General features: G+C 41.7%; 48 protein-coding genes, 1 tRNA gene and 7 pseudogenes (1 of these 56 running past the window's edge). 35 read left to right on the forward strand and 21 right to left on the reverse strand.

The window, feature by feature from the left end:
- Nucleotides 1–8: 8 nt before the first annotated feature.
- On the reverse strand, nucleotides 9–1538 hold the full coding sequence (locus LGZ98_RS05265) for a hypothetical protein (protein ID WP_113043612.1): 1530 nt from the start codon (nucleotides 1536–1538) through the stop codon (nucleotides 9–11).
- A gap of 134 nt (nucleotides 1539–1672) precedes the next feature.
- Nucleotides 1673–2535, reverse strand: a pseudogene (locus LGZ98_RS05270) (tyrosine-type recombinase/integrase); the annotation flags it as partial.
- A gap of 482 nt (nucleotides 2536–3017) precedes the next feature.
- On the opposite strand from LGZ98_RS05270, the gene LGZ98_RS05275 reads away from it, so the two are divergent.
- The gene (locus LGZ98_RS05275; RefSeq protein WP_113043613.1) at nucleotides 3018–6008 is read left to right on the forward strand and encodes a DEAD/DEAH box helicase; all 2991 of its coding nucleotides are present in this window, start codon (nucleotides 3018–3020) and stop codon (nucleotides 6006–6008) included.
- A 156-nt stretch (nucleotides 6009–6164) separates the two neighbouring features.
- On the opposite strand, the gene LGZ98_RS05280 is transcribed toward LGZ98_RS05275, so the two are convergent.
- Nucleotides 6165–7574 carry a DUF8370 family protein gene (locus tag LGZ98_RS05280; protein ID WP_113043614.1) on the reverse strand — a complete coding sequence of 470 codons (1410 nt, stop codon included), beginning with the start codon at nucleotides 7572–7574 and terminating at the stop codon, nucleotides 6165–6167.
- A gap of 250 nt (nucleotides 7575–7824) precedes the next feature.
- On the opposite strand from LGZ98_RS05280, the gene LGZ98_RS05285 reads away from it, so the two are divergent.
- On the forward strand, nucleotides 7825–8010 hold the full coding sequence (locus tag LGZ98_RS05285) for a hypothetical protein (RefSeq protein ID WP_058588530.1): 186 nt from the start codon (nucleotides 7825–7827) through the stop codon (nucleotides 8008–8010).
- Here the strand turns inward: LGZ98_RS05285 and LGZ98_RS05290 are convergent.
- A pseudogene (locus LGZ98_RS05290) lies at nucleotides 7974–8153 on the reverse strand (phage polarity suppression protein); the annotation flags it as partial. The gene LGZ98_RS05285 and the pseudogene LGZ98_RS05290 overlap by 37 nt on opposite strands.
- Between LGZ98_RS05290 and LGZ98_RS05295 the strand changes: the two are divergent.
- A pseudogene (locus tag LGZ98_RS05295) lies at nucleotides 8141–8443 on the forward strand (integrase core domain-containing protein); the annotation flags it as partial. The pseudogenes LGZ98_RS05290 and LGZ98_RS05295 overlap by 13 nt on opposite strands.
- A gap of 33 nt (nucleotides 8444–8476) precedes the next feature.
- On the opposite strand, the gene tnpB reads toward LGZ98_RS05295, so the two are convergent.
- From tnpB to LGZ98_RS05310, 3 genes are all read right to left on the reverse strand, one after another.
- Nucleotides 8477–8629, reverse strand: coding sequence for an IS66 family insertion sequence element accessory protein TnpB (tnpB, locus tag LGZ98_RS05300; RefSeq protein ID WP_082302860.1), 153 nt, complete (start codon nucleotides 8627–8629; stop codon nucleotides 8477–8479).
- Nucleotides 8630–8695: 66 nt separating this feature from the next.
- A complete protein-coding gene (tnpA, locus tag LGZ98_RS05305; protein ID WP_229015570.1) occupies nucleotides 8696–8953 on the reverse strand; it encodes an IS66 family insertion sequence element accessory protein TnpA in 258 nt (85 codons plus the stop codon).
- Between the two features lie 46 nt (nucleotides 8954–8999).
- The gene (locus LGZ98_RS05310) at nucleotides 9000–9206 is read right to left on the reverse strand and encodes an Arm DNA-binding domain-containing protein (protein ID WP_229015569.1); all 207 of its coding nucleotides are present in this window, start codon (nucleotides 9204–9206) and stop codon (nucleotides 9000–9002) included.
- 1323 nt (nucleotides 9207–10529) lie between these two features.
- Here LGZ98_RS05310 and LGZ98_RS05315 point away from each other — a divergent pair.
- The 8 genes and pseudogenes from LGZ98_RS05315 (at nucleotide 10530) to LGZ98_RS05350 (ending at nucleotide 15191) form a co-directional block, all read left to right on the forward strand.
- Nucleotides 10530–10724 (forward strand): hypothetical protein, encoded by a 195-nt coding sequence (locus LGZ98_RS05315; protein ID WP_146748118.1) that lies wholly within the window; start codon nucleotides 10530–10532, stop codon nucleotides 10722–10724.
- A gap of 15 nt (nucleotides 10725–10739) precedes the next feature.
- Nucleotides 10740–11618 (forward strand): integrase domain-containing protein, encoded by an 879-nt coding sequence (locus LGZ98_RS05320; protein ID WP_113043615.1) that lies wholly within the window; start codon nucleotides 10740–10742, stop codon nucleotides 11616–11618.
- A gap of 3 nt (nucleotides 11619–11621) precedes the next feature.
- Nucleotides 11622–11822 (forward strand): helix-turn-helix transcriptional regulator, encoded by a 201-nt coding sequence (locus LGZ98_RS05325; protein ID WP_036773792.1) that lies wholly within the window; start codon nucleotides 11622–11624, stop codon nucleotides 11820–11822.
- Nucleotides 11819–12352: an ash family protein gene (locus LGZ98_RS05330; protein ID WP_262977799.1), complete on the forward strand. Its 534-nt coding sequence runs from the start codon at nucleotides 11819–11821 to the stop codon at nucleotides 12350–12352. The genes LGZ98_RS05325 and LGZ98_RS05330 overlap by 4 nt, the downstream gene beginning before the upstream one ends.
- 95 nt (nucleotides 12353–12447) lie before the next feature.
- On the forward strand, nucleotides 12448–12801 hold the full coding sequence (locus LGZ98_RS05335; RefSeq protein WP_262977800.1) for a primase-helicase zinc-binding domain-containing protein: 354 nt from the start codon (nucleotides 12448–12450) through the stop codon (nucleotides 12799–12801).
- A gap of 122 nt (nucleotides 12802–12923) precedes the next feature.
- A pseudogene (locus LGZ98_RS05340) lies at nucleotides 12924–13295 on the forward strand (toprim domain-containing protein); the annotation flags it as partial.
- 99 nt (nucleotides 13296–13394) lie between these two features.
- Nucleotides 13395–14387: pseudogene (locus LGZ98_RS05345) on the forward strand (helicase RepA family protein); the annotation flags it as partial.
- Between the two features lie 552 nt (nucleotides 14388–14939).
- Entirely contained in the window at nucleotides 14940–15191 is a 252-nt protein-coding gene (locus tag LGZ98_RS05350; RefSeq protein WP_046974925.1) for a helix-turn-helix domain-containing protein, read from the forward strand.
- Nucleotides 15192–15275: 84 nt separating this feature from the next.
- Here the strand turns inward: LGZ98_RS05350 and LGZ98_RS05355 are convergent, their stop codons facing one another.
- Together LGZ98_RS05355 and LGZ98_RS05360 are read right to left on the reverse strand one after the other, a co-directional pair.
- The gene (locus LGZ98_RS05355) at nucleotides 15276–16538 is read right to left on the reverse strand and encodes a tyrosine-type recombinase/integrase (protein ID WP_113041592.1); all 1263 of its coding nucleotides are present in this window, start codon (nucleotides 16536–16538) and stop codon (nucleotides 15276–15278) included.
- A 164-nt stretch (nucleotides 16539–16702) separates the two neighbouring features.
- Nucleotides 16703–16787 (reverse strand) — tRNA-Leu (locus LGZ98_RS05360).
- A 490-nt stretch (nucleotides 16788–17277) separates the two neighbouring features.
- Between LGZ98_RS05360 and ampH the strand changes: the two genes are divergently transcribed.
- Nucleotides 17278–18495: a D-alanyl-D-alanine-carboxypeptidase/endopeptidase AmpH gene (gene ampH, locus LGZ98_RS05365; RefSeq protein ID WP_113041691.1), complete on the forward strand. Its 1218-nt coding sequence runs from the start codon at nucleotides 17278–17280 to the stop codon at nucleotides 18493–18495.
- A 210-nt stretch (nucleotides 18496–18705) separates the two neighbouring features.
- Here the strand turns inward: ampH and lptG are convergent, their stop codons facing one another.
- Nucleotides 18706–19782, reverse strand: coding sequence for an LPS export ABC transporter permease LptG (lptG, locus tag LGZ98_RS05370; RefSeq protein ID WP_113041594.1), 1077 nt, complete (start codon nucleotides 19780–19782; stop codon nucleotides 18706–18708).
- Nucleotides 19782–20882, reverse strand: coding sequence for an LPS export ABC transporter permease LptF (gene lptF, locus LGZ98_RS05375; protein WP_113041595.1), 1101 nt, complete (start codon nucleotides 20880–20882; stop codon nucleotides 19782–19784). Before lptF ends, lptG begins: the two co-directional genes overlap by 1 nt.
- Before the next feature lie 286 nt (nucleotides 20883–21168).
- On the opposite strand from lptF, the gene pepA reads away from it, so the two are divergent.
- The 8 genes from pepA (at nucleotide 21169) to LGZ98_RS05415 (ending at nucleotide 33091) form a co-directional block, all read left to right on the forward strand.
- A complete protein-coding gene (pepA, locus tag LGZ98_RS05380) occupies nucleotides 21169–22689 on the forward strand; it encodes a leucyl aminopeptidase (protein WP_113041596.1) in 1521 nt (506 codons plus the stop codon).
- Between the two features lie 63 nt (nucleotides 22690–22752).
- Nucleotides 22753–23202, forward strand: a complete 450-nt coding sequence (locus tag LGZ98_RS05385; protein WP_011148563.1) for a DNA polymerase III subunit chi — start codon at nucleotides 22753–22755, stop codon at nucleotides 23200–23202.
- Between the two features lie 13 nt (nucleotides 23203–23215).
- Nucleotides 23216–26113 carry a valine--tRNA ligase gene (locus LGZ98_RS05390; RefSeq protein ID WP_262977801.1) on the forward strand — a complete coding sequence of 966 codons (2898 nt, stop codon included), beginning with the start codon at nucleotides 23216–23218 and terminating at the stop codon, nucleotides 26111–26113.
- 437 nt (nucleotides 26114–26550) lie between these two features.
- Complete coding sequence (locus tag LGZ98_RS05395) at nucleotides 26551–27324, forward strand: amino acid ABC transporter substrate-binding protein (protein ID WP_228903260.1); 774 nt, start codon at nucleotides 26551–26553, stop codon at nucleotides 27322–27324.
- A gap of 272 nt (nucleotides 27325–27596) precedes the next feature.
- Nucleotides 27597–28298: an amino acid ABC transporter permease gene (locus LGZ98_RS05400; RefSeq protein WP_113041599.1), complete on the forward strand. Its 702-nt coding sequence runs from the start codon at nucleotides 27597–27599 to the stop codon at nucleotides 28296–28298.
- The gene (locus tag LGZ98_RS05405; RefSeq protein WP_228903167.1) at nucleotides 28276–29040 is read left to right on the forward strand and encodes an amino acid ABC transporter ATP-binding protein; all 765 of its coding nucleotides are present in this window, start codon (nucleotides 28276–28278) and stop codon (nucleotides 29038–29040) included. Before LGZ98_RS05400 ends, LGZ98_RS05405 begins: the two co-directional genes overlap by 23 nt.
- 73 nt (nucleotides 29041–29113) lie before the next feature.
- On the forward strand, nucleotides 29114–29887 hold the full coding sequence (locus tag LGZ98_RS05410) for an amino acid ABC transporter substrate-binding protein (protein ID WP_113041601.1): 774 nt from the start codon (nucleotides 29114–29116) through the stop codon (nucleotides 29885–29887).
- Between the two features lie 393 nt (nucleotides 29888–30280).
- Nucleotides 30281–33091: an RHS repeat-associated core domain-containing protein gene (locus LGZ98_RS05415; RefSeq protein WP_262977802.1), complete on the forward strand. Its 2811-nt coding sequence runs from the start codon at nucleotides 30281–30283 to the stop codon at nucleotides 33089–33091.
- A gap of 241 nt (nucleotides 33092–33332) precedes the next feature.
- On the opposite strand, the gene rraB is transcribed toward LGZ98_RS05415, so the two are convergent.
- Nucleotides 33333–33740 carry a ribonuclease E inhibitor RraB gene (gene rraB / locus LGZ98_RS05420; RefSeq protein WP_262977803.1) on the reverse strand — a complete coding sequence of 136 codons (408 nt, stop codon included), beginning with the start codon at nucleotides 33738–33740 and terminating at the stop codon, nucleotides 33333–33335.
- Nucleotides 33741–33904: 164 nt separating this feature from the next.
- On the opposite strand from rraB, the gene argF reads away from it, so the two are divergent.
- Together argF and pyrB are read left to right on the forward strand one after the other, a co-directional pair.
- The gene (argF, locus tag LGZ98_RS05425; protein ID WP_113041604.1) at nucleotides 33905–34921 is read left to right on the forward strand and encodes an ornithine carbamoyltransferase; all 1017 of its coding nucleotides are present in this window, start codon (nucleotides 33905–33907) and stop codon (nucleotides 34919–34921) included.
- Between the two features lie 308 nt (nucleotides 34922–35229).
- Nucleotides 35230–36153 (forward strand): aspartate carbamoyltransferase, encoded by a 924-nt coding sequence (pyrB, locus tag LGZ98_RS05430; RefSeq protein WP_113041606.1) that lies wholly within the window; start codon nucleotides 35230–35232, stop codon nucleotides 36151–36153.
- Here the strand turns inward: pyrB and LGZ98_RS05435 are convergent, their stop codons facing one another.
- Together LGZ98_RS05435 and LGZ98_RS05440 are read right to left on the reverse strand one after the other, a co-directional pair.
- The gene (locus LGZ98_RS05435) at nucleotides 36154–36390 is read right to left on the reverse strand and encodes a hypothetical protein (RefSeq protein ID WP_262977804.1); all 237 of its coding nucleotides are present in this window, start codon (nucleotides 36388–36390) and stop codon (nucleotides 36154–36156) included.
- An 11-nt stretch (nucleotides 36391–36401) separates the two neighbouring features.
- Nucleotides 36402–37196, reverse strand: a complete 795-nt coding sequence (locus LGZ98_RS05440) for a sulfite exporter TauE/SafE family protein (RefSeq protein WP_113041608.1) — start codon at nucleotides 37194–37196, stop codon at nucleotides 36402–36404.
- A 198-nt stretch (nucleotides 37197–37394) separates the two neighbouring features.
- On the opposite strand from LGZ98_RS05440, the pseudogene LGZ98_RS05445 reads away from it, so the two are divergent.
- Nucleotides 37395–37508 (forward strand): annotated as a pseudogene (locus tag LGZ98_RS05445) (IS982 family transposase); the annotation flags it as partial.
- Nucleotides 37509–39242: 1734 nt separating this feature from the next.
- Here LGZ98_RS05445 and LGZ98_RS05450 read toward each other — a convergent pair.
- Nucleotides 39243–39483 (reverse strand): annotated as a pseudogene (locus LGZ98_RS05450) (helix-turn-helix domain-containing protein); the annotation flags it as partial.
- Between the two features lie 851 nt (nucleotides 39484–40334).
- Between LGZ98_RS05450 and pyrI the strand changes: the two are divergent.
- The 4 genes from pyrI (at nucleotide 40335) to nrdG (ending at nucleotide 44151) form a co-directional block, all read left to right on the forward strand.
- Entirely contained in the window at nucleotides 40335–40799 is a 465-nt protein-coding gene (gene pyrI, locus LGZ98_RS05455; RefSeq protein WP_113041609.1) for an aspartate carbamoyltransferase regulatory subunit, read from the forward strand.
- Between the two features lie 93 nt (nucleotides 40800–40892).
- Nucleotides 40893–41279 carry a 2-iminobutanoate/2-iminopropanoate deaminase gene (ridA, locus tag LGZ98_RS05460; protein WP_036810177.1) on the forward strand — a complete coding sequence of 129 codons (387 nt, stop codon included), beginning with the start codon at nucleotides 40893–40895 and terminating at the stop codon, nucleotides 41277–41279.
- Nucleotides 41280–41528: 249 nt separating this feature from the next.
- On the forward strand, nucleotides 41529–43667 hold the full coding sequence (gene nrdD, locus LGZ98_RS05465) for an anaerobic ribonucleoside-triphosphate reductase (RefSeq protein WP_262977805.1): 2139 nt from the start codon (nucleotides 41529–41531) through the stop codon (nucleotides 43665–43667).
- A 19-nt stretch (nucleotides 43668–43686) separates the two neighbouring features.
- On the forward strand, nucleotides 43687–44151 hold the full coding sequence (gene nrdG / locus LGZ98_RS05470; RefSeq protein WP_113041611.1) for an anaerobic ribonucleoside-triphosphate reductase-activating protein: 465 nt from the start codon (nucleotides 43687–43689) through the stop codon (nucleotides 44149–44151).
- A gap of 2 nt (nucleotides 44152–44153) precedes the next feature.
- Here nrdG and LGZ98_RS05475 read toward each other — a convergent pair whose 3' ends face one another.
- Nucleotides 44154–44585, reverse strand: a complete 432-nt coding sequence (locus LGZ98_RS05475; protein ID WP_113041612.1) for a YhbP family protein — start codon at nucleotides 44583–44585, stop codon at nucleotides 44154–44156.
- A 123-nt stretch (nucleotides 44586–44708) separates the two neighbouring features.
- The gene (gene bhsA, locus LGZ98_RS05480) at nucleotides 44709–44960 is read right to left on the reverse strand and encodes a multiple stress resistance protein BhsA (RefSeq protein WP_113041613.1); all 252 of its coding nucleotides are present in this window, start codon (nucleotides 44958–44960) and stop codon (nucleotides 44709–44711) included.
- A gap of 274 nt (nucleotides 44961–45234) precedes the next feature.
- On the opposite strand from bhsA, the gene LGZ98_RS05485 reads away from it, so the two are divergent.
- A complete protein-coding gene (locus tag LGZ98_RS05485) occupies nucleotides 45235–45549 on the forward strand; it encodes a GIY-YIG nuclease family protein (protein ID WP_113041614.1) in 315 nt (104 codons plus the stop codon).
- Here LGZ98_RS05485 and LGZ98_RS05490 read toward each other — a convergent pair.
- Both LGZ98_RS05490 and LGZ98_RS05495 read right to left on the reverse strand, forming a co-directional pair.
- A complete protein-coding gene (locus tag LGZ98_RS05490; RefSeq protein ID WP_228899432.1) occupies nucleotides 45518–46021 on the reverse strand; it encodes a GNAT family N-acetyltransferase in 504 nt (167 codons plus the stop codon). The two genes, LGZ98_RS05485 and LGZ98_RS05490, sit on opposite strands and share 32 nt — an antisense overlap.
- Nucleotides 46015–46311 (reverse strand): hypothetical protein, encoded by a 297-nt coding sequence (locus LGZ98_RS05495; RefSeq protein ID WP_112894248.1) that lies wholly within the window; start codon nucleotides 46309–46311, stop codon nucleotides 46015–46017. Before LGZ98_RS05495 ends, LGZ98_RS05490 begins: the two co-directional genes overlap by 7 nt.
- Nucleotides 46312–46932: 621 nt before the next feature.
- Between LGZ98_RS05495 and LGZ98_RS05500 the strand changes: the two genes are divergently transcribed.
- From LGZ98_RS05500 to LGZ98_RS05530, 7 genes are all read left to right on the forward strand, one after another.
- On the forward strand, nucleotides 46933–47877 hold the full coding sequence (locus tag LGZ98_RS05500; protein ID WP_113041616.1) for a prenyltransferase: 945 nt from the start codon (nucleotides 46933–46935) through the stop codon (nucleotides 47875–47877).
- A gap of 20 nt (nucleotides 47878–47897) precedes the next feature.
- Nucleotides 47898–50423, forward strand: a complete 2526-nt coding sequence (locus LGZ98_RS05505; protein ID WP_228899438.1) for a hydroxymethylglutaryl-coenzyme A reductase family protein — start codon at nucleotides 47898–47900, stop codon at nucleotides 50421–50423.
- Nucleotides 50424–50588: 165 nt separating this feature from the next.
- Nucleotides 50589–53333, forward strand: a complete 2745-nt coding sequence (locus LGZ98_RS05510; protein ID WP_229015572.1) for a phosphoenolpyruvate synthase — start codon at nucleotides 50589–50591, stop codon at nucleotides 53331–53333.
- Nucleotides 53326–54381 carry a hypothetical protein gene (locus LGZ98_RS05515; protein ID WP_262977806.1) on the forward strand — a complete coding sequence of 352 codons (1056 nt, stop codon included), beginning with the start codon at nucleotides 53326–53328 and terminating at the stop codon, nucleotides 54379–54381. Before LGZ98_RS05510 ends, LGZ98_RS05515 begins: the two co-directional genes overlap by 8 nt.
- Nucleotides 54378–55964 carry a fatty acid CoA ligase family protein gene (locus LGZ98_RS05520; RefSeq protein ID WP_113041620.1) on the forward strand — a complete coding sequence of 529 codons (1587 nt, stop codon included), beginning with the start codon at nucleotides 54378–54380 and terminating at the stop codon, nucleotides 55962–55964. The genes LGZ98_RS05515 and LGZ98_RS05520 overlap by 4 nt, the downstream gene beginning before the upstream one ends.
- Nucleotides 55961–56584, forward strand: coding sequence for a CDP-alcohol phosphatidyltransferase family protein (locus LGZ98_RS05525; RefSeq protein ID WP_113041621.1), 624 nt, complete (start codon nucleotides 55961–55963; stop codon nucleotides 56582–56584). The genes LGZ98_RS05520 and LGZ98_RS05525 overlap by 4 nt, the downstream gene beginning before the upstream one ends.
- Complete coding sequence (locus tag LGZ98_RS05530; protein ID WP_113041622.1) at nucleotides 56574–57116, forward strand: CDP-archaeol synthase; 543 nt, start codon at nucleotides 56574–56576, stop codon at nucleotides 57114–57116. Before LGZ98_RS05525 ends, LGZ98_RS05530 begins: the two co-directional genes overlap by 11 nt.
- A gap of 109 nt (nucleotides 57117–57225) precedes the next feature.
- Here LGZ98_RS05530 and LGZ98_RS05535 read toward each other — a convergent pair whose 3' ends face one another.
- The gene (locus LGZ98_RS05535) at nucleotides 57226–57513 is read right to left on the reverse strand and encodes a helix-turn-helix domain-containing protein (RefSeq protein ID WP_113041623.1); all 288 of its coding nucleotides are present in this window, start codon (nucleotides 57511–57513) and stop codon (nucleotides 57226–57228) included.
- On the reverse strand, nucleotides 57506–57671 hold the 3' portion of the coding sequence (locus LGZ98_RS05540; RefSeq protein ID WP_021323323.1) for a type II toxin-antitoxin system RelE/ParE family toxin. Its footprint extends 152 nt past the window's final position; the window shows 166 of its 318 coding nt (coding positions 153–318); the start codon falls outside the window, past its right edge; the stop codon is at nucleotides 57506–57508. The genes LGZ98_RS05535 and LGZ98_RS05540 overlap by 8 nt, the downstream gene beginning before the upstream one ends.

Here is a 57671-nt window from a genome sequence, read left to right on the forward strand (position 1 = left end):
TAAGGAAATCACAGTCTATCAAATTCGTCATAAACATAATCTTGAGAGTATTCCCTCAAGACTTTCTTATCAAAAGAAACATAAAAATAAGTATCATTTAAGGATTTCACTCTTTTTATTTCCTCACTCCTTATAATGCCAATGCTATCTCTCCAAACAGCCAAAAGAGTTTCCTTCCCGAGTATCTTTTCTTTCTTTATCCATATATCAGACAAATATTCATGGGCATTAAGAAATGAATCATCTTTAAATTGAATCAGCATATCCTTGCTTGGCTTAAGCATCAATGTTGTAAGCCAAATACCATTATCATTTTTCTGAAAAAAATCAACCATAGTAGCCAATCGTTGATAATCAATTGGTTTTATTTTAATGACCGCATTAACAAGCTTTTCATTCCCAAATAATTTATCAGAATGTTCAATTGCCGATAAGCTATTTTCAAGATTAAAATAAAGCTTCTTACCTTTATCTTGGATTTCATCAAATGAAATCTTCAACCCATTTTCTATTTGCGCCGAAAGATACTCTGCTAAACGCTGAGTGAAGCTATCATTACGAGCCAACCAGTTATTCAGCTTATAAAACACTATAGACTCATAACCAACAGTAAAAAAAGCACTATTTCTATTCGTTTTTAAATATACTATCAATTCGTTGATTTTGGAGTTTGCATCTGCAAAATCAATTTGCATCAAATATTTTGCCAATGTGACTTTATTCAGATCGGATTCAAACTTATCAATATTTTCCATTGCAAACTCCTTAGCCCTTTTCTCATCAAAATGCCTAACATTATCAAAAGCTGCCATCAGCATACTTTCACTATATGAGATATTCGGGTTATCAAGAATTGACAGAGACCAACGTAACAGCGAACGATTCCAACTTAATTTATCAAAAACCACACCTCTTTTTGTTTCACTAAAATTTGGATTACCAACAATATCAGAAATATTTTGCGTGTTAATATCATCTCTAATAAATTTCCGCCCTAAAAAACTCTTACTTGCAATAATAATATTTAAAGCATCAATAAAATCAGAATCTGATGTCTTAGGTTCAAGAACAATTGCCATTAATCTTTCCGTTTCAGAACCTGTAAGCCTAATGGAGAACGGAGTGTTATTTCCTTCACGGGATAAACGAATACTATAGGAATCCAACAATGCCCTAGTCCTTATTTCCTCTAACACCTTTCTTCCCCCACTATTATCATTATCAAACCTTAACCAATTATTGACTTTATCAGTATAATATACTGTCAGATTGTCAATTATACTTTTTACACCAAAAAAACTTGCTGCAAAAATAAAAAAACCTGTTACAAAGAATACAACTACTAACCATTTTTTCGTATGTTCAAGAACCCCCATTGTTTTATTAATAGCTGACTCTGTAATTTCTGACTTAGCTAAATCAATGCGGTCAACCACTAACTGCTGTAAACGCAAGTTCTCTTCTTTTATTTTATCAAGCTCTGCTTTATAACGTAAAAATTCTCGCTCTATTAGAAGCTTATTTATTTCGTTTTCCATACAAACTCCATTTTAATTGAATCTTTAATTTGCAATTATAACTGTTACGGAGGTAGATTTAAATTTAAGGGCTGTACTAAATAACCGCGCCAAATAGTAAATCAGTTGAGGGAACTCAACCAGTTTGTAGTGATGTGATGATCACCCGGAAAAATTAACTCATTATCTCCAGATAATTTTTTAATCTGTTTTAGTAATTCAAGAGCTTGATGGGATAAAGGTACAAAATATATCGTTCGCATCTTTGAACCTCGATGAGAATGTTTAACACCATCAATAGGCTCTCTTTCTGCTGGAATTGTCCACAGTGCTTTATCCAGATCAACTTCTCTCCAGCGCGCAAAGCCGAGTTCACTGGAACGAATAAACATATATAGAGTCAGTCGGACAGCTAAAATAGTTAAGTGACGTCCCTTATGGTGTTCAAGACGAGTAAGAAAATCGGATAATCTTTAAGAGGAAGAGCAGAACGATGAGTTGATTTACGTGTCGCCAACGCACCTTTGAGACCTTGAGCAGGATTGCGAGCCATCAGGCCATTCTGTACCGTATAGCGCATAATAGCAGTAATCCTTTGTGTTGTCTGGAAGCGAGTTCCAATCGCAGAGAAAACATTACGTCGGAGATCCCCTAATACTCGTTCTGAATGCGTTGTTGACCAACGCTTATTACTACTGTGCCAATCTCTAGCCACTTTTTCAAAAGTTAAGGTTTCGGCAATCGCTTCTTGTTTTTCTACTTCTCTTTTTTTACTGGGATTGATGCCATTGCGGATCATTATCTTAATACTATCGCGTTGCTCTCTAGCTTTCCCCAGTGTTACTTGAGGATATGCACCTAAAGCAATCCGGCTTTCTTTACCCGTAAACCGATATTTCAGATACCAGCGTTTTGAGCCACTGGGTTTAATGAGCAGATACAAACCTTGTACATCAGTAAATTTGTATTCTTTTTCACGGGGCTTTGCCGCACGAGCTTCCATGTCTGTTAAAGGCATAATTTGGGGGTCAACTCATTATCGAAAAGAACTGACCCCCAATTTGACCCCCAAATATCATGGATGTCAACGGATACGAATGGACAATTATAGACTTAAAAACTAAATAATTTTTTTTCAGGTAGTTATGGAAGTTTATGGACGTCTTTGGAAGATCAAATGGTGAAACACAGACGTTCATAAACTCTCCACTCAAGTCTACTCTATTGATGCCAGTTCGGTGCAAATCTAAGACCGATCTAAAGATGTTGAGCAACATCAATATTCTCACTATCTTAGCGACACACCTATGTTATACGTAAAAAGCCATCTCCAGTTTCTGCAGATACCCACTCATCATCGCAGGATTGTTGAAGCTCACTTTGACATGTTCTAATTCTATATTTTTTAGAGCCACTTAATAGAAAAAAAACCATTGTAGTGGTAACGTCACTGATCGTAATTTAACCAAATTCGAGTTGAACTAAAATGGAAATAATGTAATGGGACTGTTAATAGAAAACAAAGTGAAAGACAGTACAGTGACATGGCTACCTCTCGATACTGAGCATCACTCCCCCGAATCAATCCATGCATCTTGGTGTAACTCAAATTTTCTTTTTAAAGAAGAAAATTTAACAGCTGGTATCAATGGTCTTAGACCTCCACAAATTGGAGGCATCCATGCAGCATTAGGTTACGAACGTTCTGACGATATGTCAGCAGCAACTATAGTGATGCCAACAGGAACAGGTAAAACAGAAACCATTTTATCTATAGTTGTAGCTGGTCATTTCAAGAAAACTCTAGTGATTGTTCCCTCTGATGCGCTGCGAGAACAAACTAAAAATAAGTTTATACAGTTGGGCCTACTCAGACAACTTGGTTTAATAAAAGAAGATATTTTTAATCCTATTGTTGCTACAATCAAGCACGGTGTTGACAACATCAATGACTTAAAAGAAATACTAACGTCAAATGTTATTGTCGCATCAGTAGCAGCACTATCCAAGTTCAAACATGAGTTCTTTGTTAAATTGACTGAAACTTGCTCTCACCTCATAGTCGATGAGGCGCATCATATCACGGCTAAGACTTGGGCAAGTGTTAAATCTCAATTTAAAAACAAGTCTATTTTTCAATTTACAGCAACTCCGTTCAGAAATGATGGTTCTAGAGTTGAAGGAAAGATTATATTTAATTATCCTCTAAAAAAAGCGCAAGATGACGGTTACTTCAAACCCATTAAATTTCATCCTGTCAGAGAATTTATCGAAGAAAAATCTGATAAAGCGATCGCTGAAAAAGCGATAAAATTACTAAGGGATGACTTGAGAGCTGGCTTAGACCATATAGTAATGGCAAGAGCGAGCACAATAAAGAGAGCTAAGGATATATTTGAAATTTATGCTAAAGAAATGGATTTAAAACCTGTCTTGATAAACAGTAAGACAAAGAAAAAATCTGACGTTTTAAAAGCCATAAAAAATAGAGAGCATAAGATTATAGTATGCGTCGACATGCTGGGAGAAGGCTTTGATCTTCCGCAGCTAAAAATATCAGCTATTCATGATCCGCATAAAAGTATAAATATTATGCTCCAATTTACAGGGCGTTTCACCCGAACAGCTAAAAATGTAGGTGATGCTAAATTTGTCGCAAATATAGCAAATCCCAATGTTAACGAAAGTCTTGAAGAATTATATAAAGAAGATTCAGACTGGAATAGTGTAATAAGCGATATAAGCTATCGGAAAATTAAAGATGAAAAAGAATATCAAGAATTTCGATCAGGATTTCCCAAAGAAAGCAACCTTCTTGATTTAGGATTAACTCCAAGCATTAGTACAACAGTGTACAAAATGCTCTTGGCAACTTGGAAGCCCGACCGCTTTCTGCAGTTTGCAAATAAACAATTTCAAGTAATGGATTCAGTTCTGAACAACGAGAGAAATATTTTAATTTTCTCTGTCAAATCCTTCTTACCAGTAGGATGGGCCAGTTCTAAAGAGTTATTTGATGAGTCATGGGATCTATACATTGCTTACTATAACCAGCAATCCGGCCTGCTATTCATACATTCCTCCGCAAAAGATGGGCTAGTTAAAAGGCTAGTTAAGTTAGTTGCAGACAATGCATTACAAGTCAAAGGAGAGCATGTTTTTAGATCTTTGGCAGGACTTAAACGGTTAAAACTACAAAATGTAGGCTTAAATAAAAACAAAAAAGGTCTTCGTTATTCAATGCACACAGGAACCGAAATTAATGACCAGATACCTGATATAGAAGCAAATAGAGCCACTAAATCCAATATATTTGGGAAGGGATACGAGAATGGGGAATTAGTCAGCATCGGTTGCTCATATAAGGGAAAAGTATGGGCAATGGATAGCGATTCATTAGATAAATGGATTACTTGGTGTGACAATATTGGTTCGAAAATACTAGATGACTCTATCGATACAAATAAAGTCATGAAAACGGCAATGCAAACAGAAGAATTGTTAGAATACCCAGACATAGCACCTCTTTCTGTTGAATGGCCGGTAGAACTACTTAGAAAAAATGAAGCAAAAGTTACTGTTAAATCAAAAGACTGGGAAGAAAATTTGATTAACTGTGAACTAATTCCGGCGGAACATCAAAAATCAGACAAAAAATTATTAAATCTTTTTTTAAAAACTCAATATGGTCTCAGTCCTATAACTGCAAAAATAACTTCTCTAGGAGAGGTTACTTTCACTTTGCAAGATAGCCTTGACATTACATTTGGAGAGCAGACTTTTCAATTATCTGAATTTTTCAATGAATACCCTCCAACAATTTTCATGTGTGACACATCAATTATTGATGGTGGATTCAGATATTATCCTAATGAAGAATATGTATACAAATATGATATTAATAATACTGAAGTCTGGGATTGGGATGGAGTTGATATCTCTGTTGAATCTCAGACTCATTCAAAAATAACTCATTCAATCCAATACCATACAATTCAGAAAATAAAAGAATCTTATGATTTTATTTTTGACGATGATGGTGCTGGTGAAGTTGCGGATATTGTAGCCATAAAAAACATTGATAATAGAAAACTAGTTATAGATCTATTTCATTGCAAATATTGCTCAAAACAAAATGGGGTGGCTACTCCAGGTGGTAGAGTTGACGATGTTTATCAAGTCGCTGGTCAAGCTGAAAAAAGCATTAAATGGTTTGCAGATAAAGAGGGGCTAATTTTACGTTTAATAGAAAGAGAGCGCACAAGACTTAATCAGGGAAAAACATCCCGAATAGACAAAGGTAAATTTGAAGACTTAATTTACCTAGCCAAAATTGCCAGATATTCAGATTTTAAGTTAGGTGTTGCTATCGTTCAGCCCGCAATATCAAAATCTCTAATTTCTAATGCGCAATTAACTATTCTGGGTGCCACGGCAGCCTACATTGATGAGGTAACTGGCGTTAAGTTGAGGGTCATAATCAACAAATAACAAAATTATAAACATGGTATTTAAGTCAATCATAATTTATGCTCATGCACGATACTATGATCCATTATTAATTAATGTTTTGTTGGGGTGAGTTAATTATGAATTCATACAAATAAGAGCAAATACGGTGGTGACAAGCGACCACCGTTTACATATTCAATTAAGATCTTTAAATTTATCACGCAGCGCATTGAAATGCTGCTCACCAATATTCAAATACTCTTCGAGAATGCTATCAATGGTTGCGTTATTTATAATAAAGATGTACCTCCCTTCTTTTTTAGCCAACTCCTTTAACTTATCTTTTTGTAACCCTTTAGTTGCTTCGCAGCAGACCAGCAAGCACACTGATGTCCCAATATCACCCATTTCGCAAACGAGACTTTCTAGATATTCACCATTAATACTAACACTTGACATTACAATATTTACTAGAATTTTATCTGATAAAATTTCAAAAACAGAAAAATCAAAAAAGAATCCTGCACGCGATTCATTCATCATTGTAAAACTATAATCATGGATATCATTTCTGATCAAGCATGGATAGAAAAGAGATGGATAAAATATAGTCAGAAGCAATTTTTTTATGCTTTCAACATATAAATGGTAGTCACTGTTACTTATTGCAGCCTTGAGATTTTCTACATCAGAAGCTAGTGGCCCCGTAACAGAATCTTTTGAATCGTCGAAACGTTTATGTGGAAGTGGAGAGGGTAGTGAAAGTAAAAGCTCTTCTTTATATTGCTTTATCGTGTCAGGATATTTTACTATCTGCTCCTCAATAAACTCCTTCGACTGTCCAAATTCTTCAATAATCCTTTTAGCTGTTACCGCTGGTTTTCCTCTTAAAAGAGTTACAAGCGCAGAGCCAGCCTTAAGATGCTCAGTTTTGATTTCTGGAATAATATACTTTCGATAAAATGACGAATGTGAATAAGCTATCCTCTCTCTCGCCAATACCTTTGGTATAAGTATAACCTCTTCACCATTGTGTACAGGGAGTTTGAATGTTTTTTTACACCAACGCTCATTAATAGGATCCCACAAACGGACACCGGAAACTTCAGACATTCCCACATTATAAAATTCACAAATTTTTTGTGTATATTCTATAAATGGTAGTTTCAGCATATTACAAACAGAGTCTGAGATCCTGTCAGATGCAATTCCCTTTATAGTTAATGCTGTATCCTCAAGATCTTGAAGCAAGCCTGACTGAGCAGCCTTACTCTGTTTCAAAGACTCTAGAATTAGCTGAGCCGTTTTTTCACCTAAAGCTTTCCCTGAGGATTTCTTTGCAGAATAACCAAGATGAAAAGAATTGGACTCCCTTAAAGATGATAATAAAACCCCTGCTCTTTTAAGATCTCCATTTTTTATACTTGCCATAACATCTGAAAAATAATCTTGAACTAATCTTTCAAGGCTATTTCCCCAGTTAGTTTTTAACGCTCGAATAGATGTGGGATCTATAAAAAATTGCAAATCAGTATCTAAGGGGATATCGATAAAATCTAAACTTACTTGCTGGCATTCCATTTTAAACGCTTCAGAAAACTTCATGTAGCTCTCCTTACTTAAACGCACTTACAATGAAAATTCTCCCATTTGTATTACATAGACAGAAAGCTCACAAGTTGAGCAGTTTAAAGTTGTCTGAAAAATCACAAAAAGTACAATTTACTTTTTATGTATCAAATAAATAGATTGATTCAGAAAAACTTTTTTGAATCGCCTTTAATAACTATTTTTTACAACCGTCTGTGCGCAATGCTTTCCCCGTCACACCAGCCTGCTTCATGAGGCGATTTTAATGCAGGTGCATGAACAGCCCCAGACCGCACCAATGCTGGCACTGGCGGGGGATGCAGGGACAGAAAAACGCATGCAAAACCATGCACCTGATGGATACATGGTTTTTTTCATTAAAAATAGCAGGATTTTCGGGGATTTATTTGCGCACTACTGTGCAGCCAGTTCTGCACGTCGGCGGGTGTAAATCAGGCTCTGTGCAGGGGTAAATTTTTCACGACTGTCATCCCGCGAAGCCGCGTCAGATCTGAATTCGATGGCTGTTAAAAGGTCGCTGTCCTGTGCGGAATAATTAATTTTTTCTCCGGCGACCAACCAGACCGAAAGTGATGTCTCACAGTGATCAAGGCAGTCACTATACCAGCAAAGTATTCAGACGGTTATTGTGGCGTTATGGCATCAAACAAAGCCTGAGCCACCGAGGCAATTGCTGGGATAATAGCCCAATGGAGCGCTTTTTCAGGAGTTTAAAAAGTGAATAGGTTCTTGAAGAAGGATATTCAGATTTTAGAGAAGCCTTTCGCTCAATCACAAATTATACAACGGGTTATTATAGCCAGCCTCATCCCCATCGGTACAACAATGGGTTGATACCCAACGAATCAGAACGATTATTTTAGGAAAACTCTAAGTTAGTGACCAATTTTTATTGATCACAACATATCGCGCTGACGATTGCAGAAAATAAACCCGGCTTCACTGAGCGGCTCCAGACCGAGTGCGTCAACCATACCCGCCAGCCCGTCGATGGATTTTCGCATGTCAGCATGACCAGACACCAGATAAATCGCGCCGACCGGGATCATTGCAGCGCCTCAATCCAGTGCCGGATCTGCCCAGTGGATAAGCCTGCCGGCAACTCAGCCCAGAGCTCATTGAGCAGCAGAACGTGACGGTGTGTCCGGTGGCACAACCGGATGAAGACGTTGGGGCTCGCGTTGTTGCCGGAGTTTTTTTGCCCAATAGTAAAACGTGGCCAGATTAATCTCACGGTGCTGACAAAATGCTGTGACCGTCAGCCCGCTCTGTTTCTGAACCTCGATAACGGCTGCCCAGTGTTGTTGTCTGGAAGCGAGTTCCAATCGACCAACGCTTATTACTACTATGCCAATCTCTAGCCACTTTTTCAAACGTTAAGGTTTCGGCAATCGCCTCTTGTTTTTCTACTTCTCTTTTTTACTGTGACTGATGATTGCGGATAATTATCTTAATACTATCGCGTTGCTCTCTAGCTTTCCCTAGTGTTACTTGAGGATATTCCCCTAAAGTAATCCGGTTTTCTTTACCCGCAAACCGATATTTCAGATACCAGCGTTTTGAGCCACTGGGTTTAATGAGCAGATACAAACCTTGTACATCAGTAAAGTTTGTATTCTTTTTCACAGGGCTTTGCCACACGAGCTTCCATGTCTGTTAAAGGCATAATTTGGGGGTCAACTCATTATCGAAAAGAACTGCCCCCCAAATATCATGGATGTCAACGGATACAAATGGACAATTATAGACTCAGAAACGAAGTAATTTGTTGTTTTTTAAGGTAATTATGGAAGTTTATGGACGTCTTTGGAAGGCCAAATGGGAAGGCCGGACTCGAATAATAAAGTAACATATTGTTTTTAAACAAATTTATTAAAAAACATTATTATGATGCCCCTTTTTATGCCCCCAAACAAAAAATTACTTACTACTATTTCATGTAACTAATTAAATTTAAATGAAAAATTAATACAACAGATATGGTGTGACTTTATTTCATTTGAGATACAAGATAACTCCGTATTCTTCCAATTCTCTTAGTTGACTTGTTAAATTTTTTAACAAGTCAACTAAGAGAGGACAAGCATAGCGCGTCAGCTAGAAAATGCCCATGTTATAGTCATCAGTAAGCTGATTTCGTCAGCGTATCTAATCAATAGTCTAACTAACTGATTAAATTATCTGTTCCCTATTGCTACGTGTTACATCCTGCGCTAACCTTGTTACACTTAATTGCTGTCATCGACAGCCGCCAATGTTTCCGAGGGATCTGTGAGGAAACGCTTTCGAGTGATCCGCTATTGCTGCCATTGACAGCACTCAATGCTTCTAAAAGGTCTGTGAAGAAGCGCTTTCGAGCGACCATACCTAAAATTCTCCCTGATCTGAAAAGAGAAGGCCGTCAGATAGCATGAGGCTGATAACCCCGCTTATCCTTTGAGAGTGGGGATCGCGAAATGAAAGCGATGAAGGTGCATTTATACATTTAACTCACTCACGGGTCTTCTATCCCAGAGGAAGCGAGTTCTTCTTATATCCAAGCGTCAGACAGGACAGCTTTAACTGCCTTTCGCTCTAATGAGATTAAGCCACGAGTTTAGCCTCATTTCATTTACGTAAGCTAAAGCATCCGGTTTGCTTGGCTCACACCTTAACTAACTGCTGCCTGAGTTATCAGGCGGTCAGGTAGGTTATTTCTCAATATCAGCATATTGCGACAGTTTTACACTACTACGGGCAACACTTTGCTATGCCATCAGGCATCAGCAAGCACCTGCCCTGCTTCTGTTTACTGACTCCGATGTTCAGGCGTCACTTTTCGCCGGTTTACCGCTGAAAGTGACGCCGCCGCATAAAGGTAACATCCACATTTACAGGCGTATGCCTGCTCAACAAATCAGTGCTTCTGTCACTGCTAATTAAGATTAAAACACCATCAAAAAGGAGAGCTTGACGATACCGAGGCTGGCTTTTGCCAGAGGGGATAACCTGCCTATGCAGGCGGTAGTACAGCGTACTCCAACCGATACCCCACAATACCTCAACAGCGTTCACTCTGGCGCACAGGTATCGTTCAAGGGCAAAGCAGATAACCCCTGTTTTGTCAGAACTGTCGCGCGCCAGAGATTTAATGTTATCAGGTGAAAAATAAGGAGTGATATGAGTCGATTAGTCAGGGAAATGCAGACCTTTGCCCGGCAGGCTGGAGGCAGTCATAAAACCTGTCATGACCGCATTCGGATAGCGAGGCGGCTAGGTGAGTTTTTGTTGAAACTGAATATTCAGGTGAAAAGCCTCAACTATTTAAAGACCAAACACATTGAAAGTTATATCCATGCCCGACTGTCTCAGGGCATAGCCAAACGCACCCTGCAAAATGAAATGTCGGCGCTCCGCCATATCTTTCTTCTGGCAGGCCGGACAAAGTTAAGTACCTCTCCCCGATTGAGTAATCAGGCATTGGGACTGAGTGGCGCCAGTCGTGCAGGGACAAAACAAGCCATTCCTGATGTGCTTTTTCAGACAATTTATCAGAAAGCAGCAAAATACGATGCCGGACTGGCAATCATCCTCCAACTTACCCGTTTGATGGGGCTACGTTCTCAGGAAGCCGTTCAGTGTTGTGCTTCGCTGAAAAGCTGGCAAAAACAGCTTAATCAGCCAGAGCCTAAGCTCCATGTAGTTTTTGGTACTAAAGGCGGCCGCCCCAGACAAACTCGTGTACTGAATGTGGACGCTGTGAAAAAAGCGGTTGATAGAGCCATTGAAATTGCAGAGCAGCGCGGCGGCAGGCTGATTGATAAACCCGATCTCAAACGAGCGATGAACTACTGGCGTGCCCATACCGCTCATCTGGGATTAACCGGCTGTTATGCCCCACATAGTTTGCGCTACGCATGGGCACAGGATGCGCTGAGGTTTTACCAAGAAAGCGATTTTACTCGTCAGGAAGCCAGGGCTTTAGTCTCAATGGATTTAGGTCATGGTGATGGTCGCGGGCGTTATGTTGAACGAGTTTACAGTCAAAAGGAGGATTGAGAAATGGCAGAGACAACCTTAATACGTCTGGCGGATGTCATGAAAAAAGTCGGTTTAAAGAAATCATGGATTTACCATTTGATGCAGCAAGGGGAATTCCCTAAATCTGTCAGTCTGGGAGCACGCTCAGTAGCATGGGTAGAAAAAGAAATTGATGAATGGATTATCAATAAAATCAACAACCGCGAGGAAACACAGGGATGAGTCTGAATGAGGCTTTTAACCTTAATTATAAGTTGATAATCAGTAAATTACTGAGGTATAGTTCACGCGCTGCGGCAAAATCCGCAGCCGGGATTTGCAGCCCGTACTCCTTACTGTCGATGCCAATTTTCTTTGGTATTACGGCCTTAGCACACCTGTATTATATTCAGTATTGTTATTACTGCTATATACATCAGTCAATGGTGGCTCAGGCGGGGCAGCCTTTGGGCTGGCCGGTGTCCAGTAAGGCCGGTACTGCAAACTCCGTTTGGGCTACCACCAATGAGATTTGCAGCTCAGGTGGTAGTTATAAGTACTACTTACCGGAGGCCATTTTATGGCTACAACCCCTCATCATTTCTACTTGCTATCTCAACTCTGGCTATCTTGTCTACAATGTCCACTATTCTCCCGTTCTAAGGCTTTTTCTCTGGCAGGGGTGTTTTATGCATGATTACCGCCCTGAAAACTCAGAAGAAGTACTCGACCATTGCCGGGCACTTATCAACAGTATTATTGAGCAAAAATAATCTCGCATTTAAGGAAATCCTGACTTTCGTTTTATGGGAACGTATTGAACTGCTCAGTAAAATGCTGGTTGGAGAAACCACAGAGGAGGAAAGCCATGCCCTCCTTCATTTCTGATATTGTCCGGCAATCCTGCCACCGCTGGCCCGCGATCCTGTCTCAGGCAGGCATTGTTGTGCCCGCCAATAATCGTCATGGGCCTTGTCCCATGTGCGGTGGGAAAGACCGGTTCCGATTTGATGATAAAAACGGTAATGGTACATGGATTTGTAATCGGGCTAAATGCGGTCATGGAGATGGACTGGATTTATTGGCAAAATTTAAAGGTTGTCAATTAATTGAGGCGGCAAGGTGGATATCTGAGTTGTCAGAACTCCCGTCAACGGCGCCAGCCAGAAAAAAGCCTCTGTTATTCAAGTGCCGATTGCTGAACGGGTCAATTCGTTATTAAATCAGTGTATTAAGGGCGCGAGCCCTTATTTAATTCGCAAGAGTTTAGCTGAACGTGTTTTTTTGTTCCCACCGGCTTACTGTCAAAAAACAGGCAATGTGATTTTTCCAGAAAATACACTGGTGTTACCACTAGTTAATATTGCAGGAGGATATTGCGGTGCCCAATTGATTCACCCTGACGGCAGCAAGCGATTATTACCCGGCAGTCAGTTAAAAGGGGCTTTTGCTGTTGTCCATGAACCCGATTCTTATGATGACATTATCATCACAGAAGGTTATGCCACTGGTTTATCACTGGCCGTTATTAGCCGAAACAGTACAATCTATGCCGCCATTTCCGCTAATAACCTGCTCAATGTAGCAAAAGCGCTTAAAGCGCAACATCCGCAAGGTGTTTTTATTATCGCAGGGGATAATGATGTTGATGCAGATGAAAAAAACACAGGAAAAATTAAGGCAGAACAGGCCGCGAATGCAATACAGGGAAAGGTTGCACTGCCACCAACAGACTATCAAGCTGACTGGGATGATTACCGTAAGCAATATGGTGATGAAGCAACCCGAGCAGCCTTTTATCACCAGACCGGTAAAATCACCGGTTCCCTTTCTGTGACTCGTCTCCCCACGACCTACAGCACATCATTACCTTTACGCAGAGGTTCTGAGGGCTTTGATACTCATCAGGATTATCTGATCAAAGGTCATTTGCCCAGTAACGCCTTAGCCAGTATTTACGGCCCCAGTGGTTCTTATAAATCTTTTTTGGCGGTGTCCTGGGCATGTCATATCGCCACGGGTAGAGCATGGGCAGGTAAACGCGTCAATCGGGGAGCGGTGGTTTATGTGGTCGGTGAAGGTGGTCTGGGAGTTCCGCGTCGTATCCGGGCATGGGAAAGCAGCCTGAACGATAACAGCCCGATAGATGCCCTTTACCGTATAGACTGCCCGGTGTTTCCTGCTAGTCAGGAAAGTGCTGAGCAAGTGATTTGTGCAGCGAAAGATGTCGAACAGGAAACCGGATTGCTTGTCCGTCTGATTGTACTGGACACCCTCGCCCGCTGTTTTGGCGGCTCGGACGAAAACACCGCTAAAGATATGGGCGCATTTATTCAGGGTTGCGACTATATCAAAGCCAAAACAAATGCCACCGTGCTTGTTGTGCACCATTCCGGCAAAGACCAAGATAAAGGCGCAAGAGGCTCCAGCGCCTTTCGGGCAGCACTGGATGCGGAGTTTAATATCCGCCGTGAAAATGATAAAGAAGCGCTGATATTAAGCTGTACCAAAATGAAAGATGCTGATGAACCGCCACAAGTCGCTTATGACTTGCATCCGGTCAGCATTTGTATTGATGAAGACGGCGAAGAGATTACCTCTCTGGTGTTGTCAGATCAGCCCAGACAACCGCAGGATGCCGCAGCTGGTGATATGGCACTGGCCCATGTCCGGCGTCTGTCAGGCAATCATCTGGCACTATGGGAATCTATTCGTAACCGAACAGCCCAAAGCGATTCCTGCACAAAATCACAGGTGCGGGATGACTTACGAGCGAAAAGCATTGATGTATCAAAGAAATTCAGCCGCTAGCTGGACAAACTGGAAAATGATGGATTATTGACCGTGTTGGGTGAAGATATCCGCATTAATCAACGCCACTCTAATATGGGGGAATAAATGGTAAATGTGGGGGATATTGTCAAAAATCCAGCAATGCTCCCCACTTACCACTTATTAAGCTCACCTAAATGGGGGAAGCACGTGAAACCCTTATTCTGTCTGGCTTTAAGCGATTTTAATAATATCAATGTGGGGGCAATAAAAATCCATATATCGTGGGGGACAAAATGGGGGAAGAGTAGGTATTTTCCTTCTGTCGGTATAGAGCTATTTAATTCATTCATAATGTATGCTTAACACCATCCCATTTATTAACGTCCAATAGAGTACTCACATTATTTTATAATAAGAAAATCATCTTCTCTTTATTTAAAGAAAAATAAAATGGGTAATCAATGGGGGAGTTTTATTTAAACGGGGGAAATAATAAAATAATGGTATTTTTTAACTTTAACTATTTACAGATAGAGTCCATGAAAGGATAATTATTTTATGTCACCACTCAGGAAAATATAAAATATGATTCAACAGGATTGGCATCCAGCCGATATTATTGCCGGACTGAAAAAGAAAGGAATAACATTAGCCGCTTTATCAAGGAGCGTTGGACTGGCTTCATCCACACTAGCAAATGCACTGACACGCCACTGGCCTAAAGGAGAAAGAATTATTTCTGATGCGTTAGGAGTTCCGCCTGAAATTATCTGGCCTTCCCGTTATGAAAATAACGGCATTAAAATATCCATACCAGAGAGACTTTATAATTCTTAAAAAAACATTATTAACTCAAGACATCTATTGCCCACTATTCAAAGTGGGCTTTCTTACACAGTGAATTAATGTGTTTTTATATGACTATTTACTATTTTTCTTTGAGAAAACGTAAGGAGCAATAAATTCTTTTTTACATTGATCCAAATAATCCGCCCACCATTGTATCATTAATCGCCGTTCCTCCAAATGTTCAGATGTATGGATATAAGCAGCTCGGACACCATTACGCTCTGTGTGGCTCATTTGTCTTTCAACTGCATCTTTTGACCATAGCCCTGATTCAACTAAAGCGCTACAAGCCATCGCTCTGAAACCATGCCCGCATACTTCCGTTTTTGTATCATATCCCATCACTCGTAATGCATTATTTACCGTATTTTCACTCATAACTTTATTAGGATCATGGTCGCCGGGAAAAAGCCGTTCATTGTCCCCACTAAGCTCTTTAAGTTGCTGTAAGATATCTATTGCCTGATTACTCAACGGCACAATATGGGCTGATTTCATTTTCATGCCACGGTAAGAATAACGAACTCCTTCGATTGGATTTCGTTGACCAGGTATCTCCCACACTGAACTATTAAAGTCAATTTCATCCCATCGTGCAAAACGTAACTCACTAGAACGCACAAAAGTGAGTAAAGTCAGTACCACCGCTAAACGTGTAATTTTCCTGCCACGGTAATGACTTATACGTTCCAATAATTCAGGAAAGCAATTGGATGGCAATGCAGGATAATGTTTAGTTTTAGGCATGGTCAGCGCCCCGGCCATATCTATAGCCGGATTACTGTCGATAATGTCATTTTGTACAGCATAGCGCATGATAGCAGTTACCCGCTGTTGGAGCCGTTGAGCTACATCATGCTTTCCTGCATCATCCACCATTCGGATAGGTACTAATAGATGGCTAGTCTTTAACTGACGGATATCAATTTTACCAATATGAGGAAAGATGTATTGTTCAAGGCTGCGCAGTACACGCGCCCGGTTATAGTCACCCCACCGCTTATTACTGGAGTGCCATTTCCTAGCAATAGTTTCAAAATTGAATTCGCCTGATGCCTCAGCTTGTGTCTTTTTCTGTGTTGCTTTGGGATCTATACCACTAGCTATCAGTTTTTTAGCCTCATCACGTTTAGCTCTGGCATCAGCAAGAGAAATTACCGGGTAAACCCCAAATGCTAACCTGTCTTCTTTTTTATCAGTAGGTCGGCGGTATTTCATACGCCAGTATTTTGAACCTCTCGGAGTAATTTCCAGATACAACCCGCCACCATCAGCGAGTTTATAGGCTTTATCTTTTGGCTTTGCTGCCTCTATTTGCCTGGCATTGAGTTTCATGTTGGGGGCACATTATTAATCGAATCGGAAGATGCCCCCAATTATGCCCCCACAGATATGTGGATTGCAACGGACGATAATAGACCTTGATAGACTATTTTATTTGATTTATAAGGAGTTTTCTTGGATAAGTGGACTTTGGTGAACTGCTGTGAACATAGTCATGGTGCCGAAGGCCGGACTCGAACCGGCACACCCGAAGGCGGTTGATTTTGAATCAACTGCGTCTACCGATTTCGCCACTTCGGCACTGAAGTAGTATGCGGAAAACGAGGGCTATTATACCTGTCAGCGATCTGTTAGCAACTGTTATCCTTCTAACTTTGGTTTAAGTGTTGAAAAAAAGATCAAACCCATCTTTCAACACACATGCGCGTTCAATTACTGAACATCAAAACCCTAAATAAGTACACCTAGCAATATCTTTTCCACCTGAAATAGCACCTTCTCTACAATACCAGAGCAAAAACAACTCCTCTTGAGACGTTTTTTGCGACCATAGTTAGCTGAACCACCTGACGCTGATAGACAACCTATAATCACCTTATATAATCTCAGCATGATAATTCGCTATGAGGTAAATGGTTATGACGATTATTAGCTGGATTGGCGCCGGGATCTTTTTAGGCATTGTCATTGGTGCGTTGATGGCATTGTTTAAAAAGAATAAATAGCCGCTTTTGCTATCTTTATCCTGTTTGTGAATTCACTGGAAATATGCCTGATTGGTCAATTCAAAATGAATAAACAGTTTTTTAAGATCTTCTCTGTTTCTGCGATAGCGTTGGCTCTTACAGCCTGCTCTTCTTCAAACAAAATATATTCGGCAAAGTTTCTGCAACCCAAGAAACAACCATTGAAATGGGAAGTGTTCGAAGGAAATGCGAGAACTAAAAAGCTGGCTTCACAGTTGGTTGATCAGTATGCACAGGATATTTTCAACAGCAGCAATGCGCAAGGCATGGCGATGGTGGTGATTGATAATAATCAGACGGTTTACCGCAGTTTCGGTGAAACTCGTCCGGGAAACGGCATCCGTCCAAAGCCCGATTCAATCATCCGTATTGCCTCACTGACTAAGCTGATGACCAGTGAGGTTATGATCAAGCTCGAAGAGGATGAGGTTCTGCGTTCCACCGATCCATTGCAGGACTATAGCTATTATGGCGTGAAAGTACCCCAATACAGCCCTCTTCAACCTATCCGGTTGTTCCACCTGGCAAGCCATACCAGTGGCTTACCTCGTGAGCAGCCGGGAGGTAAATGGGGGCGCCCTGTTTTTGTCTGGCCTACACAAACCAATCGCTGGGCTTGGTTAAAAACAGCTCAATTAGATTCCGTACCAGGCACAACAGCATCTTATTCCAATTTGGCTTACGATTTATTGGCAGATGCACTCTCTAAGGCTACGGGTAAGCCATATACCCGTTTGTTACACGATAAGATCACCGGCCCTTATTACATGAAAGACACCACACTGACGCCAAGCCGTTCTCAGTGTGCTCGTTTGATGGAAAGTTATAAGCCAAGTCCATGCCTTAATGCGATTGCTGCGGCAGGCAGTGGGGGAATTTATTCAACGCCAAAAGATATGCAGCGTTGGATGCAGCAGTTTTTATCATCAGACAGTCAGTTACGTAAACAGACCGCAAGCCGTGAACAAGGTATTTATTTTAAGCGTTCCGCTCTAGCTTCAATTAAAGGGATGGATGTTGCCGGTCAGGCCGATGGCGTTGGCCTTGGTTGGGTTTATATGAACGGCCGTGGTGATATACCGGGTATTTATCAGAAAACCGGCGGCGGCGGTGGGTTCAATACGTATATGGCAATGATCCCTGAACAAAATATCGGAGTGTTTGTGGTGATCACTCGTAAACAACGTAGCCAGTTCAGTAGCGTAACAACGGGGGTTAATCAACTGGTAACTGCATTGTCGAGGAATCACCATCAAGCTTGAGCCTTTTACATCTTAAAATCGAGATGCTCAGGATAGGGTTTCTTAGCCAAAAACCCTATCCCTATATACCCGTCATCTTTCAAGTTGCCTCTGTGTTGGCTGCTCTCGCTCACCCCGGTCACATCGTTATCTATGCTCCCGGGGATTCACTCCCTTGCCGTCGCGATGCATCTTGAAATCCATAGGATATAGTTCCTCGATTTCTAAAAACTACTGTCTCTTAAGGAGTAAATAAATACTCACAGTAAGGAACAATAGGCTTGGTAACAGTGCCGCCAAAACCGCTGGCACGCTGTACACCAAGCTCAGTGGACCAAAGATCTCATTAAGTACATAAAATAGGAAGCCAAAGCTAATCCCTGTCACCATCCTCACTCCCATCGGCACACTACGCAGTGGTCCGAAGATAAAAGAGAGTGCCATCAACATCATTACTGCAACTGAAAGCGGCGCAAATATTTTTTTCCACATATTCAGTTGATAACGGCCTGATTCCTGTTCACTCTGCTTAAGGTACTTGATGTACTGATATAAGCCACTGATGGAAAGCGCTTCAGGCTCAAGTGCTACCACATTCAACTGTTCTGGCGTCAGGAGAATTTTCCAGTCAGCAGAAATACGTTGTGATCCGGTGATTTTTTTGCTGTCTGTCAGATCAGATTCTTCCACCTGAGAAAGCTTCCACAGGTCGTTATCCTTATCATAAACCGCACTGGCTGCATACTTTACAGAGAGTAGTTTTTTATCATCACTAAAATGATAGATGTTGACGCCTTTAATCTCGGTATCACTCACAATCCGCTGGATGTAGATAAAATCGTCCCCATCTATCGTCCACATACCTTTATTTGTTGAAACCAGAGAACCACCAAGCATCTTCTGAGCCCGGTAATTACGCGCCATCTGTTCACCTTGTGGCGCAACCCACTCTCCGATAACCATAGTCAGGATCACCAACGGAATAGCCGTTTTCATCACTGAGCCAGCAATCTGCATACGGGTAAATCCAGAAGCTTGCATAACCACCAACTCACTACGGGTTGCCAGCGTACCAAGCCCCAGTAAGGCGCCAAGCAAAGCTGCCATCGGGAAGAATATCTGAATATCTTTCGGCACACTTAACAAAACATAAAGACCAGCAGAAATAGTAGTATATTCCCCCTGTCCCACTTTTCTTAACTGCTCAACAAACTTAATAATACCGGAGAGTGATACCAGCATAAACAGCGTCATCAGAATAGTCTGTAGAATAGTCCGACCGATATAACGATCCAATACACCAAACATCAGGCTACTCCTCTGCCGTTGAAACGAGCCCGGACCCTACGCACCGGCAACGTATCCCAAATATTGAGAACCAGCGCCAACATCAGATAAGTCCCATTAGTCAGCCACATCCAAATCATCGGGTCCAATTTGCCTTTACTACCGTTAGAACGCAGAGAGCTTTGCAATAAGAAGAAAATCAGATAAAGCAACATTGCGGGCAACATGCTTAACACTCGCCCTTGACGTGGGTTCACCACACTTAACGGTACTACCATCATAGCCATAATTAGTACCGAGAGCACCAAAGTCAAACGCCAATGGAACTCAGCGCGGGAGTCCTTATCATTATCCTGCCATAACTGGATAATAGACTTCTGTTCAACTTTATTATTATCTACGATTGAAGTCTGATGCCCGATAATCGCTTGATAATCACGGAACTCAGTGATCCTAAAATCACGCAGCATTGCAGTGCCTTCGTAACGCGTACCATAATTAAGGACGACCACCTGTTTGCCATCAGGTCGCTCCACCATATGCCCGCCATTAGAGATCACCACGGAAGGACGCTGGTTATCAACGGGGCGAAGTTGGGCAAGGAATACGTTTTCAAATTTATTGCCGTGCACGTTGCCAATATAGAGCACCAGATTACCATCCTCGGAAGGTTTGAACCTCCCTTCCATGATCGCTGCCAAGCTTGGGTTAGCTTTAGCATCAGCCACCACCTGTTCTTGATATTTCGAGGACCACGGCATGACCCAAATGACATTCACTGCCGCTAGCGCGGAAGTTAACAACGCCAGAATAAGCGCCGAAACCACCAGCACACGCTTGCCCAAACCACACGCATGCATAACAGTAATTTCACTTTCAGTATAGAGTTTACTGAAAGTCATCAATACCCCAAGAAACAGACTCAGGGGCAAAATCAACTGCGCCATTTCAGGCACACCTAATCCTAACAAGGATAAAACTAAATTTGCCGGGACGTTTCCTTCCACTGCGGCACCCAAAATTTCAACTAATCTCTGACAGAAAAAGATCAGTAAAAGGATAAAGAGTATCGCAACTTGGCTTTTCAGGGTTTCCCGTACCAGATATCTAATGATGATCACGCTTATTACGCCTGTGAAAACTTGTCTTTTTGCAGGAAAATCGCTAACTTCATTGTATATATACCATTTATTATGTGCATCAGTTTGGCTTCCTCACTGCTAAAATGATATCGAAGCATTCCATATTTAGGTTCCCAGTCAGAACATACTTATATAGTTAGCTAAATAATAACAAACAGTGCGTTTAGCTTAACATAAATAGTTAATTTTCTATGGGGTAGATTAATGCGAAACGCTATATTTTAGCGATAGCATCCGTCTTTGTCTTTAAGATTCAGGAGAACGCATGGAGTTTAGTGTAAAAAGCGGTAGCCCGGAAAAACAACGTAGTGCATGTATCATTGTCGGCGTTTTCGAACCTCGCCGCCTTTCCTCTATCGCTGAACAACTTGATAAAATAAGTGACGGTTACATCAGTGCATTGCTGCGCCGCGGTGAACTAGAAGGCAAAGTTGGTCAATCACTGTTGCTGCATCATGTTCCCAATGTGTTATCTGAACGTATTCTGCTTATCGGCTGTGGTAAAGAGCGCGAATTGGATGAACGCCAGTATAAACAGATTATTCAGAAAACTATCAATACTCTCAATGAAACGGGGTCAATGGAAGCTGTTTGCTTCTTAACAGAATTGCATGTCAAAGGCCGCAATAATTATTGGAAAGTGCGCCAAGCGGTAGAAACAGCAAAAGAATCTCTCTATGTTTTCAACCAGCTAAAAAGTAATAAAAATGAGTTGCGCCGCCCACTGCGTAAAATGGTTTTCAATGTTCCGACCCGTCGGGAGCTAACCAGTGGTGAACGTGCCATCCAACACGGCCTTGCTATTGCTGCCGGTATCAAAGCGGCCAAAGATCTTGGTAATATGCCACCCAATATCTGTAATGCCGCTTATCTGGCTTCTCAGGCACGCCAGCTCGCAGATTCGGCCAATAGCCATATTACAACAAAAGTGATTGGTGAAGAGCAGATGAAAGAGCTAGGCATGAATGCCTACCTGGCTGTCGGTCAGGGTTCTCAGAATGAATCTCTGATGTCAGTCATGGAATATAAAGGCAGTCCTGATAAAAATGCCAAACCCATCATCTTGGTTGGAAAGGGGCTGACTTTTGACTCAGGCGGTATTTCAATCAAATCTGCGGGTGGCATGGATGAGATGAAATACGATATGTGTGGGGCTGCAACAGTTTATGGCGTGATGCGTGTGGTTTCTGAGCTACAATTACCGCTCAATGTCATCGGTGTCATAGCAGGCTGTGAGAATATGCCAGGAGGGCGCGCTTACCGGCCTGGAGATATTTTAACCACCCTATCTGGTCAGACTGTCGAAGTGCTCAATACCGATGCCGAAGGCCGTCTGGTTCTGTGCGATGCGTTAACTTACGTTGAACGTTTTGATCCAGAATTGGTCATTGATATCGCTACACTGACCGGTGCTTGCATAACAGCTCTTGGTAATCATTACAGTGGATTGCTATCCAACCATAATCCCCTGGCCCATGAGTTACTCAATGCTTCAGAACAATCCGGTGATCGCGCATGGCGCCTACCAATGACCGATGAATTTTTTGAGCAAATCGATTCTAATTTCGCTGATCTGGCGAATACCGGTGGCAGTGGGGGTGGCGCGATTACCGCCGCCTGTTTCCTGTCCCGCTTCGCAACAAAATATCACTGGGCACATCTGGATATCGCGGGTACGGCCTGGCGTTCAGGTAAAGCAAAAGGCGCAACAGGTCGCCCGGTTGCACTACTGTCACAATTCCTGTTAAATCGGGCAGGAAGTACCGGTATCAATAACGACGATTGATTTGATTCCTCTCTTAGTTTAAAAGGGCATTTGACAATGCCCTTTCTCCGTAACAGAGACATTATGAAAAGTGCCACGTTTTATTTACTGGAACAGCCATCACCTCAAGCAGATTTGCAAGCGCACGAATGGCTGGCATGCCAGTTTGCGGCTGACCAATGGCGAGCAGGAAAACGGGTGCTAATTGCCTGTGAAAATCAGCAACAGGCAGAAAAGTTAGATGAAGCCTTATGGCAACGGGAGCCTCATCAGTTCGTCCCACATAATCTTGCGGGTGAAGGGCCAAGATATGGCGCACCAGTTGAGTTATGTTGGCCGCAAAAACGGGGAAATGCTCCCCGTGATATCCTAATAAATCTGTTGCCGCAATTTGCAGACTTTGCCACCGCTTTCCATGAAGTGATAGACTTCGTTCCTATAGATGAAAATTTGAAACAGTTGGCGCGTGAACGATATAAATCATATCGCAGCGTCGGCTTTAATTTGACCATGGCAACGCCGCCAACATACTAAGTATCAAGATAAAATGGAAAAAACACCCGCAATTCAAACGCAAGCCGAGCCATCTCTCGATAAAACGTACAATCCTAAAGAAATTGAGCAGCCTCTCTATAACCATTGGGAGAAAAGTGGTTACTTCAAGCCTAACGGCGATACCCGCCGTGAGAGTTTCTGTATTGTTATCCCGCCACCAAACGTGACCGGCAGCCTGCATATGGGCCATGCGTTTCAGCAAACCATTATGGATACCATGATCCGTTATCAACGAATGCAGGGTAAAAATACTTTATGGCAGTCCGGTACTGACCACGCAGGTATTGCTACTCAAATGGTGGTTGAGCGCAAGATCGCAGCAGAAGAAGGCAAAACCCGTCACGATTATGGCCGTGATGCATTTATCGATAAGATTTGGCAGTGGAAAGCAGAATCCGGCGGCACGATTACCAATCAGATGCGTCGTCTGGGCAACTCCGTTGACTGGGAGCGCGAGCGTTTCACTATGGATGAAGGTCTATCCAACGCCGTAAAAGAAGCCTTTGTCCGTTTGTATCGAGAAAATCTCATTTATCGCGGTAAACGTTTGGTTAACTGGGACCCGAAATTGCACACTGCAATTTCCGATCTGGAAGTTGAGAACCGTGAAGTTAAGGGTTCTATGTGGCATCTACGTTATCCATTGGCCGATGGTGTCACAACCGCAGAAGGGAAAGATTACCTGATCGTTGCAACTACCCGGCCTGAAACTATGCTAGGCGATACCGGCGTAGCAGTTAACCCAGAAGATCCGCGCTATAAAGATTTAATCGGCAAAGAAATTATTCTGCCATTAATTAACCGTCGCATTCCTATTATCGGTGATGAACATGCGGATATGGAAAAAGGTACCGGTTGCGTAAAAATTACGCCTGCCCATGACTTCAATGACTATGAAGTCGGTAAGCGCCATGCCCTGCCGATGATCAATATCATGACTCTTGATGGCAACATCCGCCATAAAGCAGAAGTTTTCGATACTCATGGCGAGATTTCTGACACTTACAGCTCTGATATTCCGGCTGAATATCAAGGCATAGAGCGTTTTGCTGCCCGTAAAGCTATCGTGGCAGAGTTCGAAAGACTGGGCCTGCTGGTTGAAATTAAAGCTCATGATCTAACCGTTCCTTATGGCGATCGCGGCGGTGTGGTTATTGAACCTATGCTGACTGATCAATGGTATGTCCGTACTGCGCCTCTGGCGAAAGTGGCTATCGAAGCCGTTGAAAATGGTGATATCCAGTTTGTGCCTAAGCAATATGAAAATATGTATTACTCCTGGATGCGCGATATTCAGGATTGGTGTATCTCTCGCCAATTATGGTGGGGCCACCGCATCCCGGCATGGTATGACGCCAACGGTAATGTCTATGTTGGCCGCAGTGAAGAAGAAGTGCGTCGTGAAAATAATCTGGGCTCAGATATCTCTTTAAACCAAGATGAAGATGTACTGGATACCTGGTTCTCTTCCGGTTTATGGACTTTCTCTACCCTTGGTTGGCCTGAACAAACTGACGCGCTGAAAACTTTCCACCCAACCGATGTGTTGGTGAGTGGCTTTGATATCATCTTTTTCTGGATTGCCCGCATGATCATGATGACCATGCATTTCATCAAAGATGAAAATGGCAAACCTCAGGTTCCCTTTAAGACTGTTTACATGACCGGTCTTATCCGGGATGAAGAAGGTCAGAAGATGTCCAAATCCAAAGGAAATGTTATTGACCCACTGGATATGGTTGACGGTATTTCTCTGGAAGAACTGCTGGAAAAACGCACCGGCAATATGATGCAGCCCCAGTTGGCTGAAAAAATCCGCAAACGTACCGAAAAACAGTTCCCGGCAGGTATTGAAACGCATGGTACCGATGCCCTGCGCTTTACGTTAGCAGCGCTGGCCTCAACAGGTCGTGATATCAACTGGGATATGAAACGCCTGCAAGGTTACCGTAATTTCTGCAACAAATTATGGAACGCTAGCCGCTTTGTTCTGATGAATACAGAAGGTCAGGATTGCGGCCAACATGGCGGCGAAATGGCGCTATCGTTGGCTGATCGTTGGATTCTGGCTGAATTTAACCAGACAGTAAAAGCCTACCGTGAAGCACTAGACACATATCGTTTCGATATGGCGGCCAATATTCTTTATGAATTCACTTGGAACCAGTTCTGTGACTGGTATCTGGAGCTCTCTAAACCGGCAATTAACAAAGGTTCAGAAGCAGAAGTTCGTGGTGCCCGTCATACGCTGATTGAAGTTCTGGAAGGATTACTGCGCTTGGCTCACCCGATTATTCCATTTATCACCGAAACCATCTGGCAGCGAGTGAAAATGGTGAAGGGAATTGAGGCAGATACCATTATGCTGCAACCGTTCCCAGAATTTGCTCAAGAAAAAACTGATGAACTGGCACTGACCGATCTGGAATGGATTAAGGAAGCGATTATTGCAGTACGTAATATCCGTGCTGAAATGAATATCGCACCGGGTAAGCCACTGGAAGTTCTGCTGCGTAATGCCGATGCTGGCGCACAACGCCGTGTAGCAGAAAATCTGAATTTTATTCAGGCAATGGGCCGCTTATCTTCTGTGACTCTTCTGTCTACGGGTGAAGAAGCACCGATTTCTGTCACTAAATTGATTAATGGTGCAGAAGTATTAATCCCAATGGCTGGCTTAGTCGATAAAGAAGCTGAACTAAGCCGCTTAAATAAAGAGATTGAGAAGCTGGATAAAGAGATTGGCACCATTGAAAGTAAGCTGTCAAATGAAGGCTTCGTTAGCCGTGCGCCCGAAGCCGTTGTAGCCAAAGAGCGTGAACGTCTGGCAAGCTGCAATACATCCAAAGAGAAGCTGCTGGCTCAGAAAGAAACAATTGCCGCGTTGTAATATCTTCAAAAAGTAAATTCTCACCAAAGCCACTGACAATGAATTGCAGTGGCTTTTTAATTTAAATAGTAAACGATAAAATTAATAATAAAATATAAATTCAACTCATTCTATATAAACATCATCAAAAATATTGAAAATAACAACACCTACCTCCTTAATATAAGTGAATATTTATTTTATTCATTTTTAAATTTACATATCTTAAATGACAATATGATATAATTTTATTTTATATATAAATCATTATATTTAGCATATTATACAGAGAGTAAAATCATATAAACACATTATTACAAGTAAAAAGGAAACCAATAATGTAATTCTAGTCCAATTAAATACTCAATTATTTATTGTTATGAACAATTTATTTCAGCGGGAATTATTAAGGTAATAATAAATTAATTCACTAATTTATAACTACCCGGAGAAAAAAAATGAAAACACTTCTTACCCTATTATTGGCAAGCACTATCCAATTCGGTCTCGTATATTCAGCTAATGCAGAAACAACCCTTGATAAGATTAAATCCACCGGCACACTCAGAATAGCAACGGAAGGCGCTTATCCACCATTCACTTATCGCGATGCCTCGGGTACTTTAACTGGCTTCGATGTCGATATTGGCCGTGAAATTGCACACCGATTGAATGTCAAACCAACATTTATTGAAGGAAAATGGGACGGACTTATTGCCGGGCTGGATGCCGGACGTTCTGATGCAGTAATTAATCAAATTGCAATTACACCTGAGCGCAAGAAAAAATATGACTTCTCCATCCCCTATATCACATCGCAAGCGGTACTTATCATTAATAAAGATAATAATAACATAAAAAAATTCAGCGATTTAAAAGGCAAAACCTCAGCACATACTCTAACCAACAACTTCGCCCAAATAGCCAGAGATAATGGCGCAGAAATTATCGGCACTAATGGATTTAGTCAAGAAATCGAACTGGTTAGTACCGGCAGAGCCAATGCCACTATTAATGATAGCCTATCTTATCTGGACTATAAGAAGCATAAGCCAAACGCACCAGTAAAAATTGTTGCAGCAACCCCCAATGCAGCTCAAACCGCGGTTTTGCTCCGCAAGGGCGAGTCAGAACTAAAAGTTGCTATTGATAAAGCAATAACTGACATCAAAACCGATGGCACTTACCAGCGTATCTGGACTCAATATTTTGGCGATAATCTTCCCAAATAAGTGAAAGATTATCTTATTCAGATAGACAGTTCCCTAAAAGTTGAATACAAACGCTAACTAGGGAACTTTATCATCAACCATGTTGAATCGAGTAATCAAAAAATATTTTAGACAAATATTATATATATTAATTTATATAAATTTTTTTATATATCCAAAATAACCATATGATATAACTTTATTTTATATATATAAATTGACAGCTTGCAATATGATATTTAAAAAAATCACATATAAATATATTGTTATATTACACACAATAGGGAAAATATATGGAGCCCTCCTGGTTTAATCTAGTACTCGATTCTTTTTGGCCTATGCTTTATGCGGGCTTTACTTTCACTATTCCACTAACTCTTATTACCTTTACTCTCGGTATCATACTGGGTTTTATTGTTGCGCTCATCCGGCTTTATGGGCCGAAACCACTTATTGCTGTCGCCAAATTCTATGTATGGCTGATCCGCGGCACACCGTTGCTGGTACAACTGTTTCTTATTTTTTATGCCTTACCTAGCATTGGCATTACGTTAGGCGCATTTACCTCGGCAGTGATTGGTTTCACGTTAAATATTGGCGCCTATACCTCTGAGATAATTCGCGCCACTTTATTGTCTGTACCAAAAGGGCAGTGGGAAGCGGCTTATTCTATCGGCATGAGCTGGACACAATCATTGCGTCGGATCATTCTACCTCAAGCCGCAAGAATCGCTATCCCACCACTCTCAAACACATTTATTTCACTGGTGAAAGATACTTCACTAGCCTCAGTCATTACCGTACCGGAGCTTTTCCTTGCTGCACAACGTATTGCAGCGGTGACTTATCAACCTCTCATTCTTTATACTGAGGCGGCAATACTTTATCTGATAATCAGTTCAGTATTGTCATCACTACAAGCCCATCTGGAAAAGAAGTTTTCGCAAAAGAGTGACACACAGGAATTAAAAGATGATTCAACTCTCCGGCATTGAAAAAAGTTTTGACGGGCAAAAGGTCCTGAAAAAAATCGATCTTACCATTGAGGAAGGCAGCCTGACCGCACTGATTGGCCCGTCTGGAAGTGGCAAAAGCACGCTATTACGCTGCATCAACTTATTAGAAACTCCCCAGGCTGGAAAGCTCCAGATCGGCAATGAAAGCATGACCTTCACCGGCAAAGGACGGATTGCTCACAAGGATATACAACGGATCCGCCAACAAACCGGCATGGTGTTTCAAAACTTTCAGCTTTTCCCTCACCTCACCGTGATTGAAAACATCATGGAAGGGTTAATCTGGGTTCAGAAATGGTCACGTGAACAGGCCAAACAACGAGCGCTTGAACTACTGGAAAAGGTTGACATGTCACACAAGGCCGATGTCTTTCCAACCACACTATCCGGTGGTCAGCAACAGCGCGTAGCGATTGCCAGGGCACTGGCACCTTCACCTAAAGTGTTATTATGCGACGAGCCAACTTCCGCACTTGATCCGGAATTATCACAGGAAGTTGTTGCCGTATTAAAGCAATTGGCCAAAGAGGGAACTACAATGTTAATGGCTACCCATGATCTGCGTTTGGCAGCAAATCTTGCCCACGACGTCATATTTTTAGAATCCGGGGAGATCGTCGAATCGGGAACGTCGAAAACGATTTTCACTCGCGCCCTTAAACAACGTACTGTGGAATTCGTTTCAACCTTAACCAATACTTTACCGGATTGGGAGATATAACCCACCGTTAAAATAACCTTGCCGTCATTGATCTTACCATCAAATAGATTTCTTAACAGTTTGGAGAAAGAAAATGAAAATGTTGTTTACCGCATTATTAGCGGGTGTCATTCAATTCGGTATTGCATATTCTGCTAATGCAGAATCTGGCCTTGATAACATTAAATCAGCAGGCGTATTCAAAATTGCTACCGAAGGAACCTATCCACCATTTACTTATCACGATGCTTCAGGAGCCTTAACTGGATTTGATATTGATATTGGCCGCGAAATCGCACGACGTCTGAATGTCAAAGCCCAGTTTACCGAAGGCAAGTGGGATGGGCTTATTGCCGGGCTTGATGCCAAACGCTATGACGCGGTACTCAATCAGGTCGCTATTACGCCAGAACGCAAAAAGAAATATGACTTTTCCGCACCGTATATCATATCTAAAGCCGTACTTATCACCCGGCAAAATAATGACAGTATAAAAACGTTTAGCGATCTGAAAGGTAAAACCTCAAGTCATAGCTTAACCAGTAATTACGCCCAGTTAGCAAAACGTTTCGGTGCGGAAATCGTCCCTACCGAAGGATTTAATCAGGCAATCGATTTAGTTGCTACGGGCAGGGCTGATGCCACTATCAACGATAATCTGTCCTATCTCGATTTTAGGAAACACAAACCCAATGCACCGGTAAAAGTTGTCGCGTCCGAACCCAATGGCGATCCAGTCGGTGTGCTAATTCGTAAAGGCGAGCCAGAATTACAAGCCGCTATCGATAAGGCACTAGCCGATATCAAAGCCGATGGCACCTATCTACGCATTTCCACTCAATATTTCGGTACTGATGTTTCTAAATAAGAAAATAACCGCCTCTTCCTACAAGAGGTGGTTATCTATTTATCAATTAATTATCTCTCTTTTTACATTCAAAAAATTTCAATCATTATGAAATTAATCTCTTCTCGTTAACGATTATTTTAAATATATATTCAATGCAGTTATTAATTAATTTACCTTAATCACAATTAAATAATTAAAATATTTATTTCGGTGTAAAAACATCATTTAATAACAATAATTTATTTCCCTATTAGTATTCTATCCTTATCTATTGGAATATTAATTCTCATACTGTCAACCTCAAAAATTATCACGCTATTCTGTTAAAGATTTTACTCATTCCATAGTAAAATCTCAGGCCGTTACTATTAAACCGGCTAACAGATTAAAACAACATTAAGGAACTGCAATATGAGTCGTTACAATTCTGCAATTAACCGAAATACTCCATCTGTCAGCGTACGAGATAATCGAGGATTGAATATACGTACGCTGGAATACCTGCGTACTCAAATTGATGAAACCAATAGCAACGAATTGATCACGCGTTATCAATTTAATACTCAAGGATTTCAAGTAAAAAGCACGGACCCACGTAGATATAAAAATCAGAGTGGCTCAAACTTCACTCGTATCTTTAGTCTCGCTGGTAATACTCTGCGTGAAGAAAGTATCGATGCTGGCCGAACCATTACCTTGAACGATATCGAAGGCCGTCCAGTACTGACTATCAATGCAATCGGCACCCGTCAGACCCATCACTATGAAGGTAATACCTTGCCCGGCCGCTTGCTGGCTGTCACCGAGTCAATACAAAAGAACGAGAAAACTACAGAGCGCTTTATTTGGGCAAACAATACAGATGCAGAGAAAAACCAGAATCTCGCCGGGCAATGTATACGCCATTATGACACGGCGGGGCTGGTACAATTGGAAAGTTTGTCCTTAACCGGCGCGGTCTTATCACAATCCCGTCAATTAATAGCCGACGATCAGGAAGCTGATTGGCGCGGTGATGATGAAAATAGTTGGCGTACAAAACTGAATGACAACATATTCACGACTCAAAATAAAACTGATGCTATTGGTGCTCTACTAACCCAAATCGATGCCAAGGGAAATATACAGCGGCTAGCCTATGATATAGCAAGTCAATTGAAAGGTAGCTGGTTAACATTAAAAGGACAATCCGAAAAAGTTATTGTGCAGTCTATTACCTGGTCAGCAGCCGGACAAAAATTACGAGAAGAACACGCTAATGGCGTTATTACGGAATATACCTATGAACCAGAGACCCAACGATTAATTAACATTACAACCCGCCGGATTAAAGATAGTACAAAACCACTACAGGATTTACGTTATGAATATGATCCCGTTGGCAATGTGATCAATATTCGTAATGATGCAGAAGCAACCCGATTCTGGCGTAATCAGAAAATAGTACCGGAAAATGCGTATGCCTATGATTCTCTGTACCAACTCACCAAAGCAACCGGCCGCGAAATGGCTAACATTGGTCAGCAAGGAAGCCAGCTTCCTCCTTTAATTACCCCTCTTCCTATCGATGACAACACCTATACTAACTATACTCGCACTTATACTTACGACGATAGCGGCAACCTGACACAAATCCGGCATAGTGCTCCAGCAAGTAACAATAACTACACCACAAATATCACTATCTCAAACCGTAATAACCGTGGTGTCCTGAGCACGCTCACCAACGATCCCAATCTCGTTGATACATTCTTTGATGCTGGTGGTCATCAAACCAGTCTGTTATCAGGGCAATCCTTAAACTGGACTCCACGAGGAGAGCTACAACAAGTGAACCAAAGTGGTAACACCGCACACCAGTGGTACCGCTATGACAGTGACGGAATACGGCTACTGAAAATAAATGCACAACAAACATCCAATACCACGCAACAACAACGAGTTACTTACCTGCCAGGATTGGAATTACACACCACACAAAGCGGTGCCAATATCACTGAAGACTTGCAAGTTATTGCTGTCGGGCAAGCAGGAAGAGCACAAGTACGCGTACTACACTGGGAAAAGGGCCAACCTACCGGTATAAATAACGATCAAATCAGATATAACTACGATAATCTTACACACAGCAGCGAATTAGAACTGGATATTCATGGAGAAATTATCAGTTGGGAAGAGTATTACCCCTATGGCGGCACCGCAGTATGGGCGGCGAGAAACCAAGTTGAAGCCGGTTACAAAACCATTCGTTATTCAGGCAAAGAGCGTGATGCAACGGGACTGTACTATTACGGCTACCGTTATTATCAACCGTGGGCCGGTAGATGGTTAAACACTGACCCGGCTGGAACAGTAGATGGCCTGAATTTGTACCGTATGGTAAGAAATAATCCAATGACTGGCATAGATGAAGATGGGCGTATATTTAAAACCGTAGCAACAGGTGCATTAGGCGTTGGCGGTATAGCATACGAACTGTATAAACATAAAAATCAACAAGTTGAAAGACCTCAGATGCCATCTCCTGCTTCTGAATCCTATGGTGATCAACAAGTCAGCAAAATCACTCAAAAAGCGAGTGCTTTAAAAGCAAACTATGACCCGATTAAGCAGATGGCCCATAACATAACGGGACGCAAAGAAGCCGCAGAACATCTCGCACAGGGACAAGTCCCTGGCGCTCAAGCAATAAAAGAAGGAGCAAGTTTAGTCGCAGCTGCCGGAGAGTTTGCCGCGGCTGGCGATGTAGGTGAACTCAACAAAACCGCGCTAACAAAAGCCGCCGGCACCGACGCAATTAATAATTTTAGTCTCACCTTGGACGGTATAAAAAAGGTATTTAAGGCAGGTGCGGCTACCGCTACCGTCACCCCAGAAAAATTGGAAGAGCTGCAAAAAACAACTGATGATTTAAAAGAGGTCGCAACAGATACGCTAATTACCGGGGCATCGCTAGGTGCAACGGTCGGCGCCACACTGGATACCGCCGCCGCAGTTGTGCCACATCCGGTAGCAAAAGTAGCATTCAAAGGTCTGTCATTGGCATGGAAAGTTACTGGAATTGTTCACACCGCAGAAGAATTAAGCGAACTTGCAGAAAAACATAAGGATCTGGTTTCTAATGAGCTAGGACAAGAATTAAAAAGGGAAGTCACCGAAGCAAACCAAATTAGGAGAGGAACTATTCTTTCAAAAGTCAGGGAACATGGTTTGATAAGATAGTCTATTTTAAATGCAATGGTCCTTATTCGCCAAAGCAGATAAGGACTATTTTGTTTTGAATCATATGTATCAATCACGACCAGAACTAACACAGGATTCTTAATATACTGATTATACCCGTCATCTTTCAAGTTGCCTCTTTGTTGGCTGCACTCACTCACCCCGGTCTCATCGTTATCTATGCTCCCGGGGATTCGCTCCCTTGCCGTCGCGATGCATCTTGAAATCCATAGGGTATATACTAATGAAGTCTACTCTCACCCAGCTCCGGCAAATCATCTTCATCTTGCTCATCAGGATCTTCGAAGTAAGTGCCCCAACCGTCATAATTAATGCCAATTTTTTCAGCCAGATTCACTAACTGTTCAACCTGGGCATCGATCAGTTCTGCATTCAATCCACACTCACTGATAACATCACAACACATCAGAATAGTACCATCTTCGACTTCCAATTCTTCCGCATCAGTCACTTCATAACCCAGTTTAAAGGCTTCAACCGCAGCCTTTTCCAACAGACTAAAATCCTCAGCAGAAAAGTGATGCTCAATGGTATAAAGTGCATCTGGATCACTACCATCTTCCAGTAATTCTTCAATAATAAGCCGCGTTTCTTCGCGTTGTTCTTCTAAGTCTCTTTGATTTGCCATACCTAATATCCTCAAGCAGTTGGCCGTCCCAATACTCATTCTCCCACACCACAGGCGGGCTAACCACTGTTTACATCAAAGAAATCCAATACGGAGTTGAAATTGCATTTTTATAGATATAGATTGAATTTAAATGCAAACAATAAATACGGAGACACCAAACAATGAATCCGTTCCATCAGCGTCATTTCCTAAGGTTACTTGATTTTTCCTCAGCAGAAATTCATGCCTTGTTAAGACTATCTGCTGAATTAAAATCGACTAAAAAATCTGGTACAGAAAAAGCCCTGTTAACAGGCAAAAATATTGTGCTGATTTTTGAAAAAGATTCCACCCGTACCCGCTGTTCATTTGAAGTGGCAGCTTACGATCAAGGAGCAAATATCACCTACCTCGGTTCCAGTGGCAACCAGATTGGTCATAAAGAATCGATCAAAGATACCGCCCGTATACTTGGCCGTATGTATGACGGTATTCAATATCGCGGCTATGCCCAGACAATCGTTGAATCACTGGCAAAATATGCAGGTGTTCCAGTATGGAATGGGCTAACAGATGAATTTCACCCTACTCAGCTACTGGCAGATCTGCTAACTATTCAGGAACATCAACCAGAAAAACCGTTGTCAGAAATCAAATTCGCCTACTTGGGGGATGCCCGTAACAATATGGGTAATACCATGCTAGAAGCCGCGGCACTAACGGGTATGGATGTTCGGTTGATTGCCCCTGAAAAGTACTGGCCCAATGCCGCGCTGGTGACTGAATGTCAGAAACTGGCTGAAAAAATAGGAGGCCAAATTACCCTGACGGAAAATATCGCCGAGGGGGTTAAAAATACCGATTTTCTTTATACCGATGTCTGGGTTTCTATGGGCGAGCCAAAAGAAGTTTGGCAACAACGCATTAACCTACTGAAACCTTATCAAGTGAATATGGATATGGTGAACATGACAGGCAATCCACAGGTAAAATTCCTGCACTGTCTGCCAGCATTTCATAATGAAGAAACGACATTAGGCAAACAACTCGCTGCTGAGTTTAATATGTATGGAGGGCTGGAAGTGACTAATGAAGTTTTTGAATCAGAGCACAGTATTGTGTTTGATCAAGCAGAAAATCGCCTACATACCATTAAAGCGGTAATGGTAGCAACTCTAGCAAATGATCTTAAAATCTAATTAGTTGGGATATCCTCAGGATTATGTCTTTAAAGATATGATCCTGCCAATATTATTTTTCTTTGGTCGAATGCTTGCTGTAATATTTTTCACGAGTATAATGCGCCACAATTTGCCGGGAGAAATCATGAAAGACAGCGCTGATTTTTGTCATAAAGCACAACTGCCTGAAAAAAGAAGGCAACTAGCCGTCATTGTTTTCCCGTTGCTAAACCAATCATTTAACGCCCCTCAATGAGGGGCTTTTTTTTGCCCGGTAATCAATTCATGATCGCCACCCGGATGTCAGCATTAGAGGAGAGTGAAAAATGGCTAATCCGTTATATCGCAAACATATCATCTCAATAAATGATCTGAGCCGCGAAGATCTGGAATTGGTGTTGCAGACTGCTGCTGCACTGAAAGCCAGACCACAACCTGAATTGCTGAAACCCAAGGTTATCGCCAGTTGTTTCTTCGAAGCTTCCACCCGCACTCGCCTCTCTTTTGAAACAGCAATCCACCGCCTTGGCGCTTCAGTTGTCGGTTTCTCAGACAGCAGCAACACTTCCCTAGGTAAGAAAGGTGAAACGCTAGCCGATACTATTTCCGTTATCAGCCAATATGTTGACGCCATCGTGATACGCCATCCACAGGAAGGCGCCCCGCGTCTGGCTTCTGAATTTTCCGGTGACACTCCGATTATCAATGCCGGTGACGGCGCCAACCAACATCCGACTCAAACCTTGCTGGATCTGTTCACTATTCAGGAAACTCAGCAACGGCTGGATAGTTTGAATATCGCGATGGTTGGTGATCTGAAATATGGCCGCACGGTCCATTCGCTATCACAAGCGCTGGCGAAATTTAATGGCAACCACTTTTATTTTATCGCCCCGGAAGCGTTGGCAATGCCAAGCCATATTCTTCATATGCTGAATGAAAAAGGTGCAACCTACAGCCAACACGCTAATATTGAAGAAGTATTACCGGAGCTAGATATTCTTTATATGACTCGTGTACAGAAAGAGCGTCTTGATCCATCCGAATATGCCAACGTAAAAGCACAATTTGTTCTGCGTGCTTCCGATCTGATCGGAGCGAAAGAGAACCTCAAAGTTCTGCATCCGTTGCCACGTATTGATGAAATTACTGTCGATGTCGATAAAACGCCCTATGCTTATTATTTCCAACAGGCAGAAAATGGGATTTATGCTCGTCAGGCTCTATTATCTTTAGTTTTAAATGAATGATTAAAGTAAAGAGAATATATTCAATTCGAGAATATAATTGACCATATTAATTTTCAAGTCAATCCAAAATACTTCTTGCCCATTAACGGGCAAGATAAAATTACCTATACCCGTCATCTTCCAAGTTGCCTCTTTGTTGGCTACACTCACCCCGGTCACAGAGCTATCTATGCTCCCGGGGATTCGCTCCCTTGCCGTCGCGATGCATCTTGAAATCCATCGGATATAGGTTATCAAAAGTAAATGTATTACGAAAATAACATACTTAATCCAATAAAATACAATAATACTGTAAAGGCAATTCTTAGTTTTCTTTCTGGAAGCGTATTGGCTAATTTTGTTCCTAACAATGCTCCTGGTATTGTTGGTATTATGAATAGCCAGAGATAATTATAATTTAAAAAACCTATATTTCCAGGTGGTAAGTTGTTTTTATTTAGGCCGAGTGATACCATAAATATTAGTACAAATACAGAATACAACCAGACTACAACAGTTGTTGTCCCTATTGATTTTTTAATATTTAAGCCAATGCTCTCATAATAAGGAACAACAAATGAAGCTGACCCGGACAAAGTTGATATTAATCCTAGTAAAAAACAACCAATATAACGAAATGACCAGCCAAGATCTCTATTTGTATTATTTTGTTGGGTATTGGAAATTAATTTTTGTGTTGACCTAATCGCCAAAATTAATGTTGCTAAAGAAAAGACATATATAACCAATTGGCTTGAAACAACAGTCATGGTAAAACAACCTAGTATTGAGCCGATTATAATTAGTGGAGAAGACCATTTTAGAACATTCCAATCAATATGGTTGTATTTGTGATGTTTAACAATAGCAACTAGACCAGATATCATTAGAGAAGCTATCATCGTTGTGATGCTAGTTTGCATGATATAACTAGAATTTGGGTTAGCATAAGATAAAAATAAATAAATTGTAGGAGTAAAAATCAAACCCGCTCCCCCACCAAAGAGCCCAGATAGTATACTTCCAGCAAATGCAGATATTATAATTAATATATCTATATACATACACGCACCTTACATTAACCCAAATTATGGATAAGAAATTGACGAGAAGCGTTCCAAGAGCAAAGTTTTGGTACACACCAAAAACAGCTCCGAGGTGGAACAGGTTATAGACAAGTTAGCTGAGATTTTCTGTGATGTCGATGATTTCTCCCGTTTTTTCATCCCTCAATGGGAACGATTTTCCCACCTTGCTCAGTAATCAAAGGATTTATGTTGACCGTTTTAGGCGGTTTGATTGTTTATTGCCTTAAATGGAAGAAGCCATCACTGAAAGTTTTCTATTCAGAAGACGATTTTTCAGTGACGGCTTAAACAGAATTCGGGTTGCATTTATAATATTTATTCTTAAATGAAAACAACCTATTAGAAGTGGTAGCGTCTTGATTTTAGAGATTTGATTACGTCCTTCTGTAGCAAAATCAATTCCGCCTTCTATGAAGGCAGATTTTTACTATAGGATAAGCCAATCTCTGCACGAAATAGCTCTACTAAATATTGAATTATCATTTATAACATCTAGCATAGAATAGCTATTTTGTATCAATTCAAGCCTTACTAATTCTGGGTCTGTTTTATCTTGAAATAACCTAGTTGCAGTGTGAAATCCTCGATTGATGCCAAGACCATGTCTAAAGTCTGTGCTAGCTAGACTATCTCCGACAGCGCAAGCTGTTACTGAAGAAATTTGATTATGTAATGAATTATTATCATTCGAAAAGATAAGATTAATTTTTGTTGTTACTTTATTTGTTGATAACCATCTCTCGGTTCTAGATGGTACAAAAATAACTCTAATTTTCATTAAATCTAAAAAGTTTTCTTCAAGATTAGCATATGTGTTTTCTATAGTTACTCTTTTATCTATTATCCTACGAACGACTAAAGCAAGACTGTCTGCCTCTGACCAATTGAAACCTTGCAAGTAATTAATGAATTCTAATCCATTAATACCGGAAAGTTTATTTCTTCTAATCGTATTGAATAAGTCAACTGCTCTTTTATATAGAAAATGATCTTTCTTAAGAGATGTTATTTTGTCTAAGAATGGTGGTAATTTTATTGAAAAAGGTGTTGTATCAAATTTCAGAAATGGCAATTTAGTACTCGTGTGATTTATAGAATACCCACATTCTTCAAAAAATTCACTAAATTTATCAGATGGATATGAGAATTCAGCTACAGATGAGTTTCCTTCGCTAAAAAAGATTGTATTTTCATGACAGTCATGAAATTCAGTTTTTTTATTTTCAACATGAGACATTTCATGTTCTGGCCAGGTCATTTTTAGAGCTGAACCATATTCATACTCACTTTCGAATTGAATGCCTATTGTTTTATTCATTAAGATGGAATGATAACCAGTTGCATCTACAATTAATTCCGGGTTTAAATTTTTTAAAATACTATTATCATCAAAGTGCTCTGTAAAAATAGAAATTGAAACAATATCATTGTCAGAAGATATATCTTTTAATCCTACCATAAAAAAACGATTTTTATAAAATTTTTCCATATTTTCTAGAATGGTGGATTGTATGTTTTTTATACTCATGTGATCTAAATCACTATACTTCTTCCGATTATCTTCATAATCTTCTTTAAGTACTCCATGAGGACACTTTTTCACTATTTCTGGAAGATAAGAGAGAGAAAAAAGCTTTCGATGAAATTGTACAACCATTGATCTTTCTGCCCAGCCTTTAAAGGTGTAAGCAGAAATAAATCGCTTATCTAATATCAATACATTTTCCGCAAAATTATTTTCTAATATTTTAAAAGCAGAAAATAGACCAATTGGGCCAGCCCCTAAGACAATAACCGTTTCGTATTTATTATTCATATATACCCACTTAACTTGAAGATGCAGGATTCTAAACCTGGAAGTTGTCATTAATACGGTACGACAGGTTCCCGGCAAGTTCCGGTAATATTTCCGTAAAAAAGCGATGTATTTATCCCACTCTTCTTTTACAAGACGGATAACAACCTGTGTGGTGGGCAGAAGATTCGCAGTCAGATAAGCAATAAGTGCCTGAATCTGTGTTTCGCTGAGATAGTCCTGAGAGCCGCCATTTTCGGGCTTCCATTTGCGGTGATTAAGGTAATCGCTGATATGACGATTAACGGTCGTTTCATGAAGACGCAGAGCCTGAGCGATCATCACTGAACTCCAGCCCTCAGAGGCCAGCAGAATCGCTTTGATACGATCACATTCCCTCTTATCACGACAGGTGTGATGGAGGTGTTCAAGTTCGGCTTTTTGTCCATCGGTAATGAATATTTCCATGACTGATACCATGAGCCTTATTTTGGGGAAAACCAAACAGTTTCAATAAGCACGGGTATATTTCCGTATAATTAAAACAACTTTTAGTTAAAAAATAAAATTTAATTTTTGCAAGCCCTCTTTTTAAGTTAAAAAGATAGATACGTTTCTTAGTATTTTTTAAAAACTCTTGAATTTTATATAACTCAATTAGAGCATTCTTTAATCTCCCTTGGATTCACATTATAAGATTAAATACTGAACGAACCATGTTCTCCATTTAAAAGTAATATCATGGGTAAATTGATTTTCTTTTTTAAATAGCACCCATTTATAGAAAATGGCGTGTTCATAAGTGGATTTTTTATATATTAAAAAACATGCTTTCATTTTAAATCATTTCAAAAAAAATTAATACTGTTTTTATATGAATTTGCTTTTTTTATTTCAAGTATTTATTTTTCATTTTATTAATTATACCAACTTATTATTAACTTTTAATATATTTACAGAAAAGTAATATTTTTAGTTATTAACCGTCATTCCACACCTAATTCCTGATTTAAAATAAGTATCTCTCGACCAGCTAGCCGGCTTTCATGGGGCATACCGCTGCCTTTCTGTACTTCAAAATGAAATTTCACTATTTCTGTGCTAACTCACGCTCTCTGCGGGGATATGGCTTTCTGATATTCCTTGATAGATTGTCCTGTCAGGAGGAGATTGGGAATAATTTGTAGTACTGAATCACCGACGCTTTATCTGGATAAACGAGGTACCACCGCCTAAAATGGAAGACGTGTCGATTCTTAATAATATTCTGGAGGATGAATACAGAAAGTTGTCACTAAAATGTATTCATATAAAACACGATGACCCAAGATCATAAACTACAAGTCGAAGCGATTAGATGCGGTACGGTGATTGACCATATCCCGGCTCAGGTCGGCTTCAAACTACTCTCTCTGTTTAAGCTAACTGAAACCGATCAACGCATTACCATCGGCCTGAATTTACCTTCCAATCAACTAGGTAAAAAAGATCTCATCAAAATCGAAAATACATTCCTGACAGAACAGCAAGCTAACCAACTTGCTATGTATGCGCCGAATGCCACAGTGAACTGTATTGAAGACTATGAAGTTGTGAAGAAACTCCCCATTAACTTGCCTGAGCGTATCGATAGCGTATTAGTCTGCCCTAACAGCAACTGCATCAGCCACAATGAACCCGTAGAAAGCAGTTTTCGAGTCAAAGTGACAACGGAAGATGTGGTGCTAACCTGCAAATACTGCGAGAAAGAATTTGACCGCAATGTGGTGATACTCAACGAATAAATGATCTAATGTCAGTTGCTGAGGCAAAAGCGAACACTATAATAGTACCCTTGATGAAATATTCATTCAGTTATCACATTAACAGGAGAACCTATGTCATACGAGATTAATACCAATAAAGCCCCTGCTGCAATTGGTCCATATGTTCAGGGTGTTGATCTAGGCAATATGGTCATCACTTCCGGCCAGATTCCAGTCAACCCAGAAACAGGTGATGTCGCAGAAGATATCGCCGCTCAAGCTCGTCAATCACTGGAAAATGTTAAAGCTATCGTTGAGAAAGCCGGTCTCACTGTAGGTGACATTGTTAAAACAACTGTCTTCGTTAAAGACCTGAATGACTTCGGTACCGTTAACGCAACTTATGAAGCATTCTTCAAAGAACACAATGCATCTTTCCCGGCACGTTCTTGTGTTGAAGTAGCTCGTCTACCAAAAGACGTTAAAATCGAAATCGAAGCTATCGCGATTCGTAAATAATCCCTGCCCTGTTTTCTACAACCCCTTGGTTAGTTACTGACCAAGGGGTTGTACTTCTCACTGGACCTTAAATATTAAGTCTTCATTCTTTGTTTCAGATCAAATGAGATCGTGATTATCTCACCGAAAATTACTATATATTGTGTTTAAATATAAAAATAAATCCATATATAGTAATATCTATCTTTAAGCTGGATATCAAAACGAGAATAGTTGCCCTTTTGGATAACATTCTCAAGGAGTCATATTGTGAAAACTGTTGTGATAAAACGGGATGGTCGCCAGGTACCATTTGATGAAACACGTATCAGAGATACCGTAAAACGGGCCACTTCTGCCGTTGGCATGACGGATGATGAGTATTGTATCCAAGTTGCATCCACAGTAACGCAATCAATGGCTAACTACAGGCAAGTTGATGCACAAGATATTCAAAACGCAATAGAAAAGCAATTGATAGCAGACAACCATAAGCACCTTGCCCATCGCTATATTCAATATCGTCACGACAGAGATACTGTCCGAGAATTACACAGCCGACTTAATCAAGAAATCCGTGGTTTAATTGAACAGAGTAACGTTCCCCTGCTCAATGAGAACGCCAATAAAGACAGCAAAGTGATTCCAACTCAACGGGATCTGCTGGCCGGGATTGTTGCTAAAAATTATGCCAAACAATATATTCTGCCGCGTAATGTGGTATTGGCTCACGGAAGAGGCGAAATCCACTATCATGATCTCGATTATTCCCCCTTTTTCCCAATGTTTAACTGTATGCTAATCGACCTAAAAGGCATGCTAACCAGTGGGTTCAAAATGGGTAATGCCGAAATAGAACCACCAAAATCCATTTCAACCGCAACAGCGGTAACGGCTCAAATTATCGCTCAGGTTGCCAGCCATATTTATGGCGGTACCACCATCAATCGTATAGATGAAGTATTAGCCCCCTTCGTTAAAGCCAGCTATGAAAAACACTTGGCGATTGCCGAAGAGTGGGATATCACCAATAAAAAATCTTATGCCGAAGTACGAACAGAAAAAGAGTGTTATGACGCTTTTCAATCACTGGAATATGAAGTTAATACACTGCATACCGCCAACGGACAAACTCCTTTTGTCACTTTTGGCTTTGGTCTGGGTACATCAAAAGAATCCCGTCTAATCCAACAATCTATTCTGCGTAACCGCATTACTGGTTTGGGTAAGAACCACAAAACAGCGGTGTTCCCCAAACTGGTATTTGCTATCCGTGATGGCCTAAATCACAAACTCGGCGATCCTAACTACGATATCAAGCAACTGGCTCTCAAATGTGCCAGTAAGCGCATGTACCCAGATATTCTTAACTATGATCAAGTGGTTAAGGTCACAGGCTCCTTTAAAACCCCAATGGGTTGTCGCAGTTTCCTCGGTGTTTATGAGGAAAAGGGGGAACAAATTCATGAAGGACGCAATAACTTAGGGGTTATCAGTTTGAACCTGCCTCGGATAGCTATCGAAGCCAAAGGAGATGAAAAACATTTCTGGCAATTACTAGACAAACGTCTGGCACTGACAAAGCAAGCACTAATGACCCGTGTTACCCGCTTGGAAAGTGTCAAAGCACGAGTTGCACCAATCCTTTATATGGAAGGTGCCTGCGGGGTTCGCTTGAAAGCCGATGATCATATCGCTGAAATCTTCAAGCATGGCCGGGCTTCTATCTCCCTAGGCTATATTGGTATTCATGAGACCATTAACGCATTGTATGGCAATCAAGTTCATCTATTTGATGATCAACAATTACGTGTAAAAGCACTCTCAATTGTTGATCATCTGCGAAAAGCCACTGATCAATGGAAAAAAGAGACAGGTTACGGTTTCAGTTTGTACAGCACACCAAGTGAAAATCTATGTGACCGTTTCTGCCGCCTTGACACCGCTGAGTTTGGAGTGATTGAAGGAGTGACAGACAAAGGTTATTACACCAACAGCTTCCATCTTGACGTTGAAAAGAAGGTCAATCCTTATGACAAATTGAATTTTGAAGCCCCTTATCCACCACTAACAAATGGCGGTTTTATCTGTTACGGCGAATATCCTAATTTGCAACATAATCTAAAAGCACTGGAAGATGTCTGGGATTACAGCTACTCACGTGTCCCTTATTACGGTACCAATACCCCCATCGACGAATGCTATGACTGTGGATTCGCCGGTGAATTCTCCTGTACCAGTAAAGGGTTTACCTGTCCACGTTGTGGCAATCATGAACCTTCCAGAGTATCAGTCATCCGCCGCGTCTGTGGTTATCTGGGAAGTCCCGATGCCCGCCCATTCAATGCAGGCAAACAAGAAGAAGTGAAACGCAGAGTAAAACATCTGACAAATGGGCAATTAGGCTAATTTAAGGCAGGCTGACAACGTGAATTACCACCAATACTACTCTGTTGATGTGGTCAACGGCCCCGGAACCCGCTGCACACTATTTGTCGCGGGGTGCGAACATCAATGCCCCGGTTGTTATAACAAAAGTACCTGGCGGGTGCACTCCGGCCAACCATTTACGCAGGAAATGGAAGACCGTGTAATTTTTGATTTACAGGACAAACGCATTAAACGACAAGGACTGTCTTTATCTGGTGGAGATCCCCTACATCCACACAACACATCCGCAATCCTGAAATTGGTAAAACGGGTTAAAGCAGAGTGCCCAGACAAGGACATTTGGCTTTGGACGGGTTATCGGCTAAAGGGACTTAGCGAAATTCAACGGGAAATTACCAGCTATATTAATGTGCTAGTGGATGGCAAGTTTATACAAGATCTTTATGAACCCGGTTTACTATGGCGTGGTAGCTACAACCAGATTATTCATAGATTAAGATAATTTTATCGCTGCCAGCAGATTTTTTTACCAAATCCAAGCGTATTATCAGTCATCTTTATTTCATTGAGATTCAGTTGCCAAATAGGTGTTTTAACAGCAATTGCCACAGGAAAACGGCGGCAATAACGTGCTCTGGCCGCTTTATCTTTTTCACCCTCAAGACGAATGACTTCTCCTTTGAACTGAATACCTTTTATCTGTGCAATATTACGAATCTGCCCGGCAATAGTACCTGCAACCTGTGGATTTACCTGTATCATTTCACCGTGGCGAGTATGACGTTCAGTCATAAACCAGAAGGCTATTTCATCGGCATTGAAAACATAGAAACAATTTGCGCACCAAATATCATCACCGGTTGCTGTACAAAGTGTTAGAACATGCTGTCTTGCGAGGTATCTGTGGATAATCTGAAAGTTTTCAGTCGCGTTCACTCTCTCTCCAATAGCAGGATTGTATCTGCCTAGAAGCGCAGAACCACGCCGGGATAAACATCATCCTACGGCGTGTTCTGATATCTCCTGACAGGGACAGGGTTCAGTATGCTCTACTATAAATTAGTTATAGATCTCAGCAACACCTGATAATTGATTCTTACCGCTGGCAGAGACAATGCGGAAAGAAGATGCGCCTGCTTTGTCAGCTTTTTTGGACAATTCGGTACTTAGGGTTTCCAAAGTATCAGCCCCTGTTACAGAAACTACACCAATTTTAGGGGAAGAAGAAGTTTGAACTTCTGTTGCCGCCATACTACCAAAAGAGATAGCACTTAAAGCTAAAGCAACAGCGATATATTTTACGTTTTTCATATTATGATCCTTGATCAATTTTTAGTGGAATGAGTTACTCTCTGTGATGTGGATCATAGTATGCTCTAAAGGCCGGAATAAAAATTAGCAATTATTGCTATTCTATTTCAATTTTTTTGAATAAACAATGCGACGTATAGCAAATTGATATGTAACAGGTTTTATAAAACTGTTATATTGTAATAACTTAAACTAAATTATTCAGAAAAATGATATAGAAAAATGTTCGAGTAAAATATAAATATCAAAAATAGAAAACTCAGAAAAAAATTATATGGCTGAAAATCAATGGGTTCTTTACTTACTGAAAACAAAATCAGGAATGCTTTATACCGGGATAACAACAAATATTCACCGCCGTTTTGCACAACATAAAAACGGGAAAGGAGCCAAATCACTGAGGGGGAAAGGACCGTTACAGCTAGTTTTCAGTAGTCATGCCGGAGACCGCTCCAATGCCTCACAGCTGGAATATCAAGTAAAACAATTAAGTAAACAGCAAAAAGAGAGGCTGGTTATTTGCCAGCCCGTCTGTATAGCAGAATATTTAGCATCAATTAAAAACGGTCAAAGTATGGGGAGTAAGTAACCAACCCCTTATGGTCAGCCAAAGAACTATCAGCTAATTCATATACCTGAAAATAAGATTCACACGTTGACCACTGGCAATGCAACTGATGCTCACTGGCAAGCGTAAAACCAAACCGGCGATAGTAGTGTGGATCACCTAAAACAACGACGACACCATAACCAAATTCATTCAGGCTATCCAAACCTTCATACACCAGCTTTTCACCAATCCCCTGCCGACGATATTCTTCAACAACCGCTAACGGCGCCAGACCAACCCATTGGTGATCTTCACCATTAATATCCACCGGACTAAAAGCCACGTAACCGATTACCTGGCCTTCGTCATCAGTAGCAACCACCCCTAACGTCAATAATCCATCTTCCCGCAATTGTTGGACCAATTCCGCTTCTGCCGGGGTATCAAAAGATTTCCGTAATAACTGATCTATTCCCGCTGCATCTACAGGAATTTCTACTCTGATCAACATGATAATCGCGCAAGATCGTGCTGATCCACGCCCTCCGGCAAACTCGCTTCTATACACTCAGCCAATTGGAACAAACCCGCACAAAGAACAGCAAGCATGAACTTCAACGCTATCGTATCTACCAAATTTTTAACACACAACCCTAATTCTGTACGAATAACTATTAGAACCAGATAATTGGCTTCGTCGCTGAAACTAACCTCTTCCTGCTTATACTGGTTGACAACTAAATGACTATCACGGACAGTAATAAACCAGTGCAGAGTAAGATTGTGGATTTTTCCTAACACAGCTCAGACTCCTTACTTGATAAAGTAACGTAGCTATCTAGCCAAAATATATCGGCATTCGCCCGATCCTACATCAAGAATCCAATACAGACCTAACTGTAAATTTTACCTTTTAACTATGAGGGTAATATCTGACTATAAACTGCGCTAAATCAAAACATCCCACCACTAATTCAATTACAATTACTAATCATTCATTACTTTATTCCGGTATTTTATATGTAGTAACTTTGCCCCCACAAAAAATTTATTTACGGAACAAAGTTGTCGTCGATAACGGAGAAGAACTTATCTATATCTGTCTGAAATATGATATTAAAGTCCATGATTCCTTAATCCCAATGGAAACAAAAGCATCTCATAAACATACAGTTATAGAAAAAAATGTAAACATAAGTTGCATGATGAAATTAAAATTTACACATACTGATTATAGCCGATTGCAAACTTTTGGCTTAATGTATGGCATCAGTCCATATGTATTTCTTAAATTATTGAGAGAGATAATGCTAAAAAGCACGCATCGGATTTATTAAGATTTGCTTCTGGATTGATTATCCTTGGGCTGAATTGTCACAAACGTATATAGTTTAATCCTTATACAATAAATAGGAACGGTGTATGGAAAGCCAAGATATTTATTCAAAATTCATTGGTAAGAGGATAAAGCTATGGATGGATGAGCGTTTCCCGCTACAAAATGCGCCGCTTTTCTTTATCTTTTATATCATCAGCTATTCCGTAGCTTTTTATTCAATAGGGGAAAAGCCAGTTTTGACATGGGAGATCCTTCTCGGTTGCCTGATGTCCTTCTCCTATTTTTTACTATTACGGATATTCGATGAGCATAAAGATTACCAACTGGATTGTGAACATCATCCACAACGGATTTTACAACGCGGTATTATTACGCTGAAAAATCTACGGGTACTTGGTATCTGTTGTATCGCATTACAATTAGGTGGAAGTCTATTTCTAGATCGGGGAATTGGCTCAGTTACTTTTGCCTGGCTGTTAGTCTTTATCTGGACCTGTCTTATGGGGAAAGAATTCTTTATCGGTGAATGGCTAAACCAACACCTTACTTGGTATGCCATTTCCCATATGCTGGTAATGCCACTCATTATCTGGTGGTTAGGCAATATCGCCAGTCCTAACCTCACATTCACTTTTCCAATATGGGTTTTAATGGGGTTGTGCTTCTTTTCTGGATTCAGTTTTGAAATTACACGCAAGTGCAAAGGCCCAGATGAAGAACGTCTGGAAATACCGACCTATTCATCTATTTTCGGCAGAAAAGGAGCCGTTGCTATTATCGCGGCATTACTCACTGTAATGTTGGCGTTACAGATTTGGCTAATCAATATCACCACTGATGGTATAGCGTTATGGGCGTTAATTATCTTGGTCGTTTGTTATGTGTTGTGTCTATGGCAATTAGGCAAATTCCTCTATAGCCCCACCATCAAGAATCGCAAACGCGATGAAGCTGTCGTGGGAATATTCATGGTGCTAGGTTATTCAGTTTGCACTGCTAGCATCTTAATAAAGCTTGGGTTTGCTTAGGCATTAAAGGAAATATAGTTATGTTGCAAAAGAATATCCCATCATATGTAAGTGATGCATCAGATAATACCACTGATCACATAGAAAACTGTGCGCGAGGTTCTATTCTAGAATTGTCACGTGACATATTCAGCATCAAAAAACACCAAGGAACATCTACCGTCCGTACAGATACAACCCAAGTAAAACTATTGCCCCGCCGCCACCTCTACACCTACACCGAGGAAGCGCGACAAAAGCGTCTGGATTATTTGGCAAAACATACCGGGCATGCATTGGAACACGTGGCAGATACTCATCTGGATGCGACCAAACTGACAAAAACCATTGAGGGATTTATTGGTTCAATAGAAATCCCCGTGGGGATCGCCGGCCCTCTCTTGATAAAGGGACAATACGCTCAAGGGGTATATTATGCTCCACTTGCTACCACAGAGGGCGCTTTGATTGCTTCGGTATCCCGTGGTTCTTCCGTTATTACGCAATCAGGGGGGACGACCGCGCGTGTACTCGGTCAACGCATGATACGAGCCCCTCGTTTTGAATTTCATAGCGTCTCGCATAGCATTATGTTCAGTGATTGGATCAAAGAACATATCAGCGAATTACGGTATGAAATAGGACGCCATTCCAAACATGCGCAATTGTTGGAAATAAATCCACATATCATTGGTCGCAGCGTCCATTTGCAATTTATCTACAATACAGCCGCTGCGGCAGGTCAAAATATGACCACCGTTTGCACTTGGTATGCATGTCAATGGATCCAACAGCAATTAGCCAAAATGGCGTTTATACCACTACGTCACTTTATGATCGATGGTAATACATCTAGTGATAAAAAGGTGTCTTATCAACCTTTCATCGAAGGTCGTGGAACTCGTGTAGTGGCTGAGGTTTATTTAGATGCTGAATCCTGTCAGCAAATCTTGCGAGTCACACCACAACAACTTGTCACGGCTTATCATCATGTCTGCGAAGGAGCTATTGCCTCAGGGATGATCGGCATGAATATTAATGCCGCAAATGTAATTGCCGGGATGTTTACCGCTCTAGGGCAGGATATTGCCTGTGTACATGAATCGTCAGTCGCCCACCTGCACATGACATTAACTGCCGATAACCGCGTCTATTGCAGTATTACACTGCCTTCTCTGATCATCGGTACTATCGGTGGCGGAACGTATTTACCACACCAACGTGAATGTCTGAACATGTTGGGCTGCACCGATGAAAATGGCACCGCCCGCCTGGCGGAGATCATCGCCAGCTATTGTCTGGCCCTTGATATTTCAACATTGTCAGCTATTGCTGCGGATGAATTCGCTCAATCACATGAAAGACTTGGCCGCTATCGCCCTGTCACCACTAACAATATCACTGCACACACCCCACAGGAACTTGATCTCTCCTTCTTCCAGCAAGCAGATTTTAACCCTGTGTTACAAGGGGCCCATTTAACCACGATCAATCCTAAATTTTCTGGCGGTGATGAACACAGCATGCTGACGCATCTGAGCTCGAATTATGCGGAACGTTTAATTGGCTTATTTCCTTTTTCCATGACGACATCCGCACAGCATAATTTACCCGTAATGCTGAAACTGAAACCTTTGGGAACAGAGGTCGTCGAGATGGTACTGGATATTGCCAAACACTGCTCTTCCGAGTTGTTTGCCGTTTTCCAAGATTTTGCACATCAGCTTGAATTTAACCAAAGCCATAGCCGTGAGCTGGCTATTATGAATCAGCAAGATCCACGGTTGATGCGCTACATTCCAGTTATCTATGGTGTAATTGAAAACGAAGCAACCGGAACTTATGCCCTGATTGAAGAATTGCTCCACGATATGGTGTTAATGAACAATATTAACCTGGAAACACCTTGGGAGCAGCGCCACCTTGAAGCCGCCATCCGAGGAATAGCCGATATTCACTCTATCTGGTTGGGACGGGAAGAAGAGCTCACGTGGAAATTCTCGCAACTACAAATTCCGAATGCCGATACGGTTTCACAGATGAAGCCCCTGTGGCAAAAACTGGGCAATTTTATCCACCAAACGTTCCCTGAGTTGTTCACTGCCGAAGAACATAAAGATTTCCAGCACTGGGTAGACAATGCCTCCACCTGGTGGAAAGAGATCGAACAGATGCCCAGGACATTGATCCACGGTGATTTCAACCCACGCAATATTGCCTTCCGACAACAGGAAACCGGCTTACATTTATGCGCTTGGGATTGGGAATTGTCTACTTTGCATCTCCCCCAGCGCGACCTGGCAGAACTTCTGGCTTTTAGCTTAGACCCACAAAGTGATGCAGATAAGGTAGCTTATTATATTGAACTACACCGGGTTGAACTTGAGCAAAAATCGGGGATCTCCCTCGATCCAATAATTTGGCATCGTGGCTATGAATTAGCGCTGCATGATTTATGGATGAGAAGGATTCCGCTTTACATGATGGCACACAATGTTGTTGGCTACCCATTTATGGAGCGCACAATGAAAACGCTCCGCTGGCTTATTTCATTAACACGGAATTAATAATCAACCGAATAAACTATTTAATTTACTCTTCCTCTAAAATAAGGGTGCAGCAATAGCTTGTAATACATTCATATCTTATTGATCTATTCACGCCAACAATATTACGTACAAATAAGAGCATGATGTAAGCAAGGTATACTATTGCTGTATTGGTGGAACAATATGAAATATCTCTACACGCAAGATAACGCTATTGCATTGCCGGAACATTCCTTAGGTGGAAAAGCGGCTAATTTATTATGGCTTACGCAAAACGGTTTTCCTGTACCTAATTATTGGGTCATCAGCAGCGAGGTACTTAATAGCCTACTCATCAACGATACGTTTGCAAGCAACATCATAGAGCAGTTGGCTACCGTACCACATGATATCAGCCAGGAAACACTCGACGCTATTGCCGCGCCATTGCGTCAGTGGCTACAGTCGATTCCATTACCTACTAAATTAGAAGAAGAATTAGCTCTCTTGTCAGAGAATCACCCAGATGAATTTTTCGCTGTTCGCTCATCAGCCATTGGTGAGGATGCCGCCAATGCTTCTTTCGCCGGGCAGATGGACAGCTACCTATTTCAGCGGGGTAAATCAGCGCTTGCCAATAGCTTACGTGCCGTGATGGCCTCAGCTTTTAACACGCGTGCATTACAATATCGCCTACACAAACGGCTACCGATGGGCAATATCAGTAGTGCTGTCATCATTCAGAACATGGTTGCCGGTGAGGTTTCCGGTGTCATGTTTACTGCACACCCTGTTACGGGTAGCAGGCAACATTGCCTAATCTCATCCGCCTGGGGCACCGGAGAAGGCGTAGTTTCCGGCGAATGCGATACCGATGAATTTTCAGTTCATCTCACCACACCTGAGATCGAACGTCATATCACACAAAAAGAGACAGCAACTGTTTTCAATACCACCAACGGCAGCGGTACAGTAACAATACCCGTCGCGAAAGAAAAACAGTGGGAACCGACCTTACTCGATAATAAAATCTATGCATTACGAGATATTGGCAAAGAAATTGCAGCAGCTCAAGGGTGTCCACAAGATATCGAATGGACGATTCAAAACCATCAAATCTTTATTCTACAGACCCGGCCAATAACCCGATTGCCACGTCTGGACGATAAAAGCGAACGTCATATTATTTTCGATAATTCCAATATTCAGGAATCTTATTGTGGAATAACAACACCACTGACTTTCTCTTTTGCCCGGGCAGGTTATGCCACCGTTTATGAACAGACAATACGTGCTTTAGGTTGCTCAGATAAACAGGTTAATCAGCATCGTTCTATGCTGGAAAATATGCTCGGCTTAGTTAAAGGTAGGATCTATTACAACATCAACAATTGGTACAAAGGACTCCTATTACTTCCCGCTTTCCAAACCAATAAAAAAGATATGGAAAGAATGATGGGGCTAGAAGATCCGGTTGATTTTATTGAAGATCAAGCACTTTCGCTGGGCGATAAAATAAAAAAACTGCCAAAGATGGGATGGGCGCTTCTGCGCCTGCTATATGCTTTCAGAACGATGGATCAGCGGGTAGAACTATTTTTAGAACAGTTTAAATGGCATGCCGCCGCTATAAAACAAGCAGAGCTGCATACTTGCAACAGCGGCCAACTGATCGAAAAATTAAAATATCTGGATGAACATCTGCTACGACGCTGGACGACACCGATCTTAAACGATTTCTACGTGATGATGTTTAATGGCCGTGTACATCGGGGGCTAATTGCTGCCGGTATTGAAAACTCATCTGCATTATTAGGTGATCTTCTTTCTGGGGATGAAGATATCGAAAGTACCCAGCCGACCAAAGTGCTGTTAAAAATGTGCCAATATGCACGCCAGCACTCTGAGTTATGCAGCCTATTGATCCACGGTGATGCTCGTACCCTGTTGACCCAAGTACACCAACTCGATGAATCATTCCACCAGCAGTGCATTGATTATATTAAAAAATATGGCGATCGCACGATGGGTGAATTGAAGCTGGAAACCATCACACTAAAACAAGATCCCAGTTTTTTATTTCTGATACTAAAAAACTACCTTGCTATCGATACCCTCACACCAGAGACGTTATCCAGCCGGGAAAGAAAATTGCGTACTCAAGCCGAAAATACCGCATTTCAGCAAATACAGGAACGACTCGGTTCCAAGCGGATGAACGCCTTCAAAAAGAATTTGCAAAAATTGCGTCAAGCAATACGCCACCGGGAAAATATGCGCTTCACCCGAACTCGCATGTTCGGGCTGTATCGAGATATCTTCCTACAACTTGGTCAGGCATATGCCTTAGAAGGGATACTCGCTGAACCCCGCGATATTTTTTATCTCACGTTAGAGGAGATCTACAGCGGCTACGAAGGAACAGCAATACAGACCCAACTTAAGCCTTTAGTTGCTATGCGCAAGCAAGAATATGCCAACTACGAAACAGAGGATGAACCAGCTCATCACTTTTTCATTAGAGGTTCACTGTATCAGCAGCAAGATTACAGCTATCCCTATCAGGAAAAACAGGCCCCTACTGATAGCAGCGTGCTACAAGGCATAGGTTGCTACCCAGGGCAAGTTGAAACAACTATCCGATTAATTAAAAACCCACAAGATGAAATGTCGCTGGCAGGGCAGATCCTGTGTACTGTACGCACCGATCCCGGTTGGGCACCGTTATTCCCTACAGCAGGTGGATTACTAATCGAACGCGGTTCCACACTTTCACATTCCGCCGTTGTTGCTCGTGAACTGGGGATCCCCGCCATCGTCGGCATTCCCGCCGTCACACAAATTTTGAAAGATGGCGATCGGGTAAACATGGATGGAGCAACTGGGACTGTTGTCCGCTTGCACGACACCACTGTAGAAGAGCTGACATCAAGGAGTGAACATGTCTAATATCTTCATAGGAGAATGGTCTCCAGCCAATCCACTACCTGAAGGTTTTCTTGACCTTCCCCCCAGTATTTATCGCGATTGGCCGCTATGGCCTGGTGAAGACCGGGAAAAAGTACAACAGCAATTCAGCCTGAAGAATTCTTGGTTTAATCACAGTAAAGCCTGGATTGGCTGCATTCCAGGGAAAGCCCGTCTTGTCGGCTTTTTAGTACCTCATAGAGTTGATGGCCGATCTGCCGCATTTTTTGGCTTTTGGGAAACTGATAACGACATAGCAAGCAACACCATGTTGTTTAGCGCTCTAGAACAATGGGCCAAGGAAAATGGTGCGTGCAATCTCTACGGGCCGATTAACTTTTCAACTTTCGGACACTACCGCGTTCGACTTGATCATTTTGATGTGCCTCCCTTTGAACATGAGCCTTATAACCCTCCTTACTATCACCTTTTGTTGAAAGAATTAGGGTTTGATATCCGTTATCGCTATACCTCGATATTCGACGATACCCAAGCAATAGAAGGCAACTTTCGGCAGGCTCATCAACGCGCACAAAGACTTCCTGATGTTCCAGCGACATTATTGCCGCTAACGCCTGAATTATGGATGCAAGAGCAAGTTAAACTCTATTCTTTTATCGACTCGGTGTTTGGTGAGAATTTCGCTTATACCACCCCGTCTTGGGCCACATTTCAGCAGCATTGTGGTAAGGAGTTTATCAAACCTTTTTGCCATTACCCTGCGTCATTTCTGGCTAAAACTCCTAGTGGCGAAATTGCCGGGATAATTTTGAGTCTGTCAGTCCTGCAAAAAGGTCAGCCCGCTATCGGGTTGCTGAAAACCGTGGCAGTCGCACCGCAATACCGGCGCAGTCGGCTGTACAACACGCTATACCACTCATTTGAACAGAGTGCCAGACGTATTCACCCTCGTCTAGGAGGGGCCATGATGCGTGAAGATAATACATCGCTCAAAACCGCAAAACGGCTTTTCAATACACCTGCTGCCACCAAGCATCAATATGCGCTTTATTACAGGGGGATCGCATGACAAATATTTGTCAACCAATTGTCGATGCAGCCCAAAAACATCCTGAGCATTTAGCCCTGCAAACGCCACATTCACGGGATCATAGTAACGGTTTAAGCTTTCAGGAGTTTTTTTCTCACGCCTCCCATTTCCAGTATCAGTTAACTCAAGCTGGGTTCGTCGCTGGCGATCGCTTGTTAGTGATTATCCAACCAAGCTTAGTACTTTATCCATTGCTTATCGCCATTCTGGGGCTAGGACTAGTTCCCGTTATGCTTGAGCGCGGGCTTGCCAAAAAGCAACTGAGGGAGATACTACGCCACAGTAAATTATCGGCGGTGATCACTCAACCTACATTAGGAAAATTCTGGTTTCTGATCCCTGAACTGTGGCGACTGCGACGTTTTGTCATCGGACAACGTATCTTGGGCATGAAAGTGCTGGAAACACCCAATCAACATTTACCACTGAGTAGCTTTATCTGCCGAGATTTACCGTCGGATACAACTGGGTTAATTACCTTTACCTCGGGTTCTACCGGCACACCCAAAGGCGCAAACCGCACTCATGACAGCTTGCTAGCACAACTTTATGCCATAACAGCACTTTTTATCGAAGGGAAGAATGAGATAGATCTACACAGTTTCCCCGTTATGGTGCTGCACTCATTATGCTGCGGCAACAGCAGTATTCTGCCTGATTTTGACTTTGCCCATCCCGCAACTGTCGATCCGCAGAAGATCGTCAAGCAAGTGCAAGACAAAAGTGTTACATGCCTCAGTGGTGCTCCCGCCTATATGAACAAAGTCACCGGTTATGCTAAGAGCAAAGGGTTGTCATTCCCCAACGTGCGAACAGTCATCGTAGGTGGTGCGCCTGCTAACAAGGCTCTGCTTGAAAACTGCCTGACCGTCTTTCCATATGCTCGGCATTTAGTGGTCTATGGTTCCACCGAGGTTGAACCGATCAGTACCGTCGAAATGACGACTCAATTAAACCACTGGGCAACTCATGATGGTTATCTGGTCGGAAAACCGGTTACACAAGCAGAAATATGTATCCGGGAAATAACGGCTAACCCCCAACAAATTACCCCACTAGCTGCCGGTAATGTCGGTGAAATCTTGGTTGCCGGGCCTCATGTGCTCAAAGACTATATTGATAATCCTCAAGCAACGAAAAAAAACAAACTCCCACGTAAACAGGGAGGCATTTGGCACTGTACCGGTGACATCGGCTATCTGGATACGACAGGACAGCTCTGGCTACTTGGGCGGGTAAAAGACAAAGTGGTGTTAGATGATGGTCATATCATCCATCCCTACGTACTGGAAAAAAGGATCAATGAACTGCCAGGGGTCACTCAAAGCGCATTCGTGTTACATCCTTTAGGTGGAGCCGCCCTGATACTGGAAAGTGCCACACTACCGACAGATTTACCCGCTATTTTAGACGAGCTGGATCTCACGCAGGTTACTCGTATTTATTGTGCTAATCCTATCCCTGTTGACATTCGTCATAACAGCAAAATAAACCGCATCGCGCTGATCAATATGCTCGGTAAAGGCCAATTATCTTCCGTTCCACACAAGGAAAAATTATGAATAATAATCATTTCATCATTCATCTAAACAAAGCAGACTATATTACTATCGTTGGGGCGGTCTTTAGCGCGCTTGCCGTCGCAGCCGCATTACAACATTGGTATTACTTAGCTATTGCGTTTTTGTATCTTGCCATGCTTGGCGATGCGCTTGATGGCATGCTAGCCAGACACTTAAATATTGCGCGCCCATTCGGTCGTTATCTTGATGGATTTATGGATCAACTTATTTACTTGATCTCTCCAGCCATTATCCTCTACCTTTCCGGTTATCAATCTTGGTATTCCCTGTTTATTATCTTAATGATCATTAGCGGTTGCCTGAGATTATCCGTATTTAATGAAGTCGGAAATATTCAGGATGAAGATCGACTCTCCTACCTTGGTATGCCGGTATTCTGGAGCTTATTTATTGTCAGTGGTTACGCTTTGGTAGGTTTGGTGGCAACGCCGGGGCTGACCCATCTTTTACTGACATTAGCGCTTCTTGCATTCAGTATCGCCATGCTATGGGATCGCCCGTTTTATAAGTTCAAACATCTCAGTACTATCGTCAGTACAACACTTGCAGGGTTTGTTTTATTTACAGGTCTTCATTTCTGGAGTTTTTATGCTCAATAGTTTTTATCACGCGGGGATTTTACTTATCCCCGTTATCCTTGGTGGTTGTTTACATATGGTGATTGTGACGAAAAATTATTTTTCCTGCTGGGCTATTCCAATACATCAACGTTATTTCGGTCGCAACAAGACCTGGCGCGGTTTTATTGTTGTACCCATTATTACCGCGCTATTTTCACCGCTGTGGTTAATACTCTGTACCGAAACACAGGACACCATTATTCCACGGACGATTGGATCCTGCTTATTTACCGGGTTCCTAGCGGGTTTAGGTTACGTTCTTTTCGAATTGCCAAACTCCTGGTTGAAAAGGAGACTCGGCGCCCCACCGGGACAACATCCGAAGCAAAATAAGCAGTTGTTTATTTTATTCGATCAACTTGATTCTGCTATTGGTATTACAATGGCCTATTTTATTTGTCTTAATCTTACTTATATTGATGCGTTTTTCATTTTCCTCTGGTTTTTAATCAGCGCTTTTATCGTTAAAAATATGCTGTTTTTACTTTCGCTGAAAAAAACCAGATTCTAGTCAGAAAATTCGATGGAAATACCGCAGCAAAACGGCTTCCTTTAACGGAAGCCTTTTAGAACAAGCAAATCTTAAATATCACCACCAACGGAACACACATTCTGTAGTATTACTTCGCAGTTAAAGATAACTCAACACCACATGCAGCAGCATAACGTTTAAGTGTGTGCCAACTAGCTTTCGTTACATTCTTCTCAATACGGGTAACCGCAGACGGGTTAATTCCCATCCGTTTAGCCACATCTACTTTTTTTAGACCTGCCTTTTCCCGCCATTCAGTGAGCTGTTCTAGCAACTCATATTCTTCTGTGGCCTCAGCATAGGCTTGCAGAGCTTCCGGTGTATTAAGAAGACGTTTTCTCACTTCCGAATGTGAGATAGGAGTTACTTTAGCCATGTGTCATATCCTCCAGTCGTTTCAGCGCTAACTCTATTTCAGGTGGTGGAGTTTTATCTCCTTTTTTCACAAAACATCGTAAGATGTAAATCCGCTTCCCCTTTTGGAACACAAATAGTGTCCTCGCGATGTCTGAACCCGAAGCCCGTAATTCAAAT

It is taken from the genome of Photorhabdus kayaii (assembly GCF_025384895.1).
GTDB classification, from domain to species: Bacteria; Pseudomonadota; Gammaproteobacteria; order Enterobacterales; family Enterobacteriaceae; genus Photorhabdus; species Photorhabdus kayaii.

Bases quoted from the DNA above. Each gene is read 5' to 3' on its own strand.
- LGZ98_RS05350 (WP_046974925.1), top strand. From the start codon at position 14,940: ATGATTCAACAGGATTGGCATCCAGCCGATATTATTGCCGGACTGAAA.
- LGZ98_RS05285 (WP_058588530.1), top strand. From the start codon at position 7,825: ATGCAGGTGCATGAACAGCCCCAGACCGCACCAATGCTGGCACTGGCG.
- LGZ98_RS05395 (WP_228903260.1), top strand. From the start codon at position 26,551: ATGAAAACACTTCTTACCCTATTATTGGCAAGCACTATCCAATTCGGT.
- ampH (WP_113041691.1), top strand. From the start codon at position 17,278: ATGAATAAACAGTTTTTTAAGATCTTCTCTGTTTCTGCGATAGCGTTG.
- lptG (WP_113041594.1), bottom strand. From the start codon at position 19,782: ATGTTTGGTGTATTGGATCGTTATATCGGTCGGACTATTCTACAGACT.
- LGZ98_RS05440 (WP_113041608.1), bottom strand. From the start codon at position 37,196: ATGTATATAGATATATTAATTATAATATCTGCATTTGCTGGAAGTATA.
- LGZ98_RS05485 (WP_113041614.1), top strand. From the start codon at position 45,235: ATGGCTGAAAATCAATGGGTTCTTTACTTACTGAAAACAAAATCAGGA.
- LGZ98_RS05405 (WP_228903167.1), top strand. From the start codon at position 28,276: ATGATTCAACTCTCCGGCATTGAAAAAAGTTTTGACGGGCAAAAGGTC.
- LGZ98_RS05320 (WP_113043615.1), top strand. From the start codon at position 10,740: ATGAGTCGATTAGTCAGGGAAATGCAGACCTTTGCCCGGCAGGCTGGA.
- LGZ98_RS05500 (WP_113041616.1), top strand. From the start codon at position 46,933: ATGGAAAGCCAAGATATTTATTCAAAATTCATTGGTAAGAGGATAAAG.
- LGZ98_RS05490 (WP_228899432.1), bottom strand. From the start codon at position 46,021: ATGTTGATCAGAGTAGAAATTCCTGTAGATGCAGCGGGAATAGATCAG.
- LGZ98_RS05265 (WP_113043612.1), bottom strand. From the start codon at position 1,538: ATGGAAAACGAAATAAATAAGCTTCTAATAGAGCGAGAATTTTTACGT.
- argF (WP_113041604.1), top strand. From the start codon at position 33,905: ATGAATCCGTTCCATCAGCGTCATTTCCTAAGGTTACTTGATTTTTCC.
- pyrI (WP_113041609.1), top strand. From the start codon at position 40,335: ATGACCCAAGATCATAAACTACAAGTCGAAGCGATTAGATGCGGTACG.
- pepA (WP_113041596.1), top strand. From the start codon at position 21,169: ATGGAGTTTAGTGTAAAAAGCGGTAGCCCGGAAAAACAACGTAGTGCA.
- LGZ98_RS05505 (WP_228899438.1), top strand. From the start codon at position 47,898: ATGTTGCAAAAGAATATCCCATCATATGTAAGTGATGCATCAGATAAT.
- LGZ98_RS05510 (WP_229015572.1), top strand. From the start codon at position 50,589: ATGAAATATCTCTACACGCAAGATAACGCTATTGCATTGCCGGAACAT.
- pyrB (WP_113041606.1), top strand. From the start codon at position 35,230: ATGGCTAATCCGTTATATCGCAAACATATCATCTCAATAAATGATCTG.
- ridA (WP_036810177.1), top strand. From the start codon at position 40,893: ATGTCATACGAGATTAATACCAATAAAGCCCCTGCTGCAATTGGTCCA.
- LGZ98_RS05280 (WP_113043614.1), bottom strand. From the start codon at position 7,574: ATGAAGTTTTCTGAAGCGTTTAAAATGGAATGCCAGCAAGTAAGTTTA.
- LGZ98_RS05400 (WP_113041599.1), top strand. From the start codon at position 27,597: ATGGAGCCCTCCTGGTTTAATCTAGTACTCGATTCTTTTTGGCCTATG.
- LGZ98_RS05355 (WP_113041592.1), bottom strand. From the start codon at position 16,538: ATGAAACTCAATGCCAGGCAAATAGAGGCAGCAAAGCCAAAAGATAAA.
- rraB (WP_262977803.1), bottom strand. From the start codon at position 33,740: ATGGCAAATCAAAGAGACTTAGAAGAACAACGCGAAGAAACGCGGCTT.
- LGZ98_RS05535 (WP_113041623.1), bottom strand. From the start codon at position 57,513: ATGGCTAAAGTAACTCCTATCTCACATTCGGAAGTGAGAAAACGTCTT.
- LGZ98_RS05525 (WP_113041621.1), top strand. From the start codon at position 55,961: ATGAATAATAATCATTTCATCATTCATCTAAACAAAGCAGACTATATT.
- bhsA (WP_113041613.1), bottom strand. From the start codon at position 44,960: ATGAAAAACGTAAAATATATCGCTGTTGCTTTAGCTTTAAGTGCTATC.
- LGZ98_RS05520 (WP_113041620.1), top strand. From the start codon at position 54,378: ATGACAAATATTTGTCAACCAATTGTCGATGCAGCCCAAAAACATCCT.
- LGZ98_RS05530 (WP_113041622.1), top strand. From the start codon at position 56,574: ATGCTCAATAGTTTTTATCACGCGGGGATTTTACTTATCCCCGTTATC.
- LGZ98_RS05330 (WP_262977799.1), top strand. From the start codon at position 11,819: ATGAGTCTGAATGAGGCTTTTAACCTTAATTATAAGTTGATAATCAGT.
- tnpB (WP_082302860.1), bottom strand. From the start codon at position 8,629: ATGATCCCGGTCGGCGCGATTTATCTGGTGTCTGGTCATGCTGACATG.
- LGZ98_RS05325 (WP_036773792.1), top strand. From the start codon at position 11,622: ATGGCAGAGACAACCTTAATACGTCTGGCGGATGTCATGAAAAAAGTC.
- LGZ98_RS05410 (WP_113041601.1), top strand. From the start codon at position 29,114: ATGAAAATGTTGTTTACCGCATTATTAGCGGGTGTCATTCAATTCGGT.
- LGZ98_RS05335 (WP_262977800.1), top strand. From the start codon at position 12,448: ATGCCCTCCTTCATTTCTGATATTGTCCGGCAATCCTGCCACCGCTGG.
- LGZ98_RS05390 (WP_262977801.1), top strand. From the start codon at position 23,216: ATGGAAAAAACACCCGCAATTCAAACGCAAGCCGAGCCATCTCTCGAT.
- LGZ98_RS05515 (WP_262977806.1), top strand. From the start codon at position 53,326: ATGTCTAATATCTTCATAGGAGAATGGTCTCCAGCCAATCCACTACCT.
- LGZ98_RS05385 (WP_011148563.1), top strand. From the start codon at position 22,753: ATGAAAAGTGCCACGTTTTATTTACTGGAACAGCCATCACCTCAAGCA.
- LGZ98_RS05415 (WP_262977802.1), top strand. From the start codon at position 30,281: ATGAGTCGTTACAATTCTGCAATTAACCGAAATACTCCATCTGTCAGC.
- LGZ98_RS05275 (WP_113043613.1), top strand. From the start codon at position 3,018: ATGGGACTGTTAATAGAAAACAAAGTGAAAGACAGTACAGTGACATGG.